Source organism: Paraburkholderia sp. GAS199 (genome assembly GCF_050436585.1).
Classification (GTDB): Bacteria; Pseudomonadota; Gammaproteobacteria; order Burkholderiales; family Burkholderiaceae; genus Paraburkholderia.
This window is the reverse complement of record NZ_JBNDMM010000011.1, coordinates 1-57,671: the sequence shown is the minus strand read 5'-3', so window position 1 is coordinate 57,671 and position 57,671 is coordinate 1. Positions and strand designations below refer to the sequence as shown.

Here is a 57,671-nt window from a genome sequence, read left to right as displayed (position 1 = left end):
TTCTGCAACTGGTGAAGCTGAGCAAAAAGGCCGCCGCCGGCGACGTCACCGCGCGCAGGCTGGCGAAAGAACTCGACTCGGCACTGGCCGTTCTGTCTTCTTTCGACGAAGGAACCGACCTCGTTCTTTTCTACAAGTACCTGATGGTGCTGAACGGCGAGAAGGAATACACACTTCACTTCAACGAAACCGACGCACTTACCGACGCGCAGCGCAACTACGCCGAAACGCAATATGCGCTGTTCCGCACGTGGTACGGCGCGTGGTCCAAAGGCATCGACAACTGACATTCCACGTTACCGGCCAGCAGCGCGGCGAGTACTCGCCGCGCTGCTGGCCTGACATCGAACGGCAGCACTGGTGATAGAATTTGCGCCACCTTTACCGCCCGATCGACGTCCGCGGCTTGACTCCACTCCCGACTCTCCTATGAATTCAACAGCGGCATCCTCCCGGTCACGAGCAACTACCGTCGCTGAGGCTGCCGCAGACGAACTGCGGCGCAAGATACTCTCGGGCGAATTGCCGGAAGGCTTTCAGCTCAGACAGGACGCGCTCGCCGCCGAACTCGGCGTCAGTCGCATCCCCTTGCGTGAAGCACTGGTGCAACTCGAAGGCGAAGGACTGGTGCGCATCGTTCCGCACAAAGGGGCCATCGTGTCGGAGTTGTCCGCCCCGGAAATCGCCGAGCTGTTCGAATTGCGCGCGCTGCTCGAACCCAGTCTGCTGAAAAAGTCGGCGCCAAAACTCACGGCCGCCGACTTCGCCGAACTCGATCTCATCCTTGCCGAATATCGGCAGGAATTGCACGCGCAGAACCCCGCACGCTGGGGTGAATTGAATACCCGTCTGCACGATCTGCTCATGTCCCGAGCCGACCAGCCGCGTACCTCGGCTATCGTCAGTTCACTGCTCCAGCAAACCGACCGCTATACGCGGCTTCAGCTTTCGCTGAGCGCCGAAAGTTGCAGGCGTGCCGAAGAGGAGCACGGCGAACTGGTTCGTCTGTGCAAAGTGGGCGACGTACGCGGCGCGGCGTCGCTTCTAAAGCGGCATATCGACCATGCGTGCGATGAACTCAAAGCGTTCATCGTGTCGCGCAGGCGGCTCTCCCGCTGAGCCGGCCTGCGCCTTCACGTGATTACATGGGTCGTGTCTGCTTGACGAGCTTACCGCTCTGAAACACGTACTCGATTCTCTCGGCGCCGTTCGCCACGGCTTCGATATCGACCAGCGGATCGCCATTCACCACCAGCACATCGGCGAGTGCGCCCGCTGCGATCACGCCGAGTTGGCCCTGACGGTTCAGCACTTCGGCGCCAATCGTCGTGGCCGAGCGCAAGGTTTCGAGATTCCCGATGACCTCCGAACGAATGCGGAATTCGTTGCTCTGGAACTCCTGCATCTCGCCGAGCAGATCCGAGCCGAAACCCATCGGCACGCCTGCCTGGCGGAAAATTTCGAGCGATTCGCGCCCGGCCTTCTGCACGCCCTCCACTTTCGCAATCGAATCCGCCGTGAGCCCGAGCTTCGCGCCGTAGACGCCGAGCACGTCGTAGGTCGCCAGCGTCGGCACCGCGTAGGCGCCATGCTCGCGCATCACTTTCGCCGCAGCCTCGTCGACCAGGTTGCCGTGCTCGATCGTGCGAACGCCGCAGCGCACCGCGCGGGCGATGGCTCGTCCCGTGTACGCGTGAGCCATGACGTAGGTATTGGCGGCCTCGGCTTCGGCAACGATCGCGCGGATTTCATCTTCCGAGTACTGCGTATTGGCGATCGGATCGAATTGCGACGCAACGCCCCCCGACGCCATGATCTTGATCTGCGTCGCGCCACGCAGAATTTCCTCGCGCGCGGCGAGGCGCACGTTGTCCACGCCGTCCACCACGCGCGCAATCGCGCCCGCGCGAAAACAGCACGAACAGGGCTCGAACGTATCGCTGCGCGGACGAAAGTCGCCATGGCCGCCCGTCTGCGATAACGCCTTGCCCGACGGGAAAATGCGTGGCCCCGGAGTCAGGCCCGTCTCGATTGCATGCATGAGCGCCCAGTCGGCGCCGCCCGCGTCGCGCACGGTCGTAAAGCCGCGCGAGAGCATGGCGTCGAGTAAGGGCAACGCGCGAATCGTCGCGAGGATATTCGGCTGGGCCGCATTGGTGCCGAGATTCGCGTGCGAGGCCAGCACGTGTACGTGACAATCGATGAACCCCGGCATGATCGTCTTGCCCTTTGCATCGATCACGCGCGCGTCGTGGAACTCCGTGCGAGCATTCGTCACCTCGACGATCCGTTCGCCTTCGATGACCACGGAATAACCTTCCAGGTACGTCCCCTTCTCCAGATCGAGGACGTTACCGTTTTTCAGAACCGTAATTGGCATGCACACTCCTAGTTTGCAATGGCGAGGCGGTTGCGCTTGTCGGCGAGACACCATGTTCCGGCAAGACTCACGAGGCACGCGCACATCACGTAGAACGCGGGCGCCATGTTGCTGCCCGTTCTGGCGATCAGCCACGTGATGAAGAAAGGCCCGAAGCCGCCGAACAGCATGACCGCGAAGTTGTAGGCCACGGAAAGCCCGGTGGACAGCACCCGAGCCGGGAACAGATCGGCCATGGCGGTCAGAATCGGCGAGCTGTACATGGCGATCAGGAATCCGAAGAAGGCCTGAAACACCAGCAGTGCACCGAGGCTCGGCGCGTTCACGACCCACGCGAACATCGGGTACGCGAAGATCAGCATGGCGATGGCCGCGGCGGTAAGAAAAGGACGCTGGCCGTATTTGTCCGCGAGTTTGCCGATGATCGGCGACGCGACGAGCAGTACAGTGCCACCGAGCATGCCGGAGATAAGGCCGGCCGATTGCGGTAAATGCAGCGAGCGCACCGAATAGGTCGGCATGTAGTAGAGAAACACGTAGCTGCTGACGGTCCACAGGATGACCATCGAGAAACTGGCAAACGTCTGCCGCGGATACGTGCGAATGATTTCCTTGAGCGGCGAATCGGTCTTCTCGCTCTCGCGCATCGCGCTATACACCGGCGTCTCGTCGATACGGCTGCGAATGAAGTAGCCCACCGGTCCGATCAGCACGCCGAGCAGGAACGGCACGCGCCATCCCCATGCGTTGAGCGCGGCGGAATCCAGCGTCGACGTGACGAGCGTGCCGATGCCGGTGCCGACGAGCACGGCAAGACCGATACTGGCCTGAATCCAGCTCGAATAATACGTGCGGCTTTCCTTGGGCGCGTATTCGGTCAGAAATGCCGTGGCGCCGCCCATTTCGCCGCCCGCGGAAAAGCCCTGCAAAAGACGGGCGAGCACGACGATCAGCGGCGCCGCGAGACCGATCTTTTCATAACTCGGCGTGATGCCGACGAGCCCCGTGCCTACCGCCATCAGCACGATGGTCAGCGACAGCGCGAACTTGCGGCCGACCCGGTCGGACAGCACGCCGAGCACGATTCCGCCAACCGGACGCATGACGAAACCGACCCCGAAGGTGGCGACCGACAGCAGCAGCGAAGTCAGTTCGTTGCCCGTGGGAAAGAACTGCTTCGCGATCGTCACGGCGAAGAAACTATAGACGGTCCAGTCGAACCACTCGAAGCCGTTACCGATGACTGTCGCCACGATGGCGCGCCGGCGGTACAGGGCGAGCGATTTTTCGTCGTGAGGCTTACGCGTAGAATCGTTTGACACACTGATCTCCTCAATTTAACTGCGTAACTGCGAATTCGGTTGAACCGTCACACATCTGTCGTGCATGGTAGGAAGCCGAATTTGCGCCGTCTTGAGTGTTTGCCGTGTGCGACAGGACGAATTCGGCATAGTTCACGTGGTGCGGCGCCGCCGTGTTCACGAATCATTGGCCGGCGCGGCGCACGCGTGGATGCAGCAGCGCGCGATACTGACTCGGCGTCATTCCGACAGTAGTCCTGAACTGGCGCGTGAAGGCGCTGTGATCGGCATAACCGCATTGAGCCGCCACTTCGGTAATGCTCAATTCGCGCGCGAGTAATGCCGATGCTGCATCGAGGCGCGTTTTCAGCAGGAACTGGCGCGGCGTCAGATGAAAGATGCGGTGAAAGTAGCGCTCCATCTGTGCGACTGACATGTCGATGAGCTTCGCGAGTCGCGCGAGCTTGATGGGTTGCGCGTAGTTTTCCTGGATGTAGCCGGCCGCGATGGCAAGACGCCGATATGCCGGATGCTCGCCCTCGGCAGCGCGCAGATCGCGCGAAATGCCCGCGACGCCCACTACGTCGCCGTTGCCATTGCAAAGCGGCAATTTGGACGTGAGGCACCAGCCGGGCTGGCGGCCGCCATACAGATGCAATTCGAGCTGGTCGGTCAGGCGCGTTTTGTCTCGCACCACGGCTTCGTCCTGCGCGGTGTAGCTCAGGCCAAAACGCGCGGGGAAGACTTCTTCGGCGGTTTTTCCGTGCAAAAGGTGCTTGTTTTTAAAACCGCATCGCAGAGCGAGTGTCGTGTTGACCAGCACGTAGCGCGCGTCGTGATCCTTGACGAAGAACACCACGTCCGACATGGCGTCGAAGAGCGGTTCGAGCAACGAGAAATGCGCCACCATCTGTTCGATCGACGAAGCATGACTGACGGACTGCAGAAACAGATCTGGCATGAGGGCCCGAAGAGGCTTGTTTTCGAGGGTATCGGCGCAAGATTGGCGGCCTCACGCCGCCACCTGCATGAACGCTCAGGATTGCGGCGCGGCTTCCGACGCGGCTTCCATCAGTGTGCCGACGCGCACCGGCACGAACGGTGGCCGCTGTCCGTTTCGCGGCCAGCCAAAACAGAACGCCGCCGCTTCACCGCATATCTTTCCCTGACACGGGCCCATGCCGCAGCGCGTGTGCAGTTTTGCATCGCGCCACGAACGGTGCTGCGCGGCCTCGCCGCACGTGACGTCTTCGCAGCGGCACAGTATCGTGTCCGGCGCGGCCATGTTCCGCAGATGCGGCGCGAGCGCGAAGGCCGTGTGCAGGCGGTCGGCGAAACGGCGGTAACGTGCACGTCTGTTGAAAAGCGCGCGGGCGTTCTCGCGTGCGCCGAGCGCGGCATAGGCCGCGATGCGGCCTTCGACCGCCGACAACTCCATGCCGCCCACGCCCGTCGATTCGCCCGCCGCGTAGATGTCGGGCACCGATGTGGACTGCCAGTCGTCCACCTCGAGCGCGACGGTGTCGTGCACATCGCGCAACGCGCAGCCGAGCGCGACACCGATCGACGTATTCGGTACGAGACCGTAAGCGCAGGCGAGCCGCTCGCAATCTATCGTTGTTTCGCCCCGACGCTCACGCTGGTGAATCCGCACGCGGGCGAGTCCGCCCTCTGCCCCCTCACCGATCGCTTCGACCACATGCGCGCCGCACAGATACGGCGTGTCGTGCAAATCAAGCCGCAGGCGTAATGCTTGCGCGAGTTTGGCGGGCGTCGAGACGAGCCCTGCCGCGAAGCCGCGCACCGAGCGCGGCGAGGCCTGTTCGACGATCGCGGCAATGCGGGCGCCGGCGGTGCGGGCGGTAGCGGCCGAGGCCCACAGAAGCGGCCCGCTTCCCGCCACGACGACCCGTTGACCGCGCACCGGCGTGCCGCCTTTTATGAGCGCCTGCAAGCCGCCCGCGCCCGTGACACCGGGTAATGTCCAGCCGGGGAACGGCAGGAAGCGCTCGCGCGCGCCTGTCGCCACGATCAGCTTGTCGTAGCCGATTACCACGCCGGACTGGCGGTTTTCCGCGAGCAGTTGTTTGCCCGGCAAAGCCTGCGCGACACGCGTACCGCTCATCCACGTCACGTTGGGCTGCTGCGTCAGCGCGTCGATGACCGCGCGCGCCTGGCGATCCGGCGCATGCTCCGGACCCTGCCGCCAGATCTGGCCACCAGGCAAGGCGTTATCGTCGACGATGCCGACCCGGCACCCTGTTTGCGCGGCCACCTGGGCCGCGTGCAAACCAGCGGGGCCCGCGCCGATAATCAGGATGTCGAAGTTCATTGGCGAGCTTCTCCGGTCACGACCTGCATGCCTTCGACGCAGCTCATCTGGCAGGCCAGCCGGTGCGGTTCTCCGTCAATCGTGACGCGGCATTCCTGGCAGATGCCCATGCCGCAAAGCGGACCGCGCAGCGAGCCCGCTACCGAGCGGCGCGTCACGATCCCTGCGCCGCGCGAATCTGCCGCCGCATAGGCGATCGCCGCGGCCACCGTGATACCGGGCGGTACGCGCACCGGTTTGTCATCGACGTAGAGGGAAATCAGTTCAGGCATGGGCCGTCTCCTGCCCCGCACTATTCGTGCGCGCCGCAAAATACGGGCTGGGATCGATCGGCAGGGACTCGCCGGTGGCGAGCATCTGCGCCGCGATCAGCCTGCCGGTGGCGAGCGCCGTCGTGACACCGAGGCCTTCGTGGCCCGTGGCGAGCCACGTCGACGCATGGCATCCGCGCGGCAGGAACGGCGCGGCGGGACCGATGAGCGGCAAGCCGTCGTGCGTCGCGGGACGAAAACCCGTCCACGCACGGATCGCCTGCAAGGACGCGAGGCCCGGCATGTAGTCGGCTGCGCGCGTCAGCATGCGGCCAAGTATGGCCGGCTCGACCGCCGGGTCGACACTGTCGAACTGCCGCGATGAGCCGATCAGCAGTTGTCCCGTCGGACGCGGCTGGACGTTGAAGGCAACCGAGGTGCCGCTCGTGTTGTGGGCGCTTTTGATGTAGCCCAGTTCGAGAATCTGATGACGCACCATGCCCGGATAACGGTCGGTGATGAGCAGGTGGCCTTTTTTGGCCTGCATCGGCAAATCCGGCAGCAGGTGCATGGCCTGGAGTCCGTTGGCGATCAGCACCGAGCCGGCGGCGCAGCGCTCGCCGCTCGCGAGAACCACGCCCTGTTCGTCCACGCGCGTAACGGCCGTATCGAGCCGCACGTCGATATGGCCCGCGCCGCACTGCGCCAGCAGCCATGCCGCGACCGTGGGCGCGTACACCACGCAGTCGTCGCCGACGATCATGCCGCCACGCAAGCCGTCGCGTAACGCTGGTTCGGCGTCCCGCATCTGCTGCGCGTCGAGCACCTCGCTCGCGATTCCGCGCTGCCTGAGCGCCGCATGGCGCGTCTCGGCGAGCGCGTATTCCTCGTCGTCCGCCGCGACCCATAGCGTGCCGCAGCGCGTGAACGCGTGCCGTGAGTCGAGCCTCGCGGACAAATCCAGCCACAGTTCGCGCGACCACGCGGACAGCGCGAATTCCGCGGGCGAATCGTCCATCACGGCGACATGGCCCATGCCCGCCGCCGTCACGCCGCCGCCGATACCGGCCTGATCGAAAACCTGCACGCGCGCGCCGCGCTGGGCCAGTTCATACGCACAGGCGGCGCCCACGATGCCCGCGCCGACGACGATCACATCCGGCCTCGTCATTGCGCGCGAATGCCCCATGCGAACGGATCGTCGCTCGCAAAGATCAGTTTCGATTCGGCGCTGACGTGGGCCGTGCCGCAAATGCTCGGCCGCACGTAGCCGGCGGGCAGACTTGCGTCGCGCTCGTATTGCGCTTCGAACACGCTGCCGATGATGCTCTCCTGGCGCCACACCACGCCCTCGGCGAGCTTGCCGTCCGCCGCGAGACAGGCAAGCTTCGCACTCGTGCCCGTGCCGCACGGCGAGCGGTCGTAGGCCTTGCCGGGACACAGGACGAAGCTGCGGCTGTCGAGGCCCGCGTGCGACGGCGCATCGAACAGCTCAACATGGTCGATCAGCGCCCCGTCTTCTCCGGTCACACCGTTTGCTTCGAGTGTTTCGCGGATCGCCCACGATGCCTGCGTCAGCGCGTCGACACCGGCACTCGCGAGCGAAAGACCGTGATCGGAGACGAGGAAAAACCAGTTGCCGCCCCACGCGATATCGCCGTGCACGAGGCCGAGGCCCGGCACGTCGAGCGCCACGTTCTGGCGATACCGGTAGGCAGGCACGTTGCGCACCGTCACGCTGAGGTCGTCGTGCAACTGCGCTTCGACGATCCCCACCGGCGTGTCGATGCGGTGCATGCCGGGCGCGATACGGCCCATGTGCGCCAGCGAAACGATCAGGCCGATGGTGCCGTGACCGCACATGCCGAGAAAGCCGACGTTATTGAAGAAGATGACGCCTGCCGAACAGTCGCTCTCGTAAGGCTCGCAAAGCAGCGCACCGACCATTACGTCGGAGCCGCGCGGCTCGTTGACGATGCCCGAGCGGATGTCGTCGAAATCCCGCCGGAAAATATCGAGGCGCTGGCTGAGCGGACCGTTCCCGAGATCGGGGCCGCCGTCCACGACGAGACGTGTCGGCTCGCCGCCCGTGTGCGAGTCGATGACTGAGATGGCAAGGTGTGTTTTCATGAACGACGATGCTACCCGCCGGATGGCGCCGGGTCTTGACGGTTAGCGCATCATCGGATGACGATTTCTGCATAGTGACGCTTGGCGTGCGCCGCTAATTCGCTGCCTTGATGAGCGCCGCGCAGCGCTCGCCGATCACCACGCAGGGCGCCATGGTATTGCCGCTCGTGATGCGCGGCATGACCGAGGCATCGGCGATGCGCAGATTGTCGAAGCCGGTCACCCTGAGAGTGCCGTCGACCACCGACATTGCGTCGCGTCCCATTCTGGCCGTGCACGACTGATGCCAGATCGTGCTGGCGCAGCCGCGTAACGTCTCGGTCAGCGCCGAGTCGGCGACGCCGCGAAGCAGGCTTTCCCGCCGCAGAAACGGTGCGAAGGCGCGGGAAGCGCCGAGACTTCGACAGAACTTCATGGCGGACACGAGCGCTTTTGCGTCGTCGGGATGTTCCAGTACGTTGGCATGAATGGCGACCGGATCGAGCGGACCTGCCCCGGTGAGCCGCAGATAACCCCGGCTTTTTGGACGGACGAGGACCTGCATCAAGGTCATGAAATTCTGTTGCGAAGGCAACTGTGTGACCGACGCACGGTAATTGAGCAGCTGGAATATCTGTATGTCGGGATTGTCCAGCTCGTCGCGGCTACGCCAGAACATCATCGCCTGAGCCACCCCCGAGACTTCCATCGGCGCGCGCATCTCCCATTCGCTCCCGGTGAAGTTGCAGTGGTCCTGGAAGTTGCGCCCAACGCCGGGCAAATGCTGCCGCACGTCGAGTCCCACGCGGCGCAACTCGGCTTCGTCGCCGATACCGGAGAGCATCAGCACCTGCGGCGTATGCACTGCGCCGAGCGACAGCACGACTTCGTGACCCGCCGCGATATCGAGCACGCTGCCGTTGACCGCGACCCTGACACCCACTGCCCGCCGGCCGTCCAGATTGATCCGCAGCACCCTCGCCTGCGTGAGCACGGTCAGATTCGGCTGATCCATGCAGGGGTAGAGGTAGGAGCGAAAGATCGACAGACGCCGGCCTTCGCGTATCCGGAACTCGCTGGGCGCGCAACCTTCAGCGGTCTCGGTCATCGCGCCGTTCAGGGAACCGAAACGGGCGATGCCGGCTTCTTCTGCGCTTTCGCACAGGGCGTGACCGACCGGCTGCAAGCGCACCGGCGCGACGAACGCGAGTCCTCCGCTGCCGCGATAAGAAGGGTCCGGTTCGCCCGACCAGTCCTCCACACGGCGATAGATCTGTCTGACCGACTCGTGATTCCAGCCTGGGTCGGCGGTTTCCTCGGCGAAATGGTCCCAGTCGGACTGGTGGCCGCGCACCCAGTACATCGCGTTGATGCTCGAACCGCCGCCGAGAACTTTGCCCATGTTCATCGGCAGCCGACGTCCCGTGGCGCCCGCCTGCGGCTCGGTCCGGTAGTCCCAATCGCGTTCGCTGCCGAGATTGCTGCGCCATGCGCTGGCCTCGGCAACGCTGGCGGTGTCGTCGCTCCCGCCCGCTTCCAGCAGCAGAACCCGCACGTTGAGGTCTTCGGCAAGACGCCGCGCGACCACCGAGCCGGACGAGCCCGATCCGCACACGATGAAGTCGTAGGAGCGCGTCAGGCCGGCCGCGAGTGCCTGCTGATTGGCGCGCACACGTTGCGCGAACGCAGCGGCGTCGGTTGTCTCGATGGTCATGAATTCATTATCAGTGAGCGCGTGCGGCGCTTTGCAATGGCTATATGGCGGACTTTGCCGCGCGCCGCAGTTTATTTCAGGCGGCGTCAGCGTCGCTCAAGGACGAAACATCTACCGGTTGCTATTTTAAGCACGGGTGACAGCCAACTGCCGACGCAAGGGGATGAGAAATGAACACGACCGAAGTTCGCAACGAGATTCGCCAGCCTGGGCTGCCGCCTATGGGCAGATTGCAGGCGCCCTTGAACACGGCCCGCGCCCAGATAACGGGAAGTGTCGCCCTGCCGGCTCCGGGCCCAATACGCAGCGCACAAACGCCAGCCGATCCATGGAGCGCCGTCGTGACCGGTCTGTCGGAATTCGCCCGCCGTCAGGCAGGCGCTCATCCAGTCGCTCATGCAGACGCTGAACCAGGCCCACGCCGCCGTGGCACTGCAAGCGCGCCCGCTCCCTGCAGAAAGAACGACAGGCAGAAAGAGAAGCGCACGGCGGCCGCCGTCAAACGCGAGCAGGGACGTTCGACACATAAGAAGAATGTGCGCGTGAGTTTTGTAGAACGACTCGGCGCGAGATCGATATCGATTACGTGGCACGACTCCACCGCGGCGTGTTACGGCGAACAGCTATGGATGCGCAGAACGGCGCGGTCGTCGGGACTCTGTGCGCTGACCGGCATGCTGGTTCGTCGCGGCGACGCTGTCTACAGCCCCGCCAGCCGGGCATCGATCCGGCCGCTGAACTGCACGCAAATGATTCTGGCGACGGCCGTCGAGGTCCTGGAACATTCCTGAGCGTACGGCTCACCAGGTCCGCAGATTTCATCAGCTTTTATCAGACGCTTTAAAGGATCGCGGTAAGCGCGCGCAGTACGCTGGCTTACCGATATTGCCACCGTCAATGAAAGCGTGCGACGTGAACTATCTGACATTGAAGGATGGCACTGACCTTTTCTACAAGGACTGGGGCCAGGGTCGACCGCTCGTGTTTTCGCATGGCTGGCCGCTGAACGCCGACGTGTGGGACGCACAGATGCTTTATCTGCTGCACAAAGGCTACCGGGTCATTGCCTACGATCGCCGCGGGCACGGACGATCGGCCCAGCCCTTCGACGGTCACACGATGAACACCTATGCGGACGACCTCGCCACCCTGCTCGACACGCTCGACATCGAGGACGCGGCCCTGATCGGACACTCCACGGGCACCTGCGACATCGCACGCATGATCGGCCGTCATGGCACGCGGCGCGTGTCGCGCGTGATCCTGATCGGCGCGATGCCTGCGCAACTGCTGCAAACCGCCACGAATCCCGGCGGACTGCCGATAGAGAGATTCGACACCCTGCGCCACCAGATCGCGACGAACCGCGCACAGTTTTTTCGCGACCTCGCCCGGCCCTATTTCGGTTTCAACCGGCCAGGCAGTCACCTGCGTCAGGGCGTGGTGGAATGGTTTTCGTCGATGGGTATGACGGGTTCGGTGCATGCCGAATACGAATCCATCCAGGCGTTTTCGGAAACCGACTTCACCGACGACCTGAAACGTTTCGATGTACCGACCATGTTCATTCATGGCAACGACGACCAGATGGTGCCGATCGTTCATGGCGCGATACCGACCACGAAGCTGGTGCGCAACTCGATCACACGCATCTATCCCGGCGGCCCACACGGCTTGTGCACCACGATGCCCGATCAGGTGAACGCGGACATCTATGCCTTTCTGGCCGACTGAGCGCTGTTCAGCGCCATTCGGTCCGACTCATCCCCGTCTGGAATGATTCATATCCCAATTCCACGGCTTCTCTGCGCGCCGTGGAATCGATAAATTCTGCCTCAACGAATCGGCATCTGCTGAACGTCTCGACAAACACTTCACCCGAAAGGAAAGATCATGGCTCACTTGTTCACCTCGAAAAAGGTCGGTGCTTACACACTGTCTCACCGCGTGGTTCTGGCGCCGATGACCCGGCTGCGCACCATCCAGCCGGGCGATATTCCTAGCCCGATGATGGCCGACTTCTACGGCCAGCGCGCGTCGGAAGGCGGTCTGGAAATTGTCGAAGGCGTCAGCATTTCGATTCCCGCCCGCTCCTACCTGGGCGCGGCCAGCTTCTATCACGACGGACAGATGGCCGGCTGGAAAGCAATCGCCGATGCGGCACATGCCAAAGGCGGCCGTATCTTCATGCAGCTGATTCACGGCGGCCGTCAGAGCCACGTCGAAATGACCGGCGGTGTCGATCCGGTCGCACCTTCGGTCGTGCCATTCGAAGGCGTCGCGCTCACTCAAGACGGCTTCGTGCCGGCCTCGCCGCACCGCGCACTCGATATCGAAGAAATTCCCGGCATTGTCGAAGAGTTTCGCGTGGCGGCGCAACGCGCGCTGGACGCAGGCTTCGACGGCGTTGAATTGCATGGCGCAAACGGCTATCTGGTAGATCAGTTCATTCAGGACGGTACGAACAAACGCACCGACGCCTATGGCGGCCCGATTGAAAACCGCGTGCGATTCCTGCGCGAAACGCTGGAAGCACTGATCTCCGTCTGGGGCGCCGATCGCGTCGGCGTACGTATCTCGCCCTCGGGCGAATGGGGCGGCATCTCGGACAGCAACCCGGAAGCCACCTTCAGCCACGTCGCCAAAGTACTCGACGAATACAGGATCGCTTATCTGCATGTGATCGAGCCGCGCATCAAAGGCGACGACACTTTGCACGAAGGACATCCGCCAGTTGCCGTCAGTTATCTCCGGCCGCACTTCAAAGGCCCGATCATCGCGGCCGGCGGCTTCGACGGTGACAGCGCCGAGGCGATCGTCGCATCCGGAGACGCCGATCTCGTCGCCTTCGGCCGGCACTTTTCATCGAATCCGGATCTGCCTTATCGTCTGAAACACGGTTTGCCGCTCACGCCTTATGTGCGCGCGGCATTCTGGGGCGGCGACGAAACCCACTACTCCGATTTCCCGGCATGGTCGCCGGCGCTCGAAACAAGCAGCGCGCTGTAAATCGTTTCACCCTGCGAGCCGGGCAATCCGGCTCGCGTCACGCGTTTCGCTCCCGACGTTCGTCACAGCTTTTCTCAGCTTGCATCAGTTCCGCTCAAGGAATTGCGCTGCGTGAGTCGATATTCTGTCAATTCCACCATTGCGAAGAAGGCGAGCCGGCCTTTCACCGCTCCATCTAATCGCTTCTTTGCATCGTGGACATCGAGCCGGGATCAGGCTCAACACAGAACTATTCGAGGTTTCGAATGAACGCTCGGACCAGACTCATCTCGACCACGCTGTGCGTGCTGGCCGTGGCGGCCGCCTGCTACACGTTGGGCGCGCATCAGGGCAAAGGGGCGGGCCCGCTGCCGGCCGCACAGGCTGCCGTGGCCCCGCCGCCCGCAGTCGAGGTGGACGTTGCCACGGTGACCTCGAAAACGATCACGGACTATCAGGACTACTCGGGACGTCTCGCCGCCATCGACAAGGTGGAGATTCGTCCGCTCGTGTCGGGCACGATCGTCGCCGTGTTCTTTCACGACGGCGACCTCGTGAAAAAAGGCGATCCGCTTTTCACGATCGATCCGCGCCCCTACGTGGCCGCGGCCGATCAGGCCTCGGCGCAACTCGCCGCCGCTCAGGCGCACGAAGGCTATACCTCCACAGACGCCGCTCGCGCCACACGTCTTCTCGCCGACAACGCGATTGCCCGACGCGATTTCGACCTCGCGCAAAACGCTTCGCGAGAAGCGCTCGCGAACGTGAAGGCCGCGCAGGCCGCGCTCGAAACGGCGCGCATCAATCTCGCGTATGCGCACATCGTGGCGCCGGTTACCGGCCGTGTGTCGCGCGCGGAACTGACCGTGGGCAATGTCGTCTCCACCGGCGCGAACGCCCCGCTGCTCACCACGCTCGTGTCCGTCTCGCCCATCTACGCCGAGTTCGACGCCGACGAACAGACCTATCTGCGTTATCTGGGCCGCGACGCGAAAGCGACCGTGCCAGTTCTGCTGGGTCTCGCCAACGACACCGGCTTTTCGCGCAAAGGGCTCATCTACTCGATCGACAACAGGTTGGACACGACGAGCGGCACGATCCGCGTCCGCGCGCGTTTCGATAACGCAGACGGTGCGCTGGTGCCGGGACTCTACGCGCGTATTCAGGTGGGCGGCGGCACGCCTCACGCCGCCATTCTGGTCGACGACGCGGCGATCGGCACCGACCAGGACAAGAAGTTCGTGATGATCGTGGATGCGCAAAGCCGCGTGCATTACCGCGAAGTGGTGCTTGGTGACCAGCACGACGGCTTGCGCGTGATCCGCAGCGGACTGGCGGCGAATGACCGGATCGTGGTCAACGGACTGCAGCGCGTTCGTCCGGAAGATGTCGTCAATGCAAAGATGGTGCCGATGCATCGCGCAGCGGCCACCGAATCGACGGCGCAAGCCGCCTCCTAAGCTGTCCCGTCTCCGGCGGACTCCATGAACTTATCGAAGTTTTTCATCGATCGCCCAATTTTCGCGGGCGTGTTGTCGATGCTCATTCTTCTCGGCGGCCTGATTTCCATCTTCAAGCTGCCCATTTCCGAATATCCGGAAGTGGTGCCGCCTTCTGTGGTGGTGCGCGCGCAGTATCCCGGCGCGAATCCGAAAGTCATTGCCGCGACGGTGGCCTCGCCGCTCGAAGAACAGATCAACGGTGTCGAGAATATGCTGTACATGCAGTCGCAGGCGAATAGCGACGGCAACCTGACGCTCACCATCACGTTCAAGCTCGGCACCGATGTCAATCTCGCCCAGCAACTGGTCGAAAATCGCGTGTCGCAGGCGTTGCCCAGGCTGCCCGAAGAAGTACAACGGCTCGGCGTCACGACGATCAAATCCTCGCCGACGCTGACGATGGTCGTCCACCTCGTTTCGCCGAACTCGCGCTACGACATGAAGTACCTGCGCAATTACTCGGTGATCAACGTCAAGGACCGGCTCGAACGGGTGCCCGGCGTCGGCGAAGTGGTGCTGAAGGGCTCGGGCGATTACTCGATGCGTATCTGGCTCGATCCGCAAAAGGTCGCGCAGCGCAACATGACCGCCACCGATGTCATCAACGCCATTCGGGAACAGAACGTTCAGGTGTCGGCCGGTCTCGTCGGTTCTTCGCCGACGCTTCCCGATGTGCCGCTGCAATTGAGCGTGAATGCGCAGGGACGCCTGCAGACAGTCGGCGAATTCGAAGACATCGTTCTGAAGACGTCGCCGGATGGCGGCGTGACGCATTTGCGCGACGTGGCGCGCGTCGAACTGGACGCGGCCGAGTACGCCGAACGATCGCTGCTCGATAACAAGCAGGCCGTGGCCATGTGGATTTTCCAGCAGCCCGGCGCCAATTCGCTGCAGATTTCAGAAGCCGTACGCAAGACGATGGACGAGTTGCGGCCCGACTTTCCTCCAGGCCTCGAAGATCACATCATCTATGACCCGACGCAGTTCGTGCGCGCCAGTATTCACGCCGTTATTCACACGCTGCTCGAAGCGATTGCGCTGGTCGTGGTGGTGGTGATCGTGTTCTTGCAGACCTGGCGCGCGTCGATCATTCCACTCGTGGCGGTGCCGGTTTCCATTGTCGGCACCTTCACTTTTCTGCTCGCATTCGGCTTTTCGATCAACGCATTGTCGCTGTTCGGTATGGTGCTCGCCATCGGCATCGTGGTGGACGACGCCATCGTCGTGGTCGAAAACGTGGAGCGCAATATTGCCAGCGGACTATCCGCGAAAGAAGCCACCTATGAAGCGATGCGCGAAGTCAGCGGCCCGATCGTGGCCATTGCGCTGACGCTCTCCGCGGTGTTCGTGCCGCTCGCCTTCATGAGCGGTCTGACGGGCCAGTTCTACAAGCAGTTCGCCGTCACCATCGCCATTTCGACCATCATTTCGGCATTCAACTCGCTGACCCTCTCGCCCGCGCTGGCGGCGTTGCTGCTCAAGGCGCACGACGAACCGAAGGACTGGCTGACGCGCGCCATGGATCGCGCTTTCGGCGGCTTCTTCAGGCGCTTCAATGCGGTTTTTCACCGGGGTTCGACCGGGTATAGCACGGGCGTCAAGAAAGTACTCAAGCGCAAGTCGCTCGTCATGGGACTCTATGTGGTGCTGCTGTGCTGCGCCGTGCTGATGATACGCGCCGTGCCAGGCGGCTTCGTGCCGCTACAGGACAAGGAGTACCTGATTACTTTCGCGCAGTTGCCCAATGGCGCCTCGCTCGATCGGACCGAGCAGGTCATTCGTCAGATGGCGGACCTGGCGCTCGCTACGCCGGGTGTCGAGGCGGCGGTGCAACACCCGGGGCTGTCGGTCAACGGCTTCACCAATTCGTCCAGCGCGGGCATCATGTTTCTGACGCTGAAGCCTTTCGAGGAGCGCGGCAGCAAGACCTTATCCGCTCACGAGATCGCGGGGCAATTGATCAGGAAATACAGTGCGATCAAGGGTGCGTACATCGGCGTGTTTCCGCCGCCGCCCGTACTCGGTCTCGGCACGCTGGGCGGCTTCAAGATGGAACTGGAAGATCGCGGCGCGCTCGGCTATGCCGCGCTCGATGCGGCGACCCAGCAATTCATTAAGGTCGCTTCGAAAACTCCCGAACTGGGGCCGACTTTTTCCAGCTACCAGATCAACGTGCCGCAACTGAACGTCACGCTCGACCGGGTCAAGGCGAAGCAACTCGGCGTGGCGATCACCGACGTATTCCAGACCATGCAGATTTATCTGGGCTCCTTATACGTCAACGACTTCAACCGCTTTGGACGCGTCTATCAGGTGCGCGTGCAGGCCGACGCGCCGTTTCGCTCGCACACGGCGGATATCGGCCTGCTGAAGACGCGCAATGCGGCCGGCGAAATGGTGCCCTTGTCTTCGCTCGTGACCGTCACGCCCACGTATGGTCCGGACATGGTGGTCCGCTATAACGGCTACACCGCGGCCGACATCAACGGCGGCCCCGCGCCCGGCTATTCCACCGACGAAGCGCAGGCCGCCGCCGAACGCATCGCCGCGCAGGTCCTGCCGCGCGGCATCAAATTCGAATGGACCGACATGACGTACCAGCAGATTCTCGCCGGCAATTCGGCGGTGCTGGTATTTCCCATCAGCGTGCTGCTCGTCTTTCTGGTGCTGTCCGCTCTCTACGAAAGTCTGGCGCTGCCGCTCGCGGTCATCCTGATCGTGCCCATGAGCATTCTTTGCGCGCTGGTCGGCGTCTGGCTGACGAATGGCGACAACAACATCTTCACGCAGATCGGGCTGATGGTACTGGTCGGGCTCTCCGCTAAAAACGCCATTCTGATTGTCGAGTTTGCGCGAGAACTCGAGTTGCAGGGTTTCACCGTGGTGTGCGCGGCAATCGAGGCAAGCCGTCTGCGTCTGCGGCCAATTCTGATGACGTCGATCGCCTTCATCATGGGCGTGGTGCCGCTCATCACGTCGTTCGGCGCCGGCTCGGAAATGCGGCACGCAATGGGCGTGGCGGTGTTCTTCGGGATGCTCGGCGTGACCCTGTTCGGCTTGCTGCTGACGCCGGTGTTCTACGTGCTGCTGCGCATGCTGGCGGGCGGCCATCACCTCGTCGACAAGCACGGACACGTGCCGCAGATGCGCGGTGTCGACCCCGCAGCCGACCTGTGAGACTCGCCATGCCTACCCTCTTGACACGCTGGTCGAACGCGATGCGTCGCTCGCAAATGGTCGTGCCGCTACTCACGGTGACGGTGGCCGGCTGCTCGCTCGCGCCAACCTATGTACGTCCCACGCTGGACGTCCCCGACGGCTTCAAGGAAGCCATATCGCAGCAAACAGCGGCGCAGCAAACAGCAACGCCGGAGACGGCGCCGCCCGAATCTGCCGGCACGTGGAAGGTCGCGCAACCCGCCGAACAGACACCGCGCGGCGAGTGGTGGAAAATCTTCAACGACCCCGCGCTCGACGACCTCGAACAACAAGCCGGCGACGCCAATCAGGACCTCAGGTCGGCAGCGGCACGCGTCAAGGAAAGCCGCGCGCTGAATCAGACGGTGAGTTCGCAACGTTTTCCGACCATCGGCGCGGGATTCGGTCCTACTCTGGAGCGGCAGTCGCCTGCCTCGCAATTTCTCTCTGACGACCAGGATGTCTCGCGGCAAACGCTGTGGCGCGCGCAGGCCACGGCATCGTATGAAGTCGATCTGTTTGGGCGCGTGTCGGACTCCGTGCAGGCGTCGAACGCGAACACGGCGCATAGCGAAGCACTGTTTCGATCGGTGCGGCTCGCCTTGCAGGCGGACGTCGCGCAAAACTATTTCAGGCTGCGTGAGCTGGATGCCGAAATCTCGGTCTATCACGACACCGTCCGGCTTCGTGAACAGGCGCTGGACCTCGTCGAGCACCGCTACAAGGAAGGCGACATCAGCGAACTCGACGTCGCCCGCGCGCGCGCCGAACTCGCCACCGCGCGCTCCGACGAGATGACCGTGGAGCGTCTGCGCGCAGCTTCCGAGCACGCGCTGGCCGTGCTGCTCGGAAAAGCACCGGCCGCGTTTTCGGTGCAGGCGAATCCGCTCACGCCGTTGAGTATCGACGTGCCGCCCGGTTTGCCGTCGTCATTGCTCGAACGCAGGCCGGATATCGCGGCTGCGGAGTACGCCATGCAAGCGGCCAATGCCCGCATCGGCGTGGCGAAATCCGCGTATTTTCCTTCGCTGCTGCTAACCGGCACGGCCGGCTTCGAGTCCGCGACAATCGGCGATCTCTTCAACTGGTCGACTCGCGCGTTTCTGCTTGGGCCGCTGGTCGGCACCGCGCTCACAGTGCCGCTCTTCGACGGCGGCCGTCGCAAGGGCAACCTGGACAACGCACGCGCGGCTTATGAAGAAAGCGTATCGACCTACCGGCAGCAGGTGCTGGTGGCGTTTCGTGAAGTGGAAGACAGTCTCGCCGATCTGCGCATACTGAAAGTGCAAACCGGCACCCAAGCCCAGGCCGTTCAGGCGTCGACGCGCGCCGCGCAGCTTTCGAGCACGCAGTATTCGGACGGCGCGATCAATTACCTCGACGTGATCGATTCGCAGAGAACGGTGCTCCGCGCGCAGCTTGCACAGGTGCAACTCTCCGGCATGCAGATCATGTCGACCGTGCAGTTGATTCGCGCGCTGGGCGGCGGTTGGGGCGACTCGACCGCAATCAGTCAGGCACCCCAGTAATCGCGGAGAACCGCCTAAGCCGCGCGTTGACGTGAATCCTTGCCGAGAATTTCCGGCGCGAATTCCGGCGCCAGACACTCTTCCACGAAGGCGGCAAACTGTCTTGCCTTGCTGCTCGCCATGCGCCCGGTCGGATAGAGCGCAGATAACGATATGGTCGGCAGCATCCAGTCGTCCATGACGGAGACGACTTCGCCGGAGCGCAACTCCGGCGAGAACGCCCATTCCGACGCCACGGCCAGCCCCATGTGCGAAAACACGGCGGCCCGCAGGCCTTCGGTGGCCGAGATGGACACGCGGCCTTCGAGTTTGACCGATTGCTCGATGGTGTCCTGGCGGAAGGTCCAGTGCTCGCCGCCGCCCAGATCGCGCGTATAGATCACGGCGCGATGCGACAGGAGTTCGGAAGGCGTGGTGGGCATGCCGTGCTGCGCGAAATAAGCCGGCGTGGCGAGCACGCGGCGTCGCGCTTCGCCGATCCGCCTCGCCGTCATATTCGAATCGGCCAGATCGCCCATGCGCAACGCGAGATCGATGCCCTCGCCGACGAGGTCGATGTTGCGGTCGTCGAGTACGAGTTCGAGATCGAGGTCGGGGTGTTTGTCGAGAAACTCCGGCAAACGCGGCACGATATGCAGTCTGGCGAAACAGACCGCTGCCGATACCCGCAATTTGCCGGCCAGCCCCGCGGCCGTACCGCGCGCGGCGAGCACGGCCTCGTCCGCCTCTTCGACCGCGCGTTTGGCGCGCACGTAGAAACTTTGGCCGGCTTCCGTCGGCGTGAGCGAACGCGTGGAGCGCAGCAGCAGTTTGACACCCAGCCACTCTTCGAGTTGGGCGACCGCTTTCGAAACCGCCGGCTGGCCGATGTCGAAATGACGTGCGGCTGCCGAGAAAGAGCCCGTATCGACGACGCGTATATAGATTTCAATCGCGGCGAGGCGATCCATCGAGCTTCTCCCGTTGGGTGGCGTTTAAACGCTTACAGAGGCACTCACGCGAATCGCTTTTTGTACGGACGTTGCGCGTGAATCGAGAAGCTGACAGGTTACCTTATGCAGAACTTGTGTGCAGGTCCTCTGCACACAGCCTGCGCTTTTATTTATCGTGCGAGTCGGGTCGCGCAATAGCGCCCATGCGCACTTGCTCACGCATCGCATCAAAGGTCGCGCCCGAGGCGCCATTTTCCACTCGTGCCTCTACCTGCGCGTTCGCGCGCGGCGGAGCGCGTCTGCAACGCTTTCAATGCCGTGAGCAGCGCGGCGTTATCGAGGTGATGACGATAGTCGGCATCGATATGCGCCAGCAGGATCATGCCTTCCTGATCGACGAGATACGTCGCTGGAATCGGCACCAGAAAACTATCCGCCTTGCGCGTTTTCGGGGGCACGTAGCCAAGTTCCAGATATTTCGGCCGCAGTTCGGCCGGCAATTCGAAGGCGAGTCCGAATGTGCGCGCAACCTTCATGTCTTTATCGACGAGTTCGGGAATCGGCACCGAGCCGGCGGGCGACGTCAGCGCGCTGGGCGGTGCGATCGCGAACGCGGCCGCGCCGAGCGACACGATACGCTCGTAGGTCGCGGCAAGCTGCGTCAGACTTTCTTCGCCGAATGCACACCAGGCGCCACGCAGAAAATTGAGCACCACGGGACCCGCGCCGAGCGCCTGGTCGAGCGACACCGTGTTACCGTGGGTATCGGGCAGTTCGAAGGCGGGCACCCGCGTGCCGGCGCGCAAGGCGCTGGATACCGCCGCTGCGGCTGCCGTGGCCGCCGTGCTGGCCGCGCGATCGGCGTCGAAATCCGGCTCGGAAGATAGTGGGCTCATGTCAAGTCTCGATAGATTGCGTTGCCGGCACGTCAGGTTCCGGATGTGCCGCGCATCGCGGGAATTGCGCGACGCGCGGCATGACCTCACACCGTCTCGGCGGCTACGTGCTGCGCGCGGTACTCGGGGAAATCCGAATAGTTCTTTTCGTCGCCGCCCCAGAACGCTGCTCGCACATAAGGCGTCAACGGCAGATCGTGTTCGAGGCGGTACGGCAGATCCGGGTTCGACGAGAAATGACGGCCGAATGCGATGAGGTCGGCGTCGCCCTTCTCGACAGTCGCCATCGCCCCCTGCCGGTCGAAACCGCCGGCTGCGATGATCGGGCCGGAGAAGTGTTCGCGAAGATACGCAGCCGCCACGACCGGATGACCTTCATGCAAGGTGTCGTCGCCTTTGATGCGCGGCTCGATGACATGCAGATACGCGATGCCGTAGCTGTCCAGCACCTTCGCGACGTAACTGAAGGTGGCCTGCGGATCGCTATCGGAAATGCCGCCCCACTCGCCCGACGGCGAAATGCGCACGCCGACCCGGTCGGCGCCATACACCGAAATCAGTGCTTCGAGTGCTTCGCGCAGAAACCGTACGCGGTTTTCGATCGGACCACCGTACGCGTCGGTGCGACGGTTTGTGCCGTCCTGAATGAACTGGTCGACCAGATAACCGTTTGCGGCGTGAAGTTCGACGCCATCGAAACCGGCCTGCCTGGCGCGTTCCGCGGCGCGGCGAAAATCTTCGACAATGCCGGGAATTTCATCGATCTCGAGTGCGCGATGCGGCGAGGCCGGCACGAAGCCGTCCTTCGTCAAGGCTACGCCTTCGAACGGCACTTCCGAGGGCGCAACCGGATGTGCGCCGCCGGTGACGTCGACGTGACTCTGGCGGCCGCCGTGGATCAGTTGTAGAAACGCGTGTCCACCCTTCGCGTGAACCGCGTCGGCGATCGCCTTCCAGCCTTCGTGCTGACCGTCGTGATAGATGCTGGCTGCGCCGAGATAGGAGCGCGCCTGGATCGACACGCTGGCCGCCTCGATCACCAGCAGACCGCCTTTAGAAGCGCGCTGACCGTAGAAATCGGCCATGATCGGGCTGGGAATGTCGCCGGGTTGAATGGTCCGCACTCGAGTCATCGGTGCGAGAACGACGCGGTGATTCAGGCTGAAAGCACCGAGTTTTGCGGGAGTGAAGAGCTTGGCCATGAGATTGCCTCTGAATGTCGGGAGAGTGCCGGAACGCTCCGGCATGCATGCTTCGATGGATATCAATGTAGGGTTTTGAATCGCGTTCAGATAGCAGGTGAACGGGATAAGGTTCATTCCAGAAACGGATCAGTGCCCGTGCCCGGACCAACCCTTCAGGCCTTGGGAAAACCACGCGTGACGCCGGCGCGCAACGGGTCGCGGCGGTCGATATTTCCGCTGATCCACGTCAGGGCGAGCGCGCCCAGAACGACCGTCGCGCCGATCCACGGGGTATGCATGAGCCCGAGATGGCCCACCACGATTCCGCCTATCCAGGCGCCACCGGCAACGCCGAGATTGAACGCGGCGATATTCATTCCGGACGCCACGTTCACGGATTGCGGCGCGAAGCGTTCGGCCTGCTTCACGACGTACACCTGCAAGGCCGGTACGTTGCCGAACGCCACGCTGCCCCACGCGAGCACGACAACGACGACCAGCACCTTGTGGCTCGCGGCGAGACCCAGCAGGAGCAGCACGACAGCCAGCAAGGCGAAAATCAGCTTGAGTGCCGTCACGGGGCCGTGAGTGTCGGCGAGTTTTCCGCCGAACATGTTGCCCGCCGCCACCGACGCGCCGTACAGCAACAGCACGAGTCCCACCACCGATGGGCTGAAACCGGCTGTCTGTTCGAGAATCGGCGCGAGATAGGTGAACGCGATGAGCGAGCCGCCGTAACCCACCACGGTCATCGCGAAAACGAGCAACAGGCGCGGTTGCAGGAATAGCTCGGCCTGTTTCCTCATCGATGCGGGCGCAACGTGCTCGATATTGCGCGGGACGAATAGCAGCGCGCTCGCGAGAGCCACGAGGCCGAAAGCCGCCACCACGAGAAAGGTCACGCGCCAGCCGAAATGCTGACCGACGAAGGTTCCCAGCGGCACGCCCGTCACGAAGGCCACGGTGAGTCCGCTGAACATCGTCGCAATGGCTCTGCCGGCTTTTTCTTTCGGCACGACGCTCGTCGCGATGATCGAGCCGACCGAAAAGAACACGCCGTGCGCGAAGCCGCTCAGCACGCGGGCGAGTACCAGCGTGTCGTAGCCAGGCGCCCACCATGCCAGCAGATTCGCGGCGGTGAAGAGCGCCATGAGCGAGACCAGCAGCGTCTTGCGTTGCATGCGGCCCGTTGCGGCGGTCAGAACCGGTGCGCCGATCGCCACGCCGAGTGCGTAGAAGCTCACGAGCAGTCCCGCCGAGGGCAAGGTGATGCTGAGATCGCCGGCAATGGTCGGCAGCAAACCGACGATGACGAATTCGGTCGTTCCGATCGCGAACGCGCCGATGGTTAAAGCAAGGAGAGCAAGCGGCATGATGCGGCTCCAGAGAAATAGGGGTGAAATGTGATCTTCGGCATTCAGCCGCGCACGCGGCGTCCGGGCCTGAATGCATGAGCGCTCGCGCGCCATGCCACGAGAAGCGCGGTCAGCAGCAACGCGAGCAGCACCCACGCCATCGCGCCGACGCCGGTCGTCTCGAGAAGAATTCCGCCCAGCAGACCCCCACCGGCGATGGCCGCGTTCCATGCGGTCACGATCATCGACTGCGCGGTGTCCGCGCCCGGCCCGGCGGCGTCTGCGGAAGCGGTTTGCAGCAAGGTTGCTGCGCCGCCGAACGTGAGTCCCCAGATCGCCACGGCCAGATACACGACCATCGGCAGCGTGCCCGCGATACCCAGCGCGGCGGCGGCCACCGCGAAAGCAGCAAGGCTCGCGAGCACCAGAACTCTCAACCACCGGTCGATCAGCGCACCCGTGACCCAGATTCCGCCAATCGCCGATACACCGAACACGAGCAGCACGACGTCGACGCGATGCGTCAGATGCGCGAGGGCGAGAAATGGTGCGATGTACGTGTAGAGAATGTTGTGCGCGAGCATCCAGGCCAGGATGACCAACAGCACGGGCCGCACGCCGGGCGTCACGAACACGGCGGCGAGACTCGGGCCCTCGCCTGCCGCCTGCCCCGACAGACGCGGCGCCCTGGCAATCACCCATACGATCAGAACGACCGTCAGCGCCGACATCACACCGAACGCCGCGCGCCATTGCAGCAATTCGCCGAGCCACGTTCCAACGGGCACGCCGAGCGCCAGCGCGATCGGCGTGCCGACCAGCGCAATCGCCATCGCCCTGCCTTGCAGATGCGGCGGCGCCATCCGCCGCGCGTAACCCGGCACGAGTCCCCATGTGATGCCCGCGGCCACTCCGGCCATGTAACGCGCGATCAACGTAAGCCAGAACCACGGTGAGAGCGCCGTTACCGTGTTGAACACCAGAAAGCCGCCGATTGCGACGAGCAGCAGACTGCGGCGCGGCCAGCTTCGCGTGGCCGCCGTAACGGGAATCGCGGCGGCGACAGAACCGAGCGCATACAACGTGACGAGCTGGCCGGCCCACGATTCAGGCACCGCCAAACTGCGACTGATTTGCGGCAGCAAGCCTGCGGGTAATGTTTCGGTCACGATCGCGACGAAACCCGTCATCGCCAAAGCAAGCAGACCGGCAATCGGCAATGTCTGGGCACGCGCGCCCGGCCTGCCGCGAGACACTGAACTGGAAGAAAACTGCGTCGACATTTTCGACTCCTCGGATGCGTTAGCGCGAGCTACGGTATGCAGCACGCCGCGTCGAGGTGAACTCTATCGACGGGATTTGCGCAGAAATAGCGGACAAACGGGATAGGCATCATTCCATTTCGCCGCCGAAACAAAGGACTCATCCACGCTTGCATTCGTCCTGAAGACGGGTTCAGTCATCCCGGTTCAGAATAAGTGCTATCCGATCTTCGGCATTTACTTCTGGCCGTCGACGCCATAGTCTTGATGAACGGAAATGAGCGCGCGAATAACACGCCGATGAGCCGCGAATGAGCCGTCAACCACGATCAAAGGACGAGTAGATGGATAGCTTCTATCTGTCGGGAAAAGTAGCGCTGGTAACTGGCGCAACGAAAGGCATGGGGCTGGCGATTGCCAAGGCGCTAGGTTCCGCGGGCGCGTCGCTTATCGTCACCGGCCGCTCCGGGCAGCATGTCGCGCAAGTGCAAGCGCATCTGTCGAGCCTCGGCATTCGCACGCGCGCCCTGGTGATGGACCTTCACGATCACGAAAGCGTGACGACGTTTGCACGCGAAGCGAAAGAGGCCTACGGCCGCATCGACATTCTGGTGCTGAACGCCGCCGCCAATACGCCGAACGGTCCGATGGTCGAACGGTCGGAAAATGAATTCGACGATGTGATGGCGACTAACGTCAGGCCTAACCTGACGCTGGTCAACGCGTTTCATCGGGACATGATCGAGCGGCGTGATGGCTCGATCATTTTCATGTCGAGTCGTGTCGCCAAACGCGGCACCGCGCAACTCGGACTTTACGCCGTCGCTAAAGCGGCAATCGACCAGTACGTGCGCAATCTGGCCATCGAACTCGGGCCTTTCAATATCAATGTCAATTCGATTTGTCCGGGCCCGGTGAGGACCGATTTCTCGCGCGTGCTTTGGGAAGACCCGGACAGCGAAGCGCGCATTGCAGCCGCCACGCCCATGAAGCGAATTGCCGAACCGGAGGACGTTGCCGGACTCGCACTGCTTCTCGCCTCGTCCGCCGGCCGCTTCATCCACGGGCAAAACATCAGCTTCGATGGCGGCATGACAGCATGATCCTCTGCGGTGTGTTCTGCCGCATCTGTACGCCGAGTAGTTAACCACCTTTATTAAAGGAGTTCAGTATGTCGACCCAAAGTGGCACCACGCCGGGCAAAACCGTGAAAATCCCCGGCCCCGATCATCCCATTACCGTCGAGCGCAATACGAAACGCGTTGTCGTGACGGTGGCGGGCGAAGTGATTGCCGATTCCACTCATGCCTTGACGCTGCGCGAAGCCAGCTATCCGCCGGTGTTTTATATCCCGCGCAAAGACGTGGACATGGCGAAACTCGCAAGAACGGAACACGCCAGCTATTGCCCGTATAAAGGCGATGCGGCCTATTACTCCATTCCTGCGGGTGGCGAGCGATCGGTCAATGCAGTCTGGACCTACGAATCGCCGTATGCCGCCGTCGAGCAGATCAAGGAGCACGTAGCGTTCTACACCGATCGCATCGATTCGATCGAAGAGCGCGCCTGATGTCATCGCCGCACGGCGCCCGCCGTGCGGCTCAAACCTGCGGCTTAGGCGGCCGCGAGACTGAAGACGGCGAATTCATCGCCCGCGCTCAGCCAGTGCTGTTCTGCCGTCCATCCGGCCGACGCCGCAAGTTCACTGAATGCGCGCACGGTGAATTTGTGCGAGCTTTCCGTGTGAATACTTTCGCCGCTTCTGAACGCAAACGTGCGCCCCGACACCTGGACGATCTGGTCACGGCGACTGACCAGATGCATTTCGATGCGGCTCAGGCTCTCGTTCCAGACTGCCGCATGGTCGAACTCGTCGGGCACGAAGTCCGCCTGCAACTCACGGTTGATCCGCACCAACAGATTCCTGTTGAAGCTCGCGGTCACGCCTTGTGCGTCGTCGTAAGCGGCGAGCAATACATCGCGGCTCTTGACCAGATCCACGCCGACAATGAAACGTGAGCCCTCTCCCAGCATGTCACGTGCGGTGCGAAGAAATTCGACAGCTTCCGCCTGATTGAAATTGCCGATGGTCGATCCGGGGAAGAAACCGACGCGCGCGCCCCGCGCGGCATCGATCGGCAGGCTGGATAACCTGGTGAAATCGCCCATGACGGGCTCGATGCGCAGATCCGGATAGGCGGCCGCTGTTCTCGCGCAGGCTTCGTCGAGCGCGGACCGGCTGATATCCACCGGCACGTACGTCTCTATATGCCTCGCCGCGTCCAGCAGATAGCGCGTCTTTTCGCTTGCGCCACTGCCGAATTCGACCAGCACGCGATTGTCGCGAATGGTGTGGGCAATCTCGTCCGCAATGCGCCGGAGCAGTTCGTTTTCGACACGCGTCACGTAGTACTCGGGAACGCGGCAGATCGCTTCGAAAAGTTGCGAGCCGCGCTCGTCGTAAAAGTACTTGGGCGACGTACTTTTACGGCTCGCGGACAGGCCGTCCAGAACCGAACGCCTGAATGCCTCTTTCTCGTGATCGCTTTCCTGAATCGAATCGGCATCTCGCGCGAGTCTGACGCCTGAAAAAATCCAGCGCTGCGACGGATAGAAGAAGTTGCGATACGACACTCGGGTGTGATGGGCGGGCGTGACCTGTGCACCGCCTCTCAGCACCATCTGCCCGACCATGAATTTGCCGTTGTATTCGCCAATGGCGTCGCTGCTGGCGCGAAAGCCGGGATACGCCGAATAGGCGGACTGGGTCCACTGCCACAGTTCCGTGTCGGCCTGCGAAAGAAGCCCGGCGCTCGCCGCGACCTCCCATTCCGGCTCGGTCGGCAGGCGTGCGCCGGCCCAACTGGCGAACGCCGCCGCTTCGTAGTAGCTCACGTGCGAAACCGGTTCGTCCGGGTCGATCGGGCGCAGGCCGCCTAATGTCATCGAAAGCCAGGTCTGGCCGTCCGCAGATCGTTGCCAATAGAGAGGCGCGTCCCATTGCTCCTGCTGAACGAGCGCCCATCCTTCGGAAAACCAGAGGCTCGCCCGTGAATAGCCGCCGTCCTGCATGAACGCCAGCCACTCGCCGTTGGTCACGAGTTGATCGCTGATTTCAAAGGCTTCCAGCCACACTTTGTGGCGCGGCCCTTCGTTATCGAACGAAAAACCGCTTCCCGTGACGCCAATTTCACGCAAGCCGCCAGGGTGACGATGAAACTGCGCGTTCCGGCTGCACCGTAGTTGAGGCCAGTCTTGCTGGAATGCCGGTTTTAACGGCGACTGCGCGAACAGGTGCAGGATGTCGCCGAGCAACAACTCCTGATGCTGCTGTTCGTGTGCGATGCCCAGCCGGATGATGCTTTCGATATTCTCGAGCGGCACCGTATCGAACAGCTTCTGCATCTGCTGATCGACGCTTTGCCGGTAAGCGTCGATTGTGCGGCTGGTCGGCCTCGTCAACAATCCGCGACGCGGCCTCGGCTGACGCGGGCCCACGGCTTCGTAGTATGAGTTGAAGAGGTAGCCGAACTGCTCATCGTAGACGCGATAGTCTTGCAGATGCGGCACCAGCACGAAAGTCTCGAAGAACCAGCTCGTATGCGCGAGATGCCAGTTGGCCGGACTGGCGTCGGGCATCGACTGCGCAACGCGATCTTCCGGCTCCAGATTTCGGACCAGTGCGTCGGTATGGGCTCGGACGCGAAAGTACTCGGCGGCCAGCTTGGGGGCTTCCGCTCGCGTGGCAGCCGGCCGTTGCGCCAGCCATTCGAGAATGGGCTCTTCTTTCGCAGTGCTGTTTTGGCTCATGACCTGATATAAATAGTGCGATCTTGCTGTCGGCGGGCATGAGAGCGGCGTTGGTGGCACTGGGCCACCAACGCCGCATGCCCTGAAAAGCGCCTGTTAAACCGTCACGACAACCTTGCCGAATTGACCGTTGTTCTCCAGATAGCGATGCACTTCCACCATGTCGTCGAAAGCGAACTTGCGATCGATCACCGGTTTGAGCGCACCACTCGCCAGACCCTTCGTGACGTATTCCACGGCGGCTTTGCGGCGCGCATCGTCGCCGCTGGTCAGCCAGATGTTGTGGGCTTTGATGGTCGGCATCTTCGCGATCATGGCCAGTACCGGCAGCGGCGTATCGCCCTCCGCCAGCGCGCCGTAGATGTACACGATGCCCTGAAAAGACAGCGCGTCGATCAGCTTCGGGAAGGCCGGGCCGCCGATCGGATCGAACGCCACTCGCGCGCCCTTGCCGTCGGTAATGCGCATGACCTCGGCCACCAGGTCCTGTTCGCTGGTTGCAATTACATGCGCCGCGCCGGCCGCGAGCAACTGGTCTTTCTTGGCCGACGTCCGCGTGAGCGCAATCGGAGTCGCGCCCGCGTAACGCGAAATCTGGATCGCGGCGAGTCCTACACTGCTCGACGCTGCCGGAATGAGTACGAAATCGCCCTTGCCCACTTTCGCGTCTTCGATCAGCGCGCCGTAGGCGGTAATGAACATCATCCAGACCGACGCGGCTTCTTCATACGAGAGCGTTTTTGGATGCTTCACGACCGCATAGTCCGGCAAAGTGACGATTTCACCGTACGTAAAGTACTGGTTCATCGAGAACGACGGAATCACACTCACATCGTCACCCACGGCAATGCCCGTCACGTCGGCGCCAATCGCGTCCACCACGCCCGCTGCCTCGTAGCCGAGTCCGGCCGGGAATTTCACGGGTTCGATGTAGATATCGGTACGCCACATCGACTCCGCGCGATTGATGCCGATCGCCTTGACTTTGATCCTGATCTCATTGGGACCCGGCGCGCGCTCGGCAACGTCGACGAATTCGAGCACCTCGGGGCCACCTGCTTTGGCAAACTGAATAACACGCGTCATCTGAATCTCCGGGAATAGGCCGTCTTGTTGCGTTTTGCGATGAATGGCTGCTGTGAAAGGCCCGCGCGTACACGCCGCGCAGGCGTCGCCCATCGGCACCCTGCAACTCTATCCATTCCGCGAGAGCTGAATAAGAGCGCCCTTCGAATAAGGCTCATTCCAGAACAGGATAAGTACGAGGCTCAATGCGCGATCGGCAGACAGAATGTGGGAAGCTGCAGCGTCAGTGACGAATCTATCGCCATGACAGCGCCTTGTCCTTGATTTCACCTGCGCGAAGCTGATAAGTCCTGTGTCCGCCGGCATTGCGGCATACGGTCATTCGCCATGCTTTCATCTTGCCGACATGGCGTCGCCCATACGCCTTTTATTTATCGGCAAATAACATAGGTACTGCTTCGTTAATCAGTGGCATTGAAGTCGCTATTCCACTTGTATCTATGACATACTTGGAATCAGTGCCCCCAAAAACCGAGCTTGAAGATCAAGAAGCCGACATGAATTCCCAAAGTGTTCCTTTAGGCGACTTTTCTTTCGGCGCGACGGTCGTCGCTCCCGGCAGGCGCGAGCTATTGCACAACGGCAAGAAGGTCGAGGTGGGCGACCGCGCATTCGATCTTCTCCTTTTTCTCGTTAATTCACGTGGCGATGTCGCCAGCAAAGACGCCATCATTTCGCACGTGTGGCCGCGGCGGATCGTCGAAGAAAACACGGTTGAAGGTCAGATTTCGGCATTGCGTCGCGCGCTCGGTTGCGACCGCACCGCCATTCGCACAGTAACGGGCCGCGGTTATCAGTTCACTGGCGAGCTTGCCGGGTCTCAAGCGGCCGAATTGCGCCCGGAACCAGTGGCGAGCGCGGGCGTATCCGTTCCCGCGGAGATCGCGCCCATACTCGGGCGTGCGGACGCATTGGACGATATCTGTCACGCGGCCTTGCAACGCCGGCTGATTACACTCTCGGGCACGGGCGGCATCGGCAAGACGCGGCTGGCACTCGAAGCCGCGCGGCAACTCACGCCGAATTTTCCCGGCGGCGTGTATCTGGCTGAACTGGCATCGACCACCTCCGCCGATTTTCTACCCAGCACGATTGCCGTTGCATTGGGCTTCCCTCCCGGCGACGGCACGCCCTCTCTCGATCGGCTCGCTCCTGCGCTCTCGGCAAAACGTCTGCTGTTGATACTCGACAATTGCGAGCATCTCATCGAAGACGCCGCGCAGATCTGCGAGCGGTTGCTCTGCATTGCACCTGGCGCGACGGTACTCGCCACCAGCCGCGAGCCGTTGCGTATTTCGGGCGAGTACGTCTATCGTGTTCCGTCACTCAGCGTGCCGCCGGACGAAGCTGTTTCCGACGCGCGTGAATTCGGCGCGGTCCAGTTATTCGAAGAACGCTCGGGCAATCTCGGCGCTGCGGCGCGCAGCTGCAATCAATCGGCTTTATCGGCCACCATCCGTATTTGCAGGCAGCTCGACGGCATTCCACTTGCCATCGAACTCGCCGCGGCGTGCTCGATGTCGATGCCGCTGGAAGAAATCGCAGACCGACTCGACGACCGCTTCCAGCTACTCACGCGCGGCTCGCGAACCGCATTGCCGCGTCAGCAGACGCTGCGCGCGACACTCGACTGGAGCTACGCGCTGCTCTCCGCCGTGCAACGCACGATACTCAACCGGTTGAGCCTGTTCGCCGGTGCATTTTCCGCCGAGTCGGCGCAAGCTTTTGCGGCAACCGGCGACATACCGGCCGATACGGTATTCACCGCGTTATTCGAACTGGTCGACAAGTCCCTGATCTCGGTAATCCCCACCGAAGGCAAAGCGCGCTTCCGCTTACTGGAAACGACCCGGGCTTATGCGCGGGAGAAGTTGCGCGCTGAAGGCGCCTGGGCTGAGTGGCGCGGCCGTCATGCCAGCTATCTTCTGCGTATTTTCAAGGAAGCGGAACAGCAGGCTTCCGCGCGGGTCGATGTAGACTGGAATAGCCGCTACGCACCGCATCTGGAAGATCTTCGCGCCGCCGTGGAGTGGAGTTTTTCCGCCGAGGGCGATCCTCATCTCGCGGTCGATCTGACCATCGCGGGCATTCCGCTCTCCATGCAACTGGCCTTGCTTGAAGAGTGTCTTGCGCGCGTCGACAGATCGCTTCAATGGCTGTCCGACACCGGCGACTCCACCGGCGAGCGCGAAATGAAGCTCTTTGCCGCGCGCGGCATGTGTCTTCTCTGCTATGCGGTCGGCGCGCGCACGAGCGACGCGTTCGATAAAGTGATCGAGATTGCCGCGAAGATCGGCAACGACGCCTATCAGCTGCTCGGCATCTGGGGCCGCTGGATGTGCTACTACCTGAACGGACAGTATTCGGACATGCCGGCGCTGGCCGTTACGTTCGAAGACGTCGCGGCCCGCTCGGAATGGGCTTGCGACAAACTCGCGTCGTATCGGGTAAGTGGCATTTCTCGGCTGCTGATGGGCGAACTCGACACCGCACTCGTGAAGCTCGATCGTGCCGCCAACTCGTTCGTGCAGTTGCCGCGCGCACAGCGAATGCGCTTTCTCTACGACGAACGAATGCTCTCGCATACTTCGCTTGCGCACGCGCTATGGTTCAAGGGGTACGTCGATCAGGCGAGAACCGCGGCCTTGCAGTCGCTGGACGACGCGCGCGAATTCGATCATCCGGTATCGATCTGCTACGCACTGAGCGAGGCCGTGTGCACGCTCGCCATTCTCATCGGTGACGACCTGATGCTCAAGGAAGCCGCCGACGAACTCGCGCTGCAGACGCGGCGCCACAGTATCGCGACGTGGCGCGCCCGCGCCGAGATGTGGCACGGCCTGATCGAATTGCGCGCCGGCAACTCCTCGGCTTATAGCCAGACGATTTATCCCGCCATGACGCGGATCGGCTCGAAGCGTTTCTATGTTTCGCTCACGCCGTTTTTAACGGCTACCGTCGAAGCACTCGCCAGTTACGGCAAGCACGCCCAGGCACTGGAACTCATTACGCCCTCGGTCGAGCGTGCCGTCGATATCAAAGACGAATGTTCTCTTGCTGAATTGACGCGTGCCAAAGCGCAATTGCTATGGACGAGTCAGGGACCGGAGGCCAATGCGGCGGTTGAATCTTTATTCAAGGAAGCATTAGCCAACGCCACGCGCATTGGTTTCCTGTCCTGGCAATTGCGATGCGCGACGAGTCTCGCGTCTTTTCAGAAGTCGCAGGGCGATACTCATTCCGCCCAACGTCTCGTTGCTCCGCTCTACGCGCGTTTCAGCGAAGGACTGGACACGAGAGATCTCAAAGCCGCGCACGCTTTAATGCTCGCCAGCTGAACCGTCTGCCGGCGAGTCCGGCCGCGTCGAACAACGGCAAACCGTCGTCGGCCCTGTACGTATCCTTGCACTCATCCCTGCGCGGAATGACGCCTATCCCATTGAGAGCGTTCCCGGCACGACACGTCATGCCTATATTTCCCTTTAGCAGATCAGCGCCGTAGCTGATCTCGGGCGGCCGCCACGCGCGGCCGGTCATTCCGGCTTTCAACCGTTGCCAAGGGATTAAAGATGTCACGTGTCATTGAGTTTTCATCCACGGGTGGTCCTGAAGTTCTCGAATTCAAAGACATCGAGGTGCCCTTGCCGGGTCCCGGTGAAGTACGTATTCGCGTCAAGGCGCTAGGATTGAATCGCGCCGAGTCCATGTGGCGCACCGGCGAATACATCGAAGAAGTGAAGCTTCCCGCCCGGCTCGGCTACGAGGCGGCCGGCCTGATCGACGCGGTCGGACCCGATGTCACGCGCTTTGCCGTCGGCGATGCGGTGAACACCGTGCCCGCCTTTTCGCAGAACCAGTACGGCATGTACGGCGAGCAGGTTCTGGCGCCGGCATCGGCGGTGGTGAAACATCCGCCGACGCTCTCTTTCGAAGAAGCTGCGTCGATCTGGATGATGTTCGTGACCGTGTACGGCGCGTTTATCGAGGCGGCAAAGCTTCAGGCAGACGACGTCGTGCTGATTCCCGCCGCGTCCAGCAGCGTTGGGTTGGCCGCGATCCAGCTAGTCAACATGGTGGGCGCGATGCCGGTTGCCCTGACGCGCACTTCGGCCAAGCGTCAGCAGTTGCTCGACGCCGGCGCCGCTGCAGTGATCGTCACCGACGAACAGGACCTGGTTGCGGAAGTGATGCGACTCACCCACGGCGCCGGTGCGCGTGTCGTTTTCGATCCGGTTGGCGGCCCGAGCCTGGGCAAACTCATCAAGGCCATGAAAACCGGCGGCATTCTGCTGGCGTATGGCGCGTTGAGCGACGAACCCGCGCAGTTTTCGTATCTGGATCTTCTGATCAAATTGCCGACCATCGTCGGCTATACGATCTGGAATACCAGCGGCGATCCGGTACGTCAGAAGGCGGCGGTCGAATTCATCACGGCAGGACTCGCCTCGGGCGCGCTGAAACCGGTCATCGACAAGACCTTCGGCTTCGACGAAATCGTCGAAGCGCACCGCTACCTGGAAGCGAATAACCAGTTCGGCAAGATCGTCGTCAGCGTCTAAGCACGCTATTCCGCGATCCGTTTGAAGGTGACGTAATAGTCGTCGGTGTAATAGCAGTCGGTGGTCTGCTTGCGTGGACCACCGCACACCACCCGGCGCTGTCCGCGATCGGTCATGCCGGGCGTGCGCACCGTGTATGTGTGGTAATAGCCGCGAGGATGTTGCGGCAGCAGCGCCGCGCTATTGCGGAACAGCACGCCGTCGTCTTTATAGGGGTACGGGCCGCCCGCTTTAATCAGACGCAAGGTCTCGCCGGCTTCGCCCGGCAATTGCGCCTTGCCGATGGAACCCAGCGCACCCGACGCGGCGAGCGTGCCGCTGGCAGTCGAGGCCGCCTGAACCGGCACCTGACTCGCAGACGCGCCCGCATCCTGATTAGCGTTTTGCGATCCGCCCTTGTTGCATCCTCCGAGCACGGCGCTCAGCGCGAGGATGCAGGAAATAGCCCACGTTCGATTCACGAAACGGTTGCCTCCGGGTTGATCAGCATTCGGCTGCCGCGAGCGATCTGAACGTATCGCCAACGGCCGGGTGATTCAATGCCAGACGCCCGTCGGGTCAAACGCAAACTGCCGGTGTCGTCCAACCCGGCGATGCGCGCCGATGCGGGCCGATGCGGACCAAAGCGCAAGCGGCCCGCGCCCCCGTGCCCGGTTCAGAAGCTATGCGACAAGCCCACCAGCGCGCCGGTCTGGTTCATGCCCACGCCCGGTGTCGCGCCCGGCCCGCCCGCGCTGACGCTGTACGCGGCGTGGCGGCTATTCGCCAGAAAGGCGCCTTGCACGTAAGCCGCCGTGCGCTTGGACAGGAAGTACGCCGCGCGCAGCATCCCCATGGTCGCACGCGTGTCGTGCTGCTGGTTGATCATGCGGAAAGCTTCGCCCTCGACCTGAAAAGCAGGTGTGACGAGATACGAAACGCCCGCGAAATACAGGTCCGAGCGCACCGAGGCCGGGCCGCCCTCACCGGGCTCCACGCGCCGGCCCAGCCAGCCTGCGTCGAACTTCACGCCGCTGAACTTCGCATAAGCGTTGAGTTGCGTGCGGACGTCCCGGCCGTTGCGTCCGAGCGGCGCGGGCGCGAAGCCGTCGAAGAAGCTGAAGGCCGCATTCTGGCCGCCGCGCTGGTCCTCGTACGACGCCGCGGCGCCGAAGTGCGCGCTGTCATAGCGCAGCAACGCGGAAAGGTTGCGGCACTGCTGGAAGTCGCCGGCCACCTGACCCGCGCACGTGCCTTGGCCCGGCGAATTGCCGGTGCCCGCGGAGTCGCGTCCGAACGAATACATCGCGCCGACCGTGACCGGACCGAAGCGTCCTTTGTAGGCCACGCTGTTGTCGGCGCGTGCGTTGGGCAGGTAGTTGTCGAACGAGCCCAGGCTATAGACCGCCGGCCCTGAAATTTCGCTGTCGGCGAGGGCGTACGTGGTCATGGTGTACTGGCGGCCAAACGACAGCGTGCCCCAACCATTCTGCAAACCGACCCATGACTGACGGCCGAACAGCCGGCCGCCCTGGCTGATATCGCCGCCGCGCGTATTGAAGCCGTTTTCCAGCACGAAGACGGCCTGCAGTCCGTTGCCGAGATTTTCCACGCCGCGCAAGCCCCAGCGCGAAGGAATCAGCCCGCTGTTCGCCGGCATGCGCGCCAGCGTCTGCCCTTTTGCGCCGACGTGATCGACGACCTCGACGCCCGTATCGACCACGCCGTACAGCGTGACGCTCTGTGCATAGATCGTACAACTAATCGATGATAAAACCAGTCCTGATAGAAGTGAAAGTCGCATGCTGTCTCCTGTTGTTTGCTGTCGCCGCCCCGGACGTCGATTGGCTGCTGTGCGCCGGGTGCGGCATTCTTATGCCCCGCGTCGTGATAAACGGCGCAGGAATTCTGTTTCCTCGGCGGTTGCTTAAGCTATCATTCAGGTTCAACCTTGTTGCAGCAACAGCCATTCATGACCAAATCCGTGCCTCCATCGCGTGCCCAGCGCGGGCGTCCTGGAACCAGCCAGAATGCAGCGGTTCCGCTCACCCAGCCGTTGCCGGCGGAGCGACCCGATCACGACCTGGATCACTCGGTCGGCTATCTGCTCAACCGCGCGGCCAGCATCATCGCGGCCCGCTTCAGCGACGACCTGAAGGCCTACAACATCAATCTGCAAACCTGGCGCGTGCTGGCAGCGCTTCGTCACGAAGATCACCAGACGCTCTCCGATCTCGCGAGCCACACCGGGTCCGAACTGTCCTACCTGTCGCGCGCGGTGAGTGCGCTCGAAACCAAGGGCTTCGTCGAGCGCAGCGAGTCGCCCGCCGACCGCCGCAACATTCATCTTTCGATCACGCCCGCGGGCGCCGCGATCGTCGCCGAACTCGCGCCGCGCGCCTGGCAGATCGAGCGCATGTCCATGAAAGGCGTGACGCCCGAAGAACTCGCCATCACGCTCAAGACATTGCGCGCGGTCTTCTCCAACCTCGTCGACAGTTGCGAAGACGCCTCCGTCGTCAATCGCAAGCTGACGGTGGCGCGCCGCGTGCGCCGTCGCGAAGCGCGCGACGAAGCGTCGGAATGACCGCGCGGGCTGAATGCGCGTGCCCATTGCCCGCGCCGTCGCGCCGTCAATGCGCATGCGGCACGAAGTCCTGCGTGATCTGCTTGTATTCCAGAAAGTCCTCCACGGACGCGAGCCCGCCCAGGCGTCCGGTGCCGCTCGCCTTATAACCGCCCTCCTCGAACTCGACCGCCAGATTCGCCCAGCTATTGATGGAGACGAGGCCGGCGTGCAGGCGCCGCGCGACCCGAACCGGGCGATCGACGTCACGGCTCCAGACGCAAGCGCTGAGTCCGTATTCGCTGTCGTTGGCCATCGCGATGGCTTCTTCTTCGGTGTCGAAAATCTGCAAGGTCTGCACGGGCCCGAAGGTTTCGTCGCGGGCAATCGGCAAGCTTGCATCGTCGATCTCGAGCAGGGTCGGCAGATAGAACGCGCCGCCCGCCAGCGCGGCGTCGTCCGGCACGCCGCCGCGCACGATCACGCGTGCGCCGGCCGCGATCGCCGCCTCGACGGCCGCATCCACACGCCGCACCGCCGCCTTGTCGATCAGCGGACCCATCTGGCTTTCCGGGTTGGCAGCGGGACCGGCCCGCACGGCGCGCAAGCGCGCGGCAAGCCCCTCCTTGACGGCGTCCGCCAGCTTGCGATGGACGAGAATCCGGCTACCCGTCATGCAGAATTGCCCGGCGAACACCGTGCAGGACTTTTCGAGCACCGGTAGCGCGGCGCTCACGTCGGCGTCGTCGAAAATCAGATGCGGCGTCTTGCCGCCCAGTTCGAGGCCGACGCGCTTGAGTTGACCCGCGGCGGCTTGCGCAATAGCGCGCCCGGTCGCCGTGCTGCCAGTGAAACTGATGGCCGGAACCACGCGCGACTCGACGAGCCGTCGCGCGCCGGCGGCGCCCGACTCGATCACGATGTTCACCACACCCGGCGGAATGTCGCGCACACTTTCGACGATGCGACCGAGCAGCGCCGCCGTTTGCGCGGCCTGATGCGGCATCTTGATCACCGAGGTGCAGCCCGCGGCCAGCGCCGGCGCCAGCGCGCGTATGCACAGGTAAGCGGGCGAATTCCACGGCACGATCAGCCCGGCGACACCGACCGCCTCGCGAATCGACATCGCCTGCTGACCGGGCCGGCTTTCCAGCACGCGGCCGAAGTTGTGCATCGAAAGACCGACGGCAAAGCGCAGCGCGCGAGGAATCAGCGAAGCTTCGAAGCGGGCTTCCGCGCGAATCTTGCCGTTTTCCCGGCATAGCGTATCGACTACCTCATCGAGCCGTGCCTCGAATGCGTCGGCGAGATGGCTCAGCGCAGCGGCGCGCCGATGCGCATCGTTTTTCCATGGACTACGCAGAAAGGCGTCGGCCGCTGCGTCGATCGCGGCCTGCATGGTTGCTTCGGGTGCGTCGAAAAAATGGCCGATCACGGCGCCTGTCGCCGGATCGATGCTTTCGCGGCGCGGACCATCGTCGCGCCACGCGCCTGCCACCCAATGCTGCGCCTCACGTACTGCTGACATTGAAGGTTCTCCTGTTTCTACAGATCATGCCGCAGCGGTGCGGGCGCCTTCGCGCGCGACGCGATCGAGCAGACGCGCGGCGTTGCCGCCCTCCACTGCGCGCAATTCCGCCGGCTTGAAGCCGACCTCGCGCAGACCGGCCAACGTCGCCTCCATGCCGTGCTCGGGCACGAACGGAAAATCGGTCCCCAGCAGCACGTTCTCCGGCGTGACGAGCTTGAGCAACGCCGCCATCGAGATCGGATTCGCAGAAATGGCCGTGTCGTACTACAGGCGGCGCAGGATCGGCATCACGCCGCCGGGCACGTGACGGGCCAGACCTTTGTCGATGGAGCCGAGCATCGCCATGCGCGTGGCCAGATACGGAACCGTGCCGCCGCCATGCGAGAAGATGAAACGGATGTCCGGGCAACGGTTGAACGTGCCGGAAAACAGCAGGCTGGCAACCGTACGCGTGGTGTCGTGCGGAAACTCGATCAGCGAGTCGGGTTGGTCGGGCAGCAAGCCCCGGTTGCAACTGCACGAGGTCGGGTGAACATAGACCACGGCCTTGCGTCGATTCAGTTCGTCGAAGACCGGGACGAAATCCGCGTGGCCGAGATAGCGGTCGCCGTAGTTCGTCATCAGGCCGATGCCGTCCGCTTTCAACGCGTCGAAGGAATGGTCGATCTCCTGCATCGACGCATTCACGTCCGGCAGCGGCAAGGCGGCGAACGTTCCGAAGCGCGTGGGATGATCGGCCACCATCTGCGCCGAGAATTCGTTGCAGGCGCGCGTGAGGCTGCGCGTTTTCGTCATGTCGGGCATCCACAGCGGCGGTGCCGAGACAACCGCGGTCGTGATGCCGTGACGGTCCATCACGTCGAGCGAATCCGCCACTTTCCATTGCGGCGCGACGCGATTCGGTGCGGGCGCACCGATCGCCTCCTCGCCCATGGTTTGCCGGAATACGGGCGGCAGGAAATGGTGATGCACGTCGATCCGCTGAACGGCGCCAGCCGCCGACGCAGCCGCAGACGAGCCCGGTCCAGCCGCCGGCCCTGTCTGCGCCATGCCCGGCACGACCTTGCTCGCCAGCAGCCCGGCCATCATCATGCCGAGCTTGCGACGCGCGGGACTCGTTGCCCGCCCGCTCCCCTGATACGGCTCATGGTTCGATGAATACATAGCGCTTCCTGATTGGGTTGCGGCACTCACGCCGGCTCGGCCACGACACGATTCTCGATCGCCCCGATACCGTCGATCTCGGCGCGCATCACGTCGCCGATCTGCAGATAGCGGGCCGGGCTCATCGCCACGCCCACACCGGACGGCGTGCCGGTCGCCAGCAGATCGCCCGGTTCGAGCACGAAGGCGGTGGAGAGGTGCGCGATCTGCGCGTAGATGTCGTGGATCATCGCGCCCGTCTCGTCGTCCTGACGCAACTCGCCGTTCACCCACATGCGCAAGCGCAGCGCGTGCGGATCGCCGAGTTCGTCCGGCGTGACGATCCACGGCCCGGTGGGACCGCAGGTGTCGAAGGATTTGCCGATGGTCATGGTCTGCGTGGCGAGTTGCCAGTCGCGCACCGAGACGTCGTTGCAAACCATGTAGCCGGCCACGTAGGCACTCGCCTTGTCGCGCGACACGTGTTTGCAGCGACGGCCGATCACGGCGCACAACTCGACTTCGTAATCGAGCTTGTCCGACACCTTGGGCAGATGCACGTCGCCGAACGGACCATTGATGCAGGAGACCTGCATGTTGAACCACACTTGCGTCGGCGGCGTCGTGACGCCGACCTTGGCGGCCTCCTCCACGTGCTTGCGATAGTTCATGCCGATCGCGAGGAACTTCGAAGGATTGGGCAGCGGCGCGAGCAGTTCGGCCTCGACGAGCGGCACGGCATGATCGCCGCGCACGGCGTGCGCGCGCGCCATCGCGTCGGGACCGGCCTGCAGAAGCGCCAGCATGGTGTCGGGCAACCCGGCGTCGTTGCGCGGCAGGTCGATCACGCGATCGCCTTCCACTTTGCCGATCGAGGTCTTGCCGTGATGTCGATAAGTAACGAGTTTCATGAGTGTCGAAGAGTGAAGTTAGGCGAGGCTTGCGGGAGACGCGTCTTCGTTGAGCCGCGTTTCTCCGTGCGCCACGACGGGAAACGGATAGCGGCGTGGCAGCCGCAACAGCAGAACGGCGGCGCAGGCCAGCACGGCGACGAAACCGGTCAGCGCGGGACGATAGGAGCCCGCGGCGTCGAACGTGGCGCCCATCACGAAGGGGCCGAGTCCGGTGCCGACGGTGAATACCGCGAACAGGTAGCCGTAGATCTGGCCGAACGCGCGCAGCCCGAAATAGCGGCTTTGCAGATACGCGATCAGATCGACTTCCGCGCCCATGCCGAGACCGACCAGCACCGCGCCGGCCGTCGTGAGTGCGGGATCGCGGCTGGCGAGCAGCGTCAGGACGCCGAGCGCGGGCAGGATCACGAACGCGACCGCCACGTGAGGTCCGAAGAAACGGTCCAGCAGGAAGCCGCACAGCAGACGCCCGACGATCAGCGACACACCGATGCCCGAGAAAACCGCCACCGCGCGGCTGGCGGGAATGCCGCAGTCGGTGAGCAAGGGAACCAGATGCGCGATGGTGCCGTTGGTGACGATGGGAATGCACAGGAACACCACCGCGAGCATCCAGAAGTGCGGGCTGCGCACCGCCACGCTCGCCTCGATGCCGGGCAGGCCGCGCGCATGATCGTGACCATGACCATGAGCGTTCCCACTACCGCGCGCCGACGTCGCCGCGCGCGGCACGTTGTCCGCGTTGCCGACGAACAGCGCCACCGCGACGAACGCGATCACGAACACCGTCGCGCCCACCGCGACGTATGCACCGCGCCAGCCGAAGCGGTCGAGATACAGTTGCGTGAGGCGCGGCACCAGCGCCGCGCCCAGCCCGACGCCCGTCATGGCGATGCCCATGGCGAGTCCACGCCGCCGGTCGAAGGCGGCGGCAATCGCCTTGGCGTACGGCAGCGGCGCCTGTCCCGCGCTGAACAGTCCGACCAGCGAAAACATCGCGAGAAACACCACCGGCACGCCGGGCGCCAGCGACATCGCCGCAATGGCGAGCGCAAACAGCGTGATGGCGGCGAGCGTGACCCGTTTGATGCCGTGACGATCCATCAGCTTGCCGGCCAGCGGCGTGGCCAGCGCCGCAAACACCGAGCCGAGCAGCACGGCGGCGGACACCATGCTGCGATTCCAGCCAAGCTCCAGCATGATCGGCTTCATCAGCACCGAAGCCGAAAACTGCAGGACCGTGACGTTACCGACGATCAGTCCCAGGACCGAGCCGAACACGATCCACCAGCGATTCCTGAACATACCTCGCACGATTGTCTCCAGTTGCTTTTGTTATGCAGCGCGGCGCAAGACGCAAAACGTCACCTGGCGCCACGTCATGTCTTCAGGCCGGGCTGCCGTGCTCGATGAAGCGTCCGGCGTGAAACAGCAGCGGCGATTCGCTGCCGTACGAAAAACGCTCGACGTGACCGAGCACCATCACGTGATCGCCATAAGTCTCGATGGCGGCAGTGCGGCATTCGAAGCGCGCCAGCGTATCGCCGAGCACCGGCACGTCGCCGAGCCCGGAGCCGATCCGGTCGCTGAAGGACGCGAACTTGTCCTCCGACGGCCGCGCGAAATGACTCGCGAGATCCTGCTGGCCGGCCGCGAGAATGTGCACCGCGAAATAACCCGACTCCCTGAACACCGGCAGGCTCGGCGCGCGGTCGTTGAGATACCAGGCCACCAGCGGCGGATCGAGCGAAACGGAACAGAACGAATTGACGGTCAGCGCGGCCTTGCGTCCGTCTTCTGTGCGCGTCGTGACGATGCACACGCCCGTGGCGAAACGGCCCAGCGCATTGCGCAATTCACGGCTATCGACAGATGACGTGCTCATGCTTTTTCCCCGACTCGTTCAAGGTTGAATTCAGGCGCGGCGTTCGCGCCGGCACCGGTAAAGCAGCGCGGATCGCGCGTCGATCCCCAGTAATCCAGCGACACCGGCGACGGTTCGATGCGGCGCGGCGCACGCGGAAACGCTTCGGGAAACGCCTCCATGCCGAAGCTGTATTCCATCGTGAGGCCGTCCGGATCGAGGAAGTACAGAAACACGCTGTCCGACGCGGGATGACGGCCCGGTCCGAACACGATGTCCGAGCCGGCGTTTTTCAGCCGCGTCAAGGCGCGTCCGATGTCGTCGATCTCCGTCACCATGTAGTTGACGTGATGCAGACTGCGGCGCTCGTATTGCGCGATGCCGATGCCGTGATGCCACGGACTCGGCCAGCAGCGCATGAACGTGATGAACTCGCCGACCGAATCCGACTCGCGGAAATTCAGCACGTCGCGCCAGAATTCGACGGCGCGCGCCGCGTCCGGCGTGTTGAACACGACGTGGCCGAGCCGCTGGATGCGCGTCACCGACGCCTGGAACGGACGCGCCGAATCCGCCGACGGCACATAGAACTCCACCGTCGCGCCCACCAGCGGTTCGAAGACGCGTATCGCCCTGCTCTGCGCACGCGCGCGACAGGTGCGCTCGTCGATTTCATGCACCGTCAAACCGGCGCTCGCGAGACGCTCGATCAGCGGCGCGAACTGCGCCGCGTCTTCCAGCATGAAACCGGCGCAGCGCAGTCCTGCTTCGCGCGCTTCGTACAGCACCACGTTGTGGTGATCCTGATCGCAACGCAGACGGATGCCGCCGTCGGCGGCCGTGTCGACGTATTGCAGCCCGACGATCTCTTCGTAAAAACGGCGGGCGGTTTGCAACTGGGTGACGTTCAGTTCGACGCGTCCCAGCTTCCGGTATCGGACCATCGCTCGATCTCCTTCAATACTGGCCGCGCGGCGGCAGGCCGAGACGCATCTGTCCGTACATCGTGGACACGGCCTGCCAGTTCACGCTGATGTGATGCGCAAGCGCGTTGATGTCGCGCCAGGCACGCTGGATGCCGTTGTCGAGCTGGATGCCGGTGCCGCCCACCACGTCGTACAGCGCGTCGATCGCCTCGACACACAGCCGCACCGAATAGGCATGGCCGCGTCGCAAGGTGATGCGTTGCTCGACGCTCAGTTTTTCGCCCGCGTCGACCTGCGCGGTGACGAGTTGCAGATCGCGCTGCAGGATCAGTTGCGCGGCGTCGACCGCCGCTTCCGCCTGCGCGACCGCGGTCTGCACGTGGCCGAACTGCGAGATGGACGCACCGCCGCCCGCAAAAGCGCCGCGCGTGGCGCGTGCCGCGATGCTGGCGACGAATTCGTCGATCGCTCCGCGCAACGCCGCGACCGCGGGATTGGCCAGCAAGGGCGGAAAGCCGCTGAGAAACGGCACGCGGTACAACGCGGATTCGTGAATCTGCGCGCCCGGCGCTTCCTGCTCCAGCACATTGGCGAACGACACCGTGCGGTGCGCGGGAACGAACACCTCGTCTTCGATCGCGATGTCCTTGCTGCCGGTGCCGGCGAGACCGACCGTATGCCACGTATCGAGAATCCGGTATTCGCCCTGCGGCACGAGCAGGAAAATCGGCCGCGGCGGCACGCCTTCCGGTTGCTCGACCATCGCGCCGAGCGCGAGCCATTGCGCGTTGTCGCTATTGCTGCCGAAACTCCAGCGGCCCTTCAGGCGATAGCCGCCCTCAACCGGCACGGCCTTGCCGGTCGGCGCGATGCACGAAGCGAGCAGCGCGTCGGGCGAGTCGCCCCAGACGTCCTGCTGCGCCGCTTCCGGAAACATGCCGAGCACCCACGGGGCGGCGGCGCTCAAGCCATAACACCAGCCGGTGGACGTTCAGCCGCGGCCGATTTCGAACGCGAGGCTTCGCAACGCTTCGAGGCCCAGTTCGTATCCGCCGAAACGGCGCGGCTGCACGACACGGTAGAGGCCGGCATCTTTCAGCTGCTGCGTGATGTCGGCGGAAACGCGACGGTCCAGTTCGGTTTGACGGGCGCGCTGCGCCACTACCACGCGCAATTGCGCTGCGGCGTCGAGCAGACGCGCGAACAGATCGTGTCCCGACAGGTCGGCGGCGTCGACGCTGCGCACGGCGGCCGGACGTTCGAGGATGCTTGAAACAGAGGTCATTCGGTAGTCTCCTAAACTATTGCAAAAGCAACCAATCCATGATCGAATTAAAACCTGTAATGGTTGGTTTTGCAACCTTTAAAGCAGACTCACGAGCCCAGGAGTTACCCGAATGACGACTCATATCCCGACAGCGCGTTGCGGCTGCATCGATATCCATACGCATGTGGTCCCGCACGATTTCCCCGCCTACGTCGGCAGCCGCGCGGGTGCGCCGTGGCCGTCGATGCGCGAGGCGCAGCCCTGTCACCGGCACGTGATGGTGTCGGGCAAGGTGTATCGCACGGTGTCGAATCAGGCGTGGGACAGCGAAGTGAGACGCGCGGACATGGAGCGGCTCGGCGTCGCGCGGCAGGTGCTCTCGCCGATGCCGGAACTGCTGTCGTACTGGCTGGATGCGGAAGACGGCGCGTTGCTGTCGCGCTTTCTGAACGAGACGCTCGCGAACATGGTGGCGCGCGCACCGGAGCGCTTCAGCGCGCTCGGCGCGGCGCCGTTGCAGGACATCGACCGGGCGATCCGGGAGATGGAATTCGCGGTCGGCACGCTCGGGCTGTCGGGTATCGAGGTGGGCAGCAACGTGGGCGGCGTGCCGATCGGCGACCCGCGCTTCTGGCCGTTTTTCGAGGCCGCGCAGGCGTGCGGCGCGGCGATTTTCGTTCATCCGCTGCGGCCGGCCGGGATGGAGCGGCTGGTCGGGCCGGCGTCGCTCGAACAGATCGTCGCGTTTCCGGGTGAGATCGGGCTGGCGGCCGCGTCGATCGTCACGGGCGGGCTGATGAGCCGCTTTCCGCGCCTGCGCATTGCGCTCAGTCACGGCGGCGGCGCGATCCAAACCTTGCTGCCGCGCATGCAGTTCGCGTGGGAGTGTCAGAACGCGTTGCGCGACGCCATGCCTGTCGCGCCAATGGAAGCCGCCCGCACCCTCTATTACGACGACCTGCTCTACAGCGCCACGGCGATCCGCGCGCTGCTCGACACCGTGGGCGAAGACCGCCTGATGATCGGCACCGACTATCCGTTCGCCATCATGGACACCGATCCGGCCGCCCGCGTCGATTCATTGGGTCTGAGCGACGCCGTGCGGGAAGCTTTACGCTGGCGCAACGCCGCGCGCTGGCTGAACCTTGCGTGACGCTCAGGCCACATGGGCCGCCCGCGTCAATTCAGGCCGCATCCAGCGCGGACCCGCTCGTGTCGTGCATCAACTCGCCCGCCACTTCGCGCAGGCAGGCGTTGAACAGTTGCGCGGCGGGCAGGCTCGAATCGGCGCGCCAGTACGCGACGATCTCGCCGAGCGGCTCCAGCGGCGGCAACGGCAGCACGCGCATATTGCCGCGCATCACATGCGGTCTGGCGGTGGACATCGGCAGGATCGAGACGAAATCGCCGCTGCGGATCAGCGCGATGTTCAGCGTCAGCGCGCTCGATTCGACCGCGCCGCCGCCCACCGCGATGTCGTGCGCGCTCAGGGTCTCGATCAGGGTGGCGTAGGCGGGCGAGCCGTGCATCGGCGTGATCCAGCGGGTTGCGCGCAGATCGTCCCAAGTTACCTGACGGTCCGGGTCGCCGAGCGGATGATGCGCGCCGACCACGAACACGAAGGGCTCGCGGTGCACCACTTCCTGGCGTAGCGCGGTTTGCGTGGCGGGAATGCGGTTGCGGCCGAGCGCGATATCGAGGTCGCCGTCGTCGAGCATCTTGATCTGACGGTCGAGCGTGGCTTCCGCGAACGACAGCGACGCCGACGGCGCGCGCCGCATGAAGAGTTGCACCGAGTTCGCGATCAGCGGTTCGGGAATCGTCACCACCGCGCCGACCCGCACGTGACCGCCCGTGCCCGACGCGAGCGCGCTGACATCGCGCCGCGCCAGTTCGATATGCCGCAACACCTCGCGGCCGCACGCGACGATCACCTGGCCGATGCCGGTCAGCTCCAGCGCATTACCGACCCGGTTCACGACCGGCACGCCGAGCGCGTCTTCGATTTCGCCGATCTGCTTCGAAATGGCCGGTTGCGTGACGTGGAACGCGGCCGCCACACGCGTGACCTGGCCAAGCTCAGCAAGGCTCACGAGAATCCGCAGATGCGGCAGTTTGAGTCCGCTGCGAAAGAAACGCTCGATCGGATCGTTGTTTTGCATGGCAAGGGTTTTCCCGGAAAAACGGTTCGGCATAACTGTTCAGTTATGACTTTCGCCGAAAACGTGATTTGCGGCAACGCCTTCGTGGCGTCTACTCTTTCGACACTGCCATCAGAAGGCAGCGGTTCGCGGCAAGGGCGTGCGGCGCATCAGTCCGGCATTCACGCAGCGCAGCCGTACCAGAACGAACAAACAACGAACCAGCAACGAGACAGCGCGCCGAACGCGCGCACTGGAGACAACCATGAGCGTCCCTTCATACGGGTCGGGGTCCGCGGGCAGCACCGATGCGGCCGACCCTCACAACGCCGCGCTTTACGCGAAACTCACGCGACGCATCGTGCCGTTTCTGTTTCTCGCTTTCGTGGTGGCGTATATCGACCGCGTGAACGTGAGCTTCGCCAAACTGCAGATGCTCTCGGACCTGTCACTGAGCGAAACGGTCTACGGCGCGGGCGCGGGCATTTTCTTCGTCGGCTATTTCTTCTTCGAGGTGCCGAGCAACCTGATCCTCAACAAGGTCGGCGCGCGCCGCTGGATCGCGCGGATCATGGTCACGTGGGCCATCGTGTCGGGCCTGACGATGTTCGTGAGCGGCCCGACCTCGTTCTACGTGATGCGCTTTCTGCTGGGTGTCGCCGAAGCGGGCTTTTTCCCCGGCATTCTGCTGTATCTGTCCAACTGGTTTCCGTCGGCCAGACGCTCGCAGATCATCGCGCTTTTCATGACCGCGATTCCGGTGTCCGGCGCGATCGGCGGTCCGCTCTCGGGCTGGCTGATGGCCCATTTCGCGGGCACCTACGGCCTCGCCGGATGGCGCTGGCTGTTTCTCGTGGAAGGCATCGGCTCGCTCGCGGTCGGCATCGCGGCGTTCTTCGTGCTGCACGACCGCATCGACAACGTGCGCTGGCTGAACGCCGACGAAAAAGCGCGCCTTGCCGCCGACCTCGCCCGCGACGCGGTCACGCGCACCGAAACCTCGGCACGCGGCGCCTTCGCGAGCAAGCGAGTGTGGCTGCTCGGGCTGCTGTACTTCTGCATCGCGATGGGCAATTACGGCCTCGCGTTCTGGGTGCCGACCATCATCAAGGCGAGCGGCGTGGCGAGCCTTGGCAACATCGGCTGGTTGTCGGCGGTGCCGTCGCTCATCAGCGCGGTCGCGATGGTGCTGATCGCGCGTCACGCGGATCGCCACGACGAACGCCGCGTGCATGTCGCCGTCTGCTGCACGATCGGCGCATTCGGCCTGCTGGCCTCGGTGCTGTTCGCGTCGAACGTGACGGTGTCGATCGTGGCGCTGATCGTCGCGGCCATCGGCATCAATTCGATCGCGCCGGTGTTCTGGGGCATCCCGACCGCGCTGCTCGGCGGCGCGGGCGCGGCGGCGGGTATCGCCGTGATCAATTGCACCGGCAACCTGGCCGGCTTCGTGAGCCCGTTCATCGTCGGGCGGCTGTCCGACATGAGCGGCGGCAAGCTGCTGCCGGGCATGCTCGCGATTGCCGTCGCGCTGCTGATCGGCGCGGCCATCGTGCTGCGCATGCCGCTCAAACGCGCTTCGGCGCTGAACGCCGGCGCGGGCAACGCCGGCATCGCGCAGCGCACCTGAATCAGCGCAACCCGTTTCAACGCACTTAACCCATAGGACCTGAACATGACGCAATCGAGCACGCCTGTCTGCGTGGTGACAGGCTCGGCTTCGGGAATCGGCGCGGCGAGCGCGCTGCGCTTCGCGCAGGCGGGCTGGTCGGTGGCGATCGGCAACTTCGACGACAGCACGCGCGACGCCGCGCTGGCCGTCGAGGCGGCCTGCCGCGAAGTCGGCGCCGACACCCTGGTTTTCGACGCCGACGTCGGCGACGACGCCCACTGCCGCCGCGCGATGGACAGCGTGGCGAGCCGCTGGCAACGCATCGACACGCTGATCAACTGCGCCGGCACGACCCGCGTGATTCCGCACAACGCCTTCGACGAAATCGACGCGCTCGAATTCGAACGCGTGTACCGCGTGAACCTCATCGGTCTCTATCAGATGACGCGCGCGGCGGTGCCCTTGCTGCGCGAATCGGCCGGCCTGTCGAACGTGAAGCGCAGCACCAGCGTCATCAATATTTCGTCGCTCGCGGGACTCAACGGCACGGGCTCGTCGATCGCGTATGCCGCGTCGAAAGGCGCGGTCAACACGCTGACGCTGTCGCTCGCGCGCAGTCTCGCGCCGCACGTGCGCGTCAACGCGATCGCGCCCGGCATGGTCGACGACGGCCTGTTGCTGCGCGTGCTCGACCCGCACGCCTATGACGGCGTGCTCGCCAGAATGACCGAACAGGCGCCGCTCAAACGCGTCTCCATGCCCGCCGAAATTGCCGATCTCGCCTGGTTCCTCGCGACCCAGGCGCCGGGCATCACGGGCCAGGTAATCGCCGCCGAAAACGGCCTGCTGCTGAACGGCTGACGGCATTGGCGGCGCGGCGAACTTGACCCGCCGCGGCTCACCCTGCAACGCAGCTCAAAAGACAACGGACTTTCCCCATGACCAATCTGCACAAGCACCGCTCGCGCCGCGTGACCGACGGCGTCACGCGGGCGCCGCATCGCGCGTTCCTGCGCGCCACCGGACTCGACGACGAGTCGATGCAAAAACCCTTCGTCGCGATCGTCGATACGTTCGGCGAGAACACGCCCTGTTCGATGTCGCTCAATCAGGTCTCCGACAACGTGCGGCTCGGCATTGCCGCAGGCGGCGGCGTGCCGATTCGCGGCTCGGCGATCTCGGTCTCCGACGGCACCTCGATGAATCATTCGGGCATGCGCATGAGTCTGGTCTCGCGCGAAGTGGTCGCGGACAGCGTCGAGCTGTTCGTGCGCGCGCACAACTACGACGCGCTGATCGGCGTGGCCGGTTGCGACAAGACCCTGCCCGGCATCCTGATGGGCATGGTGCGCGTGAACGTGCCCGGCGTGTTTCTGTTCGGCGGCGCAATGCTGCCGGGTGTCGCACCCGGCCAGTTGCCCGGCGGTGCAGGCACCGGCCTGCAACGCCAGTCCACGATTCTCACCACCATCGAAGCGGTAGGCACGGCGCAGCGCGGCGACATCAGCCGCGCGCAACTCGACGCTATCGAAAAGCAATGCACGCCGACTGCCGGATCGTGTCCCGGCCAGTTCACCGCGAACACCATGGCGATGGTGGCGGAAACGCTCGGCCTCGCGCCGCTCGGCTCGGCGATGGTGCCGGCCGTCTATAGCGAACGGATCGCGATTGCGCGCCGCGCGGGCGAGACCGTCATGCGCATCCTGACGCAAGGCGGCCCGCTGCCGCGCGATCTCGTCACCATGGAAAGCCTGGAGAACGCCTGCGCGGCGGTGGCGGCCACCGGCGGCTCGACCAATGCCGCGCTGCACATTCCGGCTATCGCCAACGAAGCCGGCATCCGCTTCACGCTGGACGACGTGCAACGCGTCTTCGCGAAGATTCCGCTGATCGGCGATCTGCAACCGGGCGGCCGCTATCTCGCCCAGGATCTGCATCACGCGGGCGGCGTGCCGGCGGTGCTGAACGCGCTGCTGGCAGGCGGCTTTTTGCATGGCGACGTGCCCGCGCTCGGCGGCGGCACGCTCGCCGAAGCCTTGCGCGCTTTCGGCGGACCGGACGGCACGGTGGTGCGTCCGTGCGACGAACCGCTCGGCGAAAACGGCGGGCTCGTGATCCTGCGCGGCAATCTTGCACCGGACGGCGCGTGCCTGAAAATCGCCGGACTCAAGTCGCTCGCGTTCACGGGCGCGGTGCGCGTCTTCGAATGCGAAGAAGACTGCATGGCGGTGGTCGCGGCGCGCGATTACCGCGAAGGCGACGTGCTGGTGATTCGCAACGAAGGACCGAAAGGCGGTCCCGGCATGCGCGAAATGCTCAGCGTAACGGCCGCCATCTACGGTCAGGGGATGGGCGAGAAAGTGGCGCTGCTCACCGACGGCCGCTTTTCGGGCGCGACGCGCGGCCTGTGCATCGGCTACGTCGGACCGGAAGCCGCGGCGGGCGGTCCGATCGGTCTGCTGCGCAACGGCGACCGCGTGCATATCGACGCGCGCGAAGGCATTCTGCGCGTCGAACTGTCGGACGACGAACTCGCCCGGCGCCGTGCCGATGCGCCGCCGCCGGTGAAGCGCCGCCTCGCCGGCGTGCTCGAAAAATACGAGGCGCTGGTGCGTCCTGCGCACCTCGGCGCGATTACGCATTCGGGCAATGTCGAGTGGCCGTACGACGCACCCACACCGGGCGACGACGGAGCCGCCGTATGACGCTCGCGCTGCTCGGTTTTTGCGGACTCGGCAAGATGGGCGAGCCGATGGCGCAACGGCTCGCCCAGGCAGGTTATCCGCTGCACGTGTGGAACCGTTCGGCCACCAAAGCCGAGACCTTGCAGTCGGCGGCGGCGAACTGCGTGGCCTGCGAATCGGCCGCCAAGGTCGCGGCCGGCGCCGACATCGTGATGCTCTGTCTCGCGGACGCCGCCGCGGTCGAAGCCGTGGCGTTCGGCGCCGACGGCCTCGCGAGCCGCGCGCGTCGAGGCGCGACGCTCGTCGATCATTCCACGCTCGCGCCGTCACAAACGCGGGTGTTCGCACAGCGCTGGCACGAACTGACCGGCGGTCAGTGGATCGACGCGCCGGTCTCCGGCGGCACGGCCGGCGCGGCAGCGGGCACGCTCGCCATCATGGCGGGCGGCGACGCCGCGCTGATCGACACGCTCGCGCCGATCCTCGGCGCCTACGCCGCGCGCGTCACGCGCATGGGCGGCACCGGCGCGGGACAGTCCACCAAACTCGCGAACCAGACCATCGTCATGACGACGATCGCCGCGCTTGCCGAAGCCACCCGACTGGCTCGCCACGCCGGCATCGACGCCACGCGCATGCCTGCCGCGCTCGCCGGCGGCTGGGCGGATTCCGTGCTGCTGCAAACGCTGATGCCGCGCATGATCGAACCACCCCCACAGGCGTCCGGCACGATCCGCACCATGCTGAAGGACCTCGACGCGGTCGAGCAACTGGCGCGCGAGAGCGGCGCGGCGATGCCGGTCGCGGGACTCGTGCGGCGCTGGCTCGCACAGGCCGTCGCGCAAGGTCTCGGCGACGCCGATATCTCGCAGATCGTCACCGTGGAACTGGAGACGGACGCGACCACGCACGCATGAGATAGCGTGCGCGAGGTTTTGCACGAACACCGGCCGTCGCTGCATGGCGGGCGCGCCGGGTCGACCTATAAGCCATGCGTCAGGAGACAAGATGCAAAACCTCGAATCGGCAAACGTGCGCGGCGCGTCGTTCGACAGCCTGAGCGCGAGCCAGTGGCGGCTGATCATTCTCGCGAGCCTCGGCGGTGCGCTGGAGTTCTACGACTTCGTCGTCTACGGCGTGTTCGCGCAATTCATCGGCCGCGCGTTCTTTTCGATGCTCGACCCGATGATGGCGCTGGTGCTCTCGTTCGCGGTGTTCGCCATCGGCTACCTGTCGCGGCCCATCGGCGGCGCGGTGCTCAGCTGGTTCGGCGACCGCTACGGACGGCGACGCGTGTTCATCGTCTCGGTGATCGTCGTGTCGCTCTCGACCATCGGCATGGGCCTCGTGTCGACCTACGCCAGCTGGGGCATCGCCGCCACGTTCACGATGATCCTGCTGCGGCTGGTGCAGGGCTTCTGCCTGGGCGGCGAGTTGCCCGGCTCGATCACCTACGTGGTCGAAACCGTGCCGCGCCGTGCCGGCTTCGTGTGCGGCATCGTGTTCTTCTGCGTCAACTCGGGCGTGCTGCTCGCGGCGGCGGTGAATCTCGGCGTGCATGCCGTGCTGACCCCGGACGACGTCGCCAACTACGGCTGGCGCTTTGCGTTCATCTTCGGCGGTGTGATCGGACTGCTCGGTTTCTGGCTGCGTCGCAAGCTGGAAGAAACGCCGGAATTCGCGCACATGAAGCACATCGCCTCGAAGCATCCGTTCGCCGAACTCATGCGCGAACACTGGCGGCCGGTGCTGCTCGGCATACTCACCATCGCGGCCACCGCCGGCTACAACGGTCTGCTGTTCGCCCACATGCCTGCGTATCTCGACAAAGTGCTGCATTACGACCCGCATCAGGTGGCGCTCGGTCAGAACGTGGCATTGGCAACGGCGTCGCTCGGCATCCTGATCGTCGGACGGATCGGCGACAGCGTGCCGCGTCGTCATCTGATGCGTGCCGGCGCCCTGCTGCTGATCCTGCTCACCATGCCGTTCTATCACGCGGCAGTCGCCCATCGCATGGACCTGATCCCGCTGATGCTGCTCGGCGGCCTCGGTGCGGCGCTCATCAACGGCACCTTCGCCTGCATCATCGCGGACATGTTTCCCACGCGCGTGCGTTTCAGCGGCGTGGCGCTCGCGTTCAATCTGAGCTTCACGATTTTCAGCGGCACGGCGCCGCTGATCGGCACATGGCTCATCAGCCGCACGGGCGACCTCGCGGCGCCCGGCTACTTCATGCTGGTGTGCGCCGTGCTGACCTTCGTGGCAACGTTCGGACTGAAGGCCTTGAGCGGGCAGATTGCGGCACGCGTCCCGGACTGAGCGGCACGCATGCGGTCCTGCTGACCGCTTCTGAATCGACGCGCGCCGGGTGACTGGCGCGCGTCGAGTCCATTTCGAGTCGCTCCGACAGACTGCGATTTACCCCACGCCGCCGGCATCCGCGTCTGCCGGCTTTTTGACTCAATTTTAACTAACCAGTTAGAATATACGGAAATCGAAGGCTCGGGACCGCTCCCGCGCCTTCTGTTTCCGTTCGCATCTGCGATGCTTTTCTGGGGAAAACGAGTTGTTACGGCGTAAATTTCTTTCGTCAATGATCCTGATGGCCGCAGGTATCGCGGTGGCCAAAGCGCGTGTGATTTTCGGCGGCATGCCGTGGTTCAAGGACCCGGTGGTGTTGCCGGAACCCGTCGTGCCGGACGGCTGGAAGTTCTTCACGGCAGAAGAAGTGGCCGCCGTGGAAGCGATAGCCGACCGCCTGATTCCGTCGGACGACCTGAGCATCGGCGGCAAGGAAGCCGGTTGCGCGCTCTTCATCGACCGTCAGTTGAGCGGCGACTACGGCCGCGCCGCCACGCAATACCGGCTGGGCGAATTCAAACCGGGCACACCGAGCCAGGGGCCGCAGATCAAAGACACGCCGGCCGAACGCTATCGCGCCGGCCTGAAGTCGCTCGACGAACACTGCAAACGGAACTTCGGCGGCAAAGCCTTCAGCGCACTGTCCGCCGCACAACAGGATGCGCTTCTCACGCAACTCGAATCCGGCGCGCTCGCGCTCGGCCAGGTCGATCCGAAAGCGTTTTTCAACCTCGTTCTGCAGAACGTGCGCGAAGGTTTCTTCGCCGATCCGATCTACGGCGGCAACAAGGACATGGCCGGCTGGAAGATGCTCGGCTTTCCCGGCGCGCAATACGATTTCCGCGACGTGATCGGCCGTCAGGGCGAAGACCTGAAGATCATTCCGATCAGCCTCATCGGCCGCAAGAGCTGAAGCGCAGCGCGAGTCGTCGAGGCTGACGCAACGAGCACGCATTTTTACTGCATCACTGCACCCCACTGCACCCCACTGCAACAAGCGGAGAATTACATGGCACTCAAACGTGCTAAGGCCGACGCCGTTATCGTCGGCCTCGGCTGGGCCGGCTCGCTGATGGCAAACGAGCTCACCCAGGCCGGTCTGAACGTCGTCGCGATCGAACGCGGCGCATGGCGCGACACCAGCAGCGACTTCCCCACTACCGTCGACACCGACGAATTGCGTTTCGCCACGCGTCGCGCGCTCATGCAGCCGCCTGCCGTCGAAACGCTGACGTTCCGCAACACGCCCGATCAGACCGCCCTTCCCTTGCGCGACTGGAACACCTACCAGTTCGGCATCGGCGTAGGCGGCGCCGGCACGCACTGGAACGGCATGACGTGGCGGTTCCTGCCGAACGACTTCCAGACCTATTCGAACACGGTCGAGCGCTACGGCAAGAGCAAATTTCTCGAGGGCATGCAGGTGCAGGATTGGGGCGTGACCTACGCCGATCTCGAACCGTTCTACGACCGTTTCGAGCGCCTTGCCGGCACCTCGGGCCGCGCCGGCAACATTCAGGGCAAGTTGCAGGAAGGTGGCAATCCGTTCGAAGGTCCGCGAAATCGCGACTATCCGCTGCCGCCGCTGGAGCGCACGCGGGTTGCCACGCTGTTCGACAAGGCCGCGCGCGAACTCGGCTATCACCCGTTCCCCGTGCCGGCCGGCAACACCTCCGGCGCGTATGTGAATCCGCTCGGCGTGCACATGGCGCCGTGCACGTATTGTGGCTACTGCGAATTCTTCGGTTGCGGCAACTGGTCCAAGAGCAGCCCGCAGGCGTGCATCATGCCGGCGCTCATGCAGCGCAAGAATTTCAGCGTGATCACCGAATCCGAAGTGCTGCGCGTGAATCTCGCTGAAGACAAAAAGACGGCAACGGGTGTCACTTTCGTCGATCACGAGAACAACGAGTGGGAGCAGCCCGCGGATATCGTCGTGATTTCGGCCTATCAGATGGACAACGTGCGTTTGATGCTGCTCTCGGGTATCGGCAAGCCGTACGACCGCGATACCGGCGAAGGCGTGGTAGGCCGCAACTACGCGTATCAGACCATCTCGGGTGCGTCGATTTTCTTCGAGAACGAACGGCTCAATCCGTTCATCGGCGCGGGCGCACTGGCGCAGGCTATCGACGATTTCAACAGCGATAACTTCGACCACAGCCATCACGACTTCATCGGCGGCGGCGTGGCGCTCGTGCATTCGACGAACGGCCGGCCGATCGGTCTCGCCAACGGTGTGCCGCCCGGCACACCGCGTTGGGGCAGCGAGTGGAAGAAGGCGTATCAGCACGCATACCAGAACTACAACTCGATCTACGTGATGGGCAACAGCTATCCGCATCGGGACGTCTATCTCGATCTCGACCCGGAATACAAGGACCGCTTCGGTCGTCCGCTGCTGCGCGTCACCTTCGACTGGATCGAAAACGACAAACGGTCGGCGAAATTCATGGCCGACAAATCGGAAGAACTCGGTCACGCGATGGGCGCGAAAACCGTCGTGCGCAGCGAGCCGACTACCCGGCCGTTCTCGCCGATGGACAATCTTTCCTCGCATACCACCGGCGGCGCGATCATCGGCGACGATCCGAAAACGAGTGCGCTGAATCGCTACCTGCAAAGCTGGGACGTGCACAACACCTTCGTGGTGGGCGCTTCCGCGTTCGCCAATAACGGCGGCTACAACCCGACCGGCACCGTCGGCGCCACGACTTTGTGGGCGGCCGAGGCCATCAAGTCGCAGTACCTGAAATCGCCCGGCCCGCTGGTGAGGATCTGAACGTGCGCACGAGAACACTCATCGGCTCCTTGAGCGCCGTGCTGCTCGCCGGCGCGGCTTTTCTCGCGTGGGATCACACGGACGAAGCGCATGCGCAGGACAAGCCGCAAAACACGCCGGCGCATGTCGCTGCTGCGCTGTCGGCCAGCCATAGCGGCAACGGCAACGGCAACGGCGACGCCGCGCAGGACGCCGTCAGGCGCGGCCTCTATCTGGCCCGTGCCGGCGACTGCATTGCCTGCCACACCGCCGAGGGCGGCAAGCCCTTCGCGGGCGGTTTGCCGCTGCAAACGCCGTTCGGCAAGATCGTCGCGAGCAACATCACACCAGACAGGCAAACCGGTATCGGCACGTGGACGGATGCCGAGTTCATTCGCGCCGTGAAGGAAGGCCGCGGCAAACACGGCGAATTCCTCTACCCGGCCATGCCGTACACGGCCTACGCGAAGGTCAGCGATCAGGATCTGCGGGACATCAAGGCGTATCTCGACACCGTGCCCGCCGTGAACAACAAGGTGGAGGCGAATCAGTTGCCCTTCCCGTTCAACATCCGCATGCTGATGTTCGGATGGAACCTGTTGTTCTTCGATAACACGCCCTTCCGGAACGACGACCGGCAATCGGTGGAATGGAATCGCGGCGCGTATCTGGTCGAAGGGCTCGGACACTGCGCGTCGTGCCATACCGCGAAGAACTTCCTCGGCGGCGACAAGGCTGCGTTGCAAGGCGGCGCTTTGCAAGGCTGGTACGCACCGGAAATCACTGGCAATGCGTATACGGGGCTCGGAAAATGGTCGACGGACGAAATCGTGGAGTATCTGCACACGGGCGGCAATAACCGCAGCGTCGCGTCGGGACCGATGGCCGAAGCCGTGACCAACTCGCTGCAACACATGAGTCCGGCCGACCTGCGCGCCGTGGCCGTGTATCTCAAGAGTTTGCCGGGTTCGGATCGCAAGGCGCCTGCCGCACTCGCCGCGAGCGATGCCACCATGACGCTCGGCCACGCGCTTTTCATGGCGAATTGCGCGGCATGTCATCGTTCGTCGGGCCAGGGCGTGACGGGGATGGTGTCGTCGCTGGCGGATAGCGCCGGTGCACGGGCACCCGATCCGGCCAACATGCTGCGCACGATTCTGATCGGCAGTCGCGGCGCCGTCACGCAAAGCAATCCGACGGGCGCAGCCATGCCGAACTTCAGCTGGAAACTCAGCGACGGCGACATCGCGGCCATCTCGACCTACGTGCGCAACAGCTGGGGCAATGCAGCGCCCGCCGTTTCCGCGGACGACGTCAAGAAAGCGCGCGGCAGTCTGGGTGCACAGATGGCGATTGGCGTCGCACAGAGCCAATAAAAAACAGGCGGCGATTCAAGCCATAAAAAGCGGCGTGGGGGGGGGGGGGGGGGGGCCCGCCCCCCCCCGGTTTTTGTGGGGGTGGGGCGTTCAGCAATCGCCCCGCGGGGGTAACACCCACACCCGGGGCGGCCCCCCCCGCCAACCTCGCGCCG

The 57,671-nt window shown here is 63.7% G+C and carries 47 protein-coding genes and 2 pseudogenes (1 of these 49 running past the window's edge); 22 read left to right on the top strand and 27 right to left on the bottom strand.

Features of this window, described 5'->3' with window-relative positions:
* Together P3T18_RS32445 and P3T18_RS32440 are read left to right on the top strand one after the other, a co-directional pair.
* A protein-coding gene (locus tag P3T18_RS32445) for a dihydrodipicolinate synthase family protein (protein WP_429304063.1) crosses the window boundary here: on the top strand, positions 1 to 287 show its end. The gene continues 658 nt to the left of window position 1, outside the view; 287 of the gene's 945 nt are visible here — the last part of the coding sequence; its start codon lies off the left edge, out of view; it ends in the stop codon at positions 285 to 287.
* Between the two features lie 142 nt (positions 288 to 429).
* The gene (locus P3T18_RS32440) at positions 430 to 1,119 is read left to right on the top strand and encodes a GntR family transcriptional regulator (protein ID WP_429304062.1); all 690 of its coding nucleotides are present in this window, start codon (positions 430 to 432) and stop codon (positions 1,117 to 1,119) included.
* 22 nt (positions 1,120 to 1,141) lie between these two features.
* Here the strand turns inward: P3T18_RS32440 and P3T18_RS32435 are convergent, their stop codons facing one another.
* From P3T18_RS32435 to P3T18_RS32400, 8 genes are all read right to left on the bottom strand, one after another.
* Entirely contained in the window at positions 1,142 to 2,380 is a 1,239-nt protein-coding gene (locus P3T18_RS32435; RefSeq protein ID WP_429304061.1) for an amidohydrolase family protein, read from the bottom strand.
* A gap of 8 nt (positions 2,381 to 2,388) precedes the next feature.
* Positions 2,389 to 3,702, bottom strand: a complete 1,314-nt coding sequence (locus tag P3T18_RS32430; protein WP_429304060.1) for an MFS transporter — start codon at positions 3,700 to 3,702, stop codon at positions 2,389 to 2,391.
* Positions 3,703 to 3,865: 163 nt separating this feature from the next.
* Positions 3,866 to 4,642 (bottom strand): helix-turn-helix domain-containing protein, encoded by a 777-nt coding sequence (locus tag P3T18_RS32425; RefSeq protein WP_429304059.1) that lies wholly within the window; start codon positions 4,640 to 4,642, stop codon positions 3,866 to 3,868.
* Between the two features lie 75 nt (positions 4,643 to 4,717).
* On the bottom strand, positions 4,718 to 6,013 hold the full coding sequence (locus P3T18_RS32420) for an FAD-dependent oxidoreductase (protein WP_429304058.1): 1,296 nt from the start codon (positions 6,011 to 6,013) through the stop codon (positions 4,718 to 4,720).
* On the bottom strand, positions 6,010 to 6,285 hold the full coding sequence (locus tag P3T18_RS32415; protein ID WP_429304057.1) for a 2Fe-2S iron-sulfur cluster-binding protein: 276 nt from the start codon (positions 6,283 to 6,285) through the stop codon (positions 6,010 to 6,012). Before P3T18_RS32415 ends, P3T18_RS32420 begins: the two co-directional genes overlap by 4 nt.
* Positions 6,278 to 7,435, bottom strand: a complete 1,158-nt coding sequence (locus P3T18_RS32410; protein ID WP_429304056.1) for an NAD(P)/FAD-dependent oxidoreductase — start codon at positions 7,433 to 7,435, stop codon at positions 6,278 to 6,280. Before P3T18_RS32410 ends, P3T18_RS32415 begins: the two co-directional genes overlap by 8 nt.
* Complete coding sequence (locus tag P3T18_RS32405) at positions 7,432 to 8,394, bottom strand: 4-hydroxyproline epimerase (protein ID WP_429304055.1); 963 nt, start codon at positions 8,392 to 8,394, stop codon at positions 7,432 to 7,434. The genes P3T18_RS32410 and P3T18_RS32405 overlap by 4 nt, the downstream gene beginning before the upstream one ends.
* A 94-nt stretch (positions 8,395 to 8,488) precedes the next feature.
* Positions 8,489 to 10,087, bottom strand: a complete 1,599-nt coding sequence (locus P3T18_RS32400) for a GMC family oxidoreductase (protein ID WP_429304054.1) — start codon at positions 10,085 to 10,087, stop codon at positions 8,489 to 8,491.
* Positions 10,088 to 10,257: 170 nt separating this feature from the next.
* Here P3T18_RS32400 and P3T18_RS32395 point away from each other — a divergent pair, with 170 nt between their 5' ends.
* From P3T18_RS32395 to P3T18_RS32370, 6 genes are all read left to right on the top strand, one after another.
* Entirely contained in the window at positions 10,258 to 10,878 is a 621-nt protein-coding gene (locus P3T18_RS32395; RefSeq protein WP_429304053.1) for a DUF3331 domain-containing protein, read from the top strand.
* A 121-nt stretch (positions 10,879 to 10,999) separates the two neighbouring features.
* Positions 11,000 to 11,821 carry an alpha/beta fold hydrolase gene (locus P3T18_RS32390; protein WP_429304052.1) on the top strand — a complete coding sequence of 274 codons (822 nt, stop codon included), beginning with the start codon at positions 11,000 to 11,002 and terminating at the stop codon, positions 11,819 to 11,821.
* Positions 11,822 to 11,980: 159 nt separating this feature from the next.
* The gene (locus P3T18_RS32385) at positions 11,981 to 13,096 is read left to right on the top strand and encodes an alkene reductase (protein WP_429304051.1); all 1,116 of its coding nucleotides are present in this window, start codon (positions 11,981 to 11,983) and stop codon (positions 13,094 to 13,096) included.
* Between the two features lie 245 nt (positions 13,097 to 13,341).
* Positions 13,342 to 14,535: an efflux RND transporter periplasmic adaptor subunit gene (locus P3T18_RS32380; protein WP_429304050.1), complete on the top strand. Its 1,194-nt coding sequence runs from the start codon at positions 13,342 to 13,344 to the stop codon at positions 14,533 to 14,535.
* Positions 14,536 to 14,559: 24 nt separating this feature from the next.
* Positions 14,560 to 17,754: an efflux RND transporter permease subunit gene (locus tag P3T18_RS32375; protein WP_429304049.1), complete on the top strand. Its 3,195-nt coding sequence runs from the start codon at positions 14,560 to 14,562 to the stop codon at positions 17,752 to 17,754.
* Between the two features lie 8 nt (positions 17,755 to 17,762).
* On the top strand, positions 17,763 to 19,304 hold the full coding sequence (locus P3T18_RS32370) for an efflux transporter outer membrane subunit (protein ID WP_429304048.1): 1,542 nt from the start codon (positions 17,763 to 17,765) through the stop codon (positions 19,302 to 19,304).
* Between the two features lie 14 nt (positions 19,305 to 19,318).
* On the opposite strand, the gene P3T18_RS32365 is transcribed toward P3T18_RS32370, so the two are convergent.
* The 5 genes from P3T18_RS32365 to P3T18_RS32345 all read right to left on the bottom strand — a co-directional run bounded on the left by P3T18_RS32365 (position 19,319) and on the right by P3T18_RS32345 (position 24,954).
* Positions 19,319 to 20,254, bottom strand: a complete 936-nt coding sequence (locus tag P3T18_RS32365; protein ID WP_429304047.1) for a LysR family transcriptional regulator — start codon at positions 20,252 to 20,254, stop codon at positions 19,319 to 19,321.
* 209 nt (positions 20,255 to 20,463) lie between these two features.
* A complete protein-coding gene (locus P3T18_RS32360; RefSeq protein WP_429304046.1) occupies positions 20,464 to 21,132 on the bottom strand; it encodes a peroxiredoxin-like family protein in 669 nt (222 codons plus the stop codon).
* An 86-nt stretch (positions 21,133 to 21,218) separates the two neighbouring features.
* Positions 21,219 to 22,334 carry an alkene reductase gene (locus P3T18_RS32355; protein WP_429304045.1) on the bottom strand — a complete coding sequence of 372 codons (1,116 nt, stop codon included), beginning with the start codon at positions 22,332 to 22,334 and terminating at the stop codon, positions 21,219 to 21,221.
* A 155-nt stretch (positions 22,335 to 22,489) separates the two neighbouring features.
* Positions 22,490 to 23,689: an MFS transporter gene (locus P3T18_RS32350; protein WP_429304044.1), complete on the bottom strand. Its 1,200-nt coding sequence runs from the start codon at positions 23,687 to 23,689 to the stop codon at positions 22,490 to 22,492.
* Positions 23,690 to 23,733: 44 nt separating this feature from the next.
* Positions 23,734 to 24,954, bottom strand: a complete 1,221-nt coding sequence (locus P3T18_RS32345) for an MFS transporter (RefSeq protein ID WP_429304043.1) — start codon at positions 24,952 to 24,954, stop codon at positions 23,734 to 23,736.
* Positions 24,955 to 25,277: 323 nt separating this feature from the next.
* Here P3T18_RS32345 and P3T18_RS32340 point away from each other — a divergent pair, with 323 nt between their 5' ends.
* Positions 25,278 to 26,036, top strand: a complete 759-nt coding sequence (locus P3T18_RS32340) for an SDR family NAD(P)-dependent oxidoreductase (RefSeq protein WP_429304042.1) — start codon at positions 25,278 to 25,280, stop codon at positions 26,034 to 26,036.
* 68 nt (positions 26,037 to 26,104) lie between these two features.
* Entirely contained in the window at positions 26,105 to 26,503 is a 399-nt protein-coding gene (locus P3T18_RS32335; RefSeq protein ID WP_429304041.1) for a DUF427 domain-containing protein, read from the top strand.
* Positions 26,504 to 26,547: 44 nt separating this feature from the next.
* Here the strand turns inward: P3T18_RS32335 and egtD are convergent, their stop codons facing one another.
* The 3 genes and pseudogenes from egtD to P3T18_RS32320 all read right to left on the bottom strand — a co-directional run bounded on the left by egtD (position 26,548) and on the right by P3T18_RS32320 (position 29,829).
* Positions 26,548 to 27,489, bottom strand: a complete 942-nt coding sequence (egtD, locus tag P3T18_RS32330; RefSeq protein ID WP_429304249.1) for an L-histidine N(alpha)-methyltransferase — start codon at positions 27,487 to 27,489, stop codon at positions 26,548 to 26,550.
* Between the two features lie 9 nt (positions 27,490 to 27,498).
* Positions 27,499 to 28,698, bottom strand: a pseudogene (gene egtB / locus P3T18_RS32325) (ergothioneine biosynthesis protein EgtB); the annotation flags it as partial.
* Positions 28,699 to 28,839: 141 nt separating this feature from the next.
* Entirely contained in the window at positions 28,840 to 29,829 is a 990-nt protein-coding gene (locus P3T18_RS32320; RefSeq protein ID WP_429304040.1) for a zinc-dependent alcohol dehydrogenase family protein, read from the bottom strand.
* A gap of 497 nt (positions 29,830 to 30,326) precedes the next feature.
* On the opposite strand from P3T18_RS32320, the gene P3T18_RS32315 reads away from it, so the two are divergent.
* Both P3T18_RS32315 and P3T18_RS32310 read left to right on the top strand, forming a co-directional pair.
* Complete coding sequence (locus tag P3T18_RS32315; RefSeq protein ID WP_429304039.1) at positions 30,327 to 33,167, top strand: ATP-binding protein; 2,841 nt, start codon at positions 30,327 to 30,329, stop codon at positions 33,165 to 33,167.
* 231 nt (positions 33,168 to 33,398) lie between these two features.
* Entirely contained in the window at positions 33,399 to 34,388 is a 990-nt protein-coding gene (locus P3T18_RS32310; RefSeq protein ID WP_429304038.1) for a zinc-dependent alcohol dehydrogenase family protein, read from the top strand.
* A gap of 5 nt (positions 34,389 to 34,393) precedes the next feature.
* Here P3T18_RS32310 and P3T18_RS32305 read toward each other — a convergent pair whose 3' ends face one another.
* Both P3T18_RS32305 and P3T18_RS32300 read right to left on the bottom strand, forming a co-directional pair.
* The gene (locus P3T18_RS32305; protein ID WP_429304037.1) at positions 34,394 to 34,849 is read right to left on the bottom strand and encodes a ribonuclease; all 456 of its coding nucleotides are present in this window, start codon (positions 34,847 to 34,849) and stop codon (positions 34,394 to 34,396) included.
* 194 nt (positions 34,850 to 35,043) lie between these two features.
* Positions 35,044 to 36,171, bottom strand: coding sequence for a porin (locus tag P3T18_RS32300; RefSeq protein ID WP_429304036.1), 1,128 nt, complete (start codon positions 36,169 to 36,171; stop codon positions 35,044 to 35,046).
* 168 nt (positions 36,172 to 36,339) lie between these two features.
* On the opposite strand from P3T18_RS32300, the gene P3T18_RS32295 reads away from it, so the two are divergent.
* On the top strand, positions 36,340 to 36,954 hold the full coding sequence (locus tag P3T18_RS32295) for a MarR family winged helix-turn-helix transcriptional regulator (RefSeq protein ID WP_429304035.1): 615 nt from the start codon (positions 36,340 to 36,342) through the stop codon (positions 36,952 to 36,954).
* A 46-nt stretch (positions 36,955 to 37,000) separates the two neighbouring features.
* Here P3T18_RS32295 and P3T18_RS32290 read toward each other — a convergent pair whose 3' ends face one another.
* From P3T18_RS32290 to P3T18_RS32255, 8 genes and pseudogenes are all read right to left on the bottom strand, one after another.
* Positions 37,001 to 38,461, bottom strand: coding sequence for an aldehyde dehydrogenase family protein (locus P3T18_RS32290; RefSeq protein ID WP_429304034.1), 1,461 nt, complete (start codon positions 38,459 to 38,461; stop codon positions 37,001 to 37,003).
* A 24-nt stretch (positions 38,462 to 38,485) separates the two neighbouring features.
* Positions 38,486 to 39,514 (bottom strand): annotated as a pseudogene (locus P3T18_RS32285) (amidohydrolase family protein).
* Between the two features lie 140 nt (positions 39,515 to 39,654).
* The gene (locus P3T18_RS32280) at positions 39,655 to 40,518 is read right to left on the bottom strand and encodes a fumarylacetoacetate hydrolase family protein (protein WP_429304033.1); all 864 of its coding nucleotides are present in this window, start codon (positions 40,516 to 40,518) and stop codon (positions 39,655 to 39,657) included.
* 18 nt (positions 40,519 to 40,536) lie between these two features.
* A complete protein-coding gene (locus P3T18_RS32275; protein WP_429304032.1) occupies positions 40,537 to 41,826 on the bottom strand; it encodes an MFS transporter in 1,290 nt (429 codons plus the stop codon).
* Positions 41,827 to 41,908: 82 nt separating this feature from the next.
* Positions 41,909 to 42,406: a flavin reductase family protein gene (locus P3T18_RS32270; protein ID WP_429304031.1), complete on the bottom strand. Its 498-nt coding sequence runs from the start codon at positions 42,404 to 42,406 to the stop codon at positions 41,909 to 41,911.
* A complete protein-coding gene (locus tag P3T18_RS32265; protein WP_429304030.1) occupies positions 42,403 to 43,329 on the bottom strand; it encodes a VOC family protein in 927 nt (308 codons plus the stop codon). Before P3T18_RS32265 ends, P3T18_RS32270 begins: the two co-directional genes overlap by 4 nt.
* Positions 43,330 to 43,342: 13 nt before the next feature.
* A complete protein-coding gene (locus P3T18_RS32260; RefSeq protein WP_429304029.1) occupies positions 43,343 to 44,278 on the bottom strand; it encodes an acyl-CoA dehydrogenase family protein in 936 nt (311 codons plus the stop codon).
* Between the two features lie 24 nt (positions 44,279 to 44,302).
* Positions 44,303 to 44,596: a hypothetical protein gene (locus tag P3T18_RS32255; protein ID WP_429304028.1), complete on the bottom strand. Its 294-nt coding sequence runs from the start codon at positions 44,594 to 44,596 to the stop codon at positions 44,303 to 44,305.
* Positions 44,597 to 44,708: 112 nt separating this feature from the next.
* Here P3T18_RS32255 and P3T18_RS32250 point away from each other — a divergent pair, with 112 nt between their 5' ends.
* Entirely contained in the window at positions 44,709 to 45,731 is a 1,023-nt protein-coding gene (locus P3T18_RS32250; RefSeq protein ID WP_429304027.1) for an amidohydrolase family protein, read from the top strand.
* A gap of 31 nt (positions 45,732 to 45,762) precedes the next feature.
* Here P3T18_RS32250 and P3T18_RS32245 read toward each other — a convergent pair whose 3' ends face one another.
* Positions 45,763 to 46,740: a LysR family transcriptional regulator gene (locus P3T18_RS32245; RefSeq protein ID WP_429304026.1), complete on the bottom strand. Its 978-nt coding sequence runs from the start codon at positions 46,738 to 46,740 to the stop codon at positions 45,763 to 45,765.
* Positions 46,741 to 46,984: 244 nt separating this feature from the next.
* Between P3T18_RS32245 and P3T18_RS32240 the strand changes: the two genes are divergently transcribed.
* The 8 genes from P3T18_RS32240 (at position 46,985) to P3T18_RS32205 (ending at position 57,516) form a co-directional block, all read left to right on the top strand.
* Entirely contained in the window at positions 46,985 to 48,349 is a 1,365-nt protein-coding gene (locus tag P3T18_RS32240; protein ID WP_429304025.1) for an MFS transporter, read from the top strand.
* A gap of 45 nt (positions 48,350 to 48,394) precedes the next feature.
* Positions 48,395 to 49,192: an SDR family NAD(P)-dependent oxidoreductase gene (locus tag P3T18_RS32235; RefSeq protein ID WP_429304024.1), complete on the top strand. Its 798-nt coding sequence runs from the start codon at positions 48,395 to 48,397 to the stop codon at positions 49,190 to 49,192.
* Between the two features lie 77 nt (positions 49,193 to 49,269).
* Complete coding sequence (gene ilvD / locus P3T18_RS32230; RefSeq protein ID WP_429304023.1) at positions 49,270 to 51,036, top strand: dihydroxy-acid dehydratase; 1,767 nt, start codon at positions 49,270 to 49,272, stop codon at positions 51,034 to 51,036.
* Positions 51,033 to 51,932, top strand: a complete 900-nt coding sequence (locus P3T18_RS32225) for an NAD(P)-dependent oxidoreductase (protein WP_429304022.1) — start codon at positions 51,033 to 51,035, stop codon at positions 51,930 to 51,932. The genes ilvD and P3T18_RS32225 overlap by 4 nt, the downstream gene beginning before the upstream one ends.
* Before the next feature lie 91 nt (positions 51,933 to 52,023).
* A complete protein-coding gene (locus P3T18_RS32220; RefSeq protein ID WP_429304021.1) occupies positions 52,024 to 53,337 on the top strand; it encodes an MFS transporter in 1,314 nt (437 codons plus the stop codon).
* Between the two features lie 283 nt (positions 53,338 to 53,620).
* Positions 53,621 to 54,292 carry a gluconate 2-dehydrogenase subunit 3 family protein gene (locus tag P3T18_RS32215; protein WP_429304020.1) on the top strand — a complete coding sequence of 224 codons (672 nt, stop codon included), beginning with the start codon at positions 53,621 to 53,623 and terminating at the stop codon, positions 54,290 to 54,292.
* A 96-nt stretch (positions 54,293 to 54,388) separates the two neighbouring features.
* Positions 54,389 to 56,161: a GMC family oxidoreductase gene (locus tag P3T18_RS32210; protein ID WP_429304019.1), complete on the top strand. Its 1,773-nt coding sequence runs from the start codon at positions 54,389 to 54,391 to the stop codon at positions 56,159 to 56,161.
* A gap of 2 nt (positions 56,162 to 56,163) precedes the next feature.
* Entirely contained in the window at positions 56,164 to 57,516 is a 1,353-nt protein-coding gene (locus tag P3T18_RS32205; protein ID WP_429304018.1) for a c-type cytochrome, read from the top strand.
* The last annotated feature ends 155 nt before the right edge of the window (positions 57,517 to 57,671 follow it).

What these genes read in the sequence shown, in the direction of transcription:
- P3T18_RS32440 (WP_429304062.1), top strand. Translation starts at nt 430, where the DNA reads ATGAATTCAACAGCGGCATCCTCCCGGTCACGAGCAACTACCGTCGCT.
- P3T18_RS32435 (WP_429304061.1), bottom strand. Translation starts at nt 2,380, where the DNA reads ATGCCAATTACGGTTCTGAAAAACGGTAACGTCCTCGATCTGGAGAAG.
- P3T18_RS32425 (WP_429304059.1), bottom strand. Translation starts at nt 4,642, where the DNA reads ATGCCAGATCTGTTTCTGCAGTCCGTCAGTCATGCTTCGTCGATCGAA.
- P3T18_RS32420 (WP_429304058.1), bottom strand. Translation starts at nt 6,013, where the DNA reads ATGAACTTCGACATCCTGATTATCGGCGCGGGCCCCGCTGGTTTGCAC.
- P3T18_RS32415 (WP_429304057.1), bottom strand. Translation starts at nt 6,285, where the DNA reads ATGCCTGAACTGATTTCCCTCTACGTCGATGACAAACCGGTGCGCGTA.
- P3T18_RS32410 (WP_429304056.1), bottom strand. Translation starts at nt 7,435, where the DNA reads ATGACGAGGCCGGATGTGATCGTCGTCGGCGCGGGCATCGTGGGCGCC.
- P3T18_RS32405 (WP_429304055.1), bottom strand. Translation starts at nt 8,394, where the DNA reads ATGAAAACACACCTTGCCATCTCAGTCATCGACTCGCACACGGGCGGC.
- P3T18_RS32400 (WP_429304054.1), bottom strand. Translation starts at nt 10,087, where the DNA reads ATGACCATCGAGACAACCGACGCCGCTGCGTTCGCGCAACGTGTGCGC.
- P3T18_RS32395 (WP_429304053.1), top strand. Translation starts at nt 10,258, where the DNA reads ATGAACACGACCGAAGTTCGCAACGAGATTCGCCAGCCTGGGCTGCCG.
- P3T18_RS32385 (WP_429304051.1), top strand. Translation starts at nt 11,981, where the DNA reads ATGGCTCACTTGTTCACCTCGAAAAAGGTCGGTGCTTACACACTGTCT.
- P3T18_RS32380 (WP_429304050.1), top strand. Translation starts at nt 13,342, where the DNA reads ATGAACGCTCGGACCAGACTCATCTCGACCACGCTGTGCGTGCTGGCC.
- P3T18_RS32375 (WP_429304049.1), top strand. Translation starts at nt 14,560, where the DNA reads ATGAACTTATCGAAGTTTTTCATCGATCGCCCAATTTTCGCGGGCGTG.
- P3T18_RS32370 (WP_429304048.1), top strand. Translation starts at nt 17,763, where the DNA reads ATGCCTACCCTCTTGACACGCTGGTCGAACGCGATGCGTCGCTCGCAA.
- P3T18_RS32365 (WP_429304047.1), bottom strand. Translation starts at nt 20,254, where the DNA reads ATGGATCGCCTCGCCGCGATTGAAATCTATATACGCGTCGTCGATACG.
- P3T18_RS32360 (WP_429304046.1), bottom strand. Translation starts at nt 21,132, where the DNA reads ATGAGCCCACTATCTTCCGAGCCGGATTTCGACGCCGATCGCGCGGCC.
- P3T18_RS32355 (WP_429304045.1), bottom strand. Translation starts at nt 22,334, where the DNA reads ATGGCCAAGCTCTTCACTCCCGCAAAACTCGGTGCTTTCAGCCTGAAT.
- P3T18_RS32350 (WP_429304044.1), bottom strand. Translation starts at nt 23,689, where the DNA reads ATGCCGCTTGCTCTCCTTGCTTTAACCATCGGCGCGTTCGCGATCGGA.
- P3T18_RS32345 (WP_429304043.1), bottom strand. Translation starts at nt 24,954, where the DNA reads ATGTCGACGCAGTTTTCTTCCAGTTCAGTGTCTCGCGGCAGGCCGGGC.
- P3T18_RS32340 (WP_429304042.1), top strand. Translation starts at nt 25,278, where the DNA reads ATGGATAGCTTCTATCTGTCGGGAAAAGTAGCGCTGGTAACTGGCGCA.
- P3T18_RS32335 (WP_429304041.1), top strand. Translation starts at nt 26,105, where the DNA reads ATGTCGACCCAAAGTGGCACCACGCCGGGCAAAACCGTGAAAATCCCC.
- P3T18_RS32320 (WP_429304040.1), bottom strand. Translation starts at nt 29,829, where the DNA reads ATGACGCGTGTTATTCAGTTTGCCAAAGCAGGTGGCCCCGAGGTGCTC.
- P3T18_RS32315 (WP_429304039.1), top strand. Translation starts at nt 30,327, where the DNA reads ATGAATTCCCAAAGTGTTCCTTTAGGCGACTTTTCTTTCGGCGCGACG.
- P3T18_RS32310 (WP_429304038.1), top strand. Translation starts at nt 33,399, where the DNA reads ATGTCACGTGTCATTGAGTTTTCATCCACGGGTGGTCCTGAAGTTCTC.
- P3T18_RS32300 (WP_429304036.1), bottom strand. Translation starts at nt 36,171, where the DNA reads ATGCGACTTTCACTTCTATCAGGACTGGTTTTATCATCGATTAGTTGT.
- P3T18_RS32295 (WP_429304035.1), top strand. Translation starts at nt 36,340, where the DNA reads ATGACCAAATCCGTGCCTCCATCGCGTGCCCAGCGCGGGCGTCCTGGA.
- P3T18_RS32290 (WP_429304034.1), bottom strand. Translation starts at nt 38,461, where the DNA reads ATGTCAGCAGTACGTGAGGCGCAGCATTGGGTGGCAGGCGCGTGGCGC.
- P3T18_RS32280 (WP_429304033.1), bottom strand. Translation starts at nt 40,518, where the DNA reads ATGAAACTCGTTACTTATCGACATCACGGCAAGACCTCGATCGGCAAA.
- P3T18_RS32275 (WP_429304032.1), bottom strand. Translation starts at nt 41,826, where the DNA reads ATGTTCAGGAATCGCTGGTGGATCGTGTTCGGCTCGGTCCTGGGACTG.
- P3T18_RS32270 (WP_429304031.1), bottom strand. Translation starts at nt 42,406, where the DNA reads ATGAGCACGTCATCTGTCGATAGCCGTGAATTGCGCAATGCGCTGGGC.
- P3T18_RS32265 (WP_429304030.1), bottom strand. Translation starts at nt 43,329, where the DNA reads ATGGTCCGATACCGGAAGCTGGGACGCGTCGAACTGAACGTCACCCAG.
- P3T18_RS32255 (WP_429304028.1), bottom strand. Translation starts at nt 44,596, where the DNA reads ATGACCTCTGTTTCAAGCATCCTCGAACGTCCGGCCGCCGTGCGCAGC.
- P3T18_RS32250 (WP_429304027.1), top strand. Translation starts at nt 44,709, where the DNA reads ATGACGACTCATATCCCGACAGCGCGTTGCGGCTGCATCGATATCCAT.
- P3T18_RS32245 (WP_429304026.1), bottom strand. Translation starts at nt 46,740, where the DNA reads ATGCAAAACAACGATCCGATCGAGCGTTTCTTTCGCAGCGGACTCAAA.
- P3T18_RS32240 (WP_429304025.1), top strand. Translation starts at nt 46,985, where the DNA reads ATGAGCGTCCCTTCATACGGGTCGGGGTCCGCGGGCAGCACCGATGCG.
- P3T18_RS32235 (WP_429304024.1), top strand. Translation starts at nt 48,395, where the DNA reads ATGACGCAATCGAGCACGCCTGTCTGCGTGGTGACAGGCTCGGCTTCG.
- ilvD (WP_429304023.1), top strand. Translation starts at nt 49,270, where the DNA reads ATGACCAATCTGCACAAGCACCGCTCGCGCCGCGTGACCGACGGCGTC.
- P3T18_RS32225 (WP_429304022.1), top strand. Translation starts at nt 51,033, where the DNA reads ATGACGCTCGCGCTGCTCGGTTTTTGCGGACTCGGCAAGATGGGCGAG.
- P3T18_RS32220 (WP_429304021.1), top strand. Translation starts at nt 52,024, where the DNA reads ATGCAAAACCTCGAATCGGCAAACGTGCGCGGCGCGTCGTTCGACAGC.
- P3T18_RS32215 (WP_429304020.1), top strand. Translation starts at nt 53,621, where the DNA reads ATGGCCGCAGGTATCGCGGTGGCCAAAGCGCGTGTGATTTTCGGCGGC.
- P3T18_RS32210 (WP_429304019.1), top strand. Translation starts at nt 54,389, where the DNA reads ATGGCACTCAAACGTGCTAAGGCCGACGCCGTTATCGTCGGCCTCGGC.